At 62.1% G+C, this 57,671-nt stretch carries 43 protein-coding genes and 1 riboswitch; of the genes, 29 read left to right on the top strand and 14 right to left on the bottom strand.

The annotated features are described in order from the left end of the window. Positions 1–24 precede the first annotated feature (24 nt). The gene (locus M0D66_RS20445) at positions 25–1,242 is read right to left on the bottom strand and encodes a DNA-binding transcriptional regulator (protein WP_266211436.1); all 1,218 of its coding nucleotides are present in this window, start codon (positions 1,240–1,242) and stop codon (positions 25–27) included. A 274-nt stretch (positions 1,243–1,516) separates the two neighbouring features. On the opposite strand from M0D66_RS20445, the gene xylA reads away from it, so the two are divergent. The 4 genes from xylA (at position 1,517) to M0D66_RS20425 (ending at position 6,894) form a co-directional block, all read left to right on the top strand. After that, on the top strand, positions 1,517–2,839 hold the full coding sequence (gene xylA, locus M0D66_RS20440) for a xylose isomerase (protein WP_266211435.1): 1,323 nt from the start codon (positions 1,517–1,519) through the stop codon (positions 2,837–2,839). Between the two features lie 173 nt (positions 2,840–3,012). Next, the gene (gene xylF, locus M0D66_RS20435) at positions 3,013–4,041 is read left to right on the top strand and encodes a D-xylose ABC transporter substrate-binding protein (RefSeq protein ID WP_054040132.1); all 1,029 of its coding nucleotides are present in this window, start codon (positions 3,013–3,015) and stop codon (positions 4,039–4,041) included. 88 nt (positions 4,042–4,129) lie between these two features. Beyond that, positions 4,130–5,698 (top strand): D-xylose ABC transporter ATP-binding protein, encoded by a 1,569-nt coding sequence (xylG, locus tag M0D66_RS20430; RefSeq protein WP_266211434.1) that lies wholly within the window; start codon positions 4,130–4,132, stop codon positions 5,696–5,698. Further along, positions 5,695–6,894: a sugar ABC transporter permease gene (locus M0D66_RS20425; protein WP_093635100.1), complete on the top strand. Its 1,200-nt coding sequence runs from the start codon at positions 5,695–5,697 to the stop codon at positions 6,892–6,894. The genes xylG and M0D66_RS20425 overlap by 4 nt, the downstream gene beginning before the upstream one ends. 59 nt (positions 6,895–6,953) lie before the next feature. On the opposite strand, the gene M0D66_RS20420 is transcribed toward M0D66_RS20425, so the two are convergent. After that, entirely contained in the window at positions 6,954–8,375 is a 1,422-nt protein-coding gene (locus M0D66_RS20420) for an aldehyde dehydrogenase family protein (RefSeq protein ID WP_266211433.1), read from the bottom strand. Positions 8,376–8,475: 100 nt separating this feature from the next. On the opposite strand from M0D66_RS20420, the gene M0D66_RS20415 reads away from it, so the two are divergent. The 3 genes from M0D66_RS20415 (at position 8,476) to M0D66_RS20405 (ending at position 12,380) form a co-directional block, all read left to right on the top strand. Next, positions 8,476–9,363: a LysR family transcriptional regulator gene (locus M0D66_RS20415; protein ID WP_256457384.1), complete on the top strand. Its 888-nt coding sequence runs from the start codon at positions 8,476–8,478 to the stop codon at positions 9,361–9,363. A 259-nt stretch (positions 9,364–9,622) separates the two neighbouring features. Then, positions 9,623–11,893: a xanthine dehydrogenase family protein molybdopterin-binding subunit gene (locus M0D66_RS20410; protein ID WP_266211432.1), complete on the top strand. Its 2,271-nt coding sequence runs from the start codon at positions 9,623–9,625 to the stop codon at positions 11,891–11,893. Between the two features lie 25 nt (positions 11,894–11,918). Further along, on the top strand, positions 11,919–12,380 hold the full coding sequence (locus M0D66_RS20405; protein WP_115778595.1) for a (2Fe-2S)-binding protein: 462 nt from the start codon (positions 11,919–11,921) through the stop codon (positions 12,378–12,380). A gap of 259 nt (positions 12,381–12,639) precedes the next feature. On the opposite strand, the gene M0D66_RS20400 is transcribed toward M0D66_RS20405, so the two are convergent. The 8 genes from M0D66_RS20400 to M0D66_RS20365 form a co-directional block, all read right to left on the bottom strand. Continuing rightward, complete coding sequence (locus M0D66_RS20400; protein WP_266211431.1) at positions 12,640–14,181, bottom strand: efflux transporter outer membrane subunit; 1,542 nt, start codon at positions 14,179–14,181, stop codon at positions 12,640–12,642. Further along, entirely contained in the window at positions 14,178–15,197 is a 1,020-nt protein-coding gene (locus M0D66_RS20395; RefSeq protein ID WP_200653078.1) for an efflux RND transporter periplasmic adaptor subunit, read from the bottom strand. The genes M0D66_RS20400 and M0D66_RS20395 overlap by 4 nt, the downstream gene beginning before the upstream one ends. Beyond that, positions 15,194–15,403 carry a DUF1656 domain-containing protein gene (locus M0D66_RS20390; protein WP_175049886.1) on the bottom strand — a complete coding sequence of 70 codons (210 nt, stop codon included), beginning with the start codon at positions 15,401–15,403 and terminating at the stop codon, positions 15,194–15,196. Before M0D66_RS20390 ends, M0D66_RS20395 begins: the two co-directional genes overlap by 4 nt. A 45-nt stretch (positions 15,404–15,448) precedes the next feature. Continuing rightward, the gene (locus tag M0D66_RS20385; RefSeq protein WP_266211430.1) at positions 15,449–17,551 is read right to left on the bottom strand and encodes an FUSC family protein; all 2,103 of its coding nucleotides are present in this window, start codon (positions 17,549–17,551) and stop codon (positions 15,449–15,451) included. A gap of 6 nt (positions 17,552–17,557) precedes the next feature. Then, on the bottom strand, positions 17,558–18,019 hold the full coding sequence (locus tag M0D66_RS20380) for a MarR family winged helix-turn-helix transcriptional regulator (protein WP_093635108.1): 462 nt from the start codon (positions 18,017–18,019) through the stop codon (positions 17,558–17,560). Between the two features lie 114 nt (positions 18,020–18,133). After that, the gene (locus M0D66_RS20375; protein WP_266211429.1) at positions 18,134–19,792 is read right to left on the bottom strand and encodes an ATP-binding protein; all 1,659 of its coding nucleotides are present in this window, start codon (positions 19,790–19,792) and stop codon (positions 18,134–18,136) included. A gap of 4 nt (positions 19,793–19,796) precedes the next feature. Further along, positions 19,797–21,314 (bottom strand): ATPase domain-containing protein, encoded by a 1,518-nt coding sequence (locus M0D66_RS20370; protein ID WP_266211428.1) that lies wholly within the window; start codon positions 21,312–21,314, stop codon positions 19,797–19,799. A gap of 121 nt (positions 21,315–21,435) precedes the next feature. After that, positions 21,436–22,344 (bottom strand): LysR family transcriptional regulator, encoded by a 909-nt coding sequence (locus tag M0D66_RS20365; protein WP_200619491.1) that lies wholly within the window; start codon positions 22,342–22,344, stop codon positions 21,436–21,438. A 210-nt stretch (positions 22,345–22,554) separates the two neighbouring features. Between M0D66_RS20365 and M0D66_RS20360 the strand changes: the two genes are divergently transcribed. The 5 genes from M0D66_RS20360 (at position 22,555) to M0D66_RS20340 (ending at position 27,658) form a co-directional block, all read left to right on the top strand. Then, positions 22,555–23,610, top strand: a complete 1,056-nt coding sequence (locus M0D66_RS20360; RefSeq protein ID WP_200619490.1) for a porin — start codon at positions 22,555–22,557, stop codon at positions 23,608–23,610. A 76-nt stretch (positions 23,611–23,686) separates the two neighbouring features. Then, on the top strand, positions 23,687–24,763 hold the full coding sequence (locus M0D66_RS20355; RefSeq protein ID WP_256457390.1) for an alpha/beta hydrolase: 1,077 nt from the start codon (positions 23,687–23,689) through the stop codon (positions 24,761–24,763). Then, the gene (locus M0D66_RS20350; RefSeq protein ID WP_266211427.1) at positions 24,760–26,118 is read left to right on the top strand and encodes an MFS transporter; all 1,359 of its coding nucleotides are present in this window, start codon (positions 24,760–24,762) and stop codon (positions 26,116–26,118) included. Before M0D66_RS20355 ends, M0D66_RS20350 begins: the two co-directional genes overlap by 4 nt. Positions 26,119–26,161: 43 nt before the next feature. Further along, positions 26,162–27,172, top strand: a complete 1,011-nt coding sequence (locus M0D66_RS20345; RefSeq protein ID WP_266211426.1) for an alpha/beta hydrolase — start codon at positions 26,162–26,164, stop codon at positions 27,170–27,172. Positions 27,173–27,217: 45 nt separating this feature from the next. After that, positions 27,218–27,658, top strand: a complete 441-nt coding sequence (locus tag M0D66_RS20340) for a hypothetical protein (protein WP_093635116.1) — start codon at positions 27,218–27,220, stop codon at positions 27,656–27,658. 37 nt (positions 27,659–27,695) lie between these two features. Here M0D66_RS20340 and M0D66_RS20335 read toward each other — a convergent pair whose 3' ends face one another. Then, positions 27,696–28,295 carry a histidine phosphatase family protein gene (locus M0D66_RS20335; protein WP_200653085.1) on the bottom strand — a complete coding sequence of 200 codons (600 nt, stop codon included), beginning with the start codon at positions 28,293–28,295 and terminating at the stop codon, positions 27,696–27,698. Between the two features lie 54 nt (positions 28,296–28,349). Continuing rightward, positions 28,350–28,489: riboswitch (cobalamin riboswitch) on the top strand. A gap of 42 nt (positions 28,490–28,531) precedes the next feature. On the opposite strand from M0D66_RS20335, the gene M0D66_RS20330 reads away from it, so the two are divergent. The 4 genes from M0D66_RS20330 (at position 28,532) to M0D66_RS20315 (ending at position 31,948) form a co-directional block, all read left to right on the top strand. Continuing rightward, a complete protein-coding gene (locus M0D66_RS20330) occupies positions 28,532–28,753 on the top strand; it encodes a CbtB-domain containing protein (RefSeq protein WP_054040208.1) in 222 nt (73 codons plus the stop codon). An 11-nt stretch (positions 28,754–28,764) separates the two neighbouring features. Continuing rightward, positions 28,765–29,511 (top strand): CbtA family protein, encoded by a 747-nt coding sequence (locus M0D66_RS20325; RefSeq protein ID WP_054040165.1) that lies wholly within the window; start codon positions 28,765–28,767, stop codon positions 29,509–29,511. A 379-nt stretch (positions 29,512–29,890) separates the two neighbouring features. Then, positions 29,891–31,075 (top strand): ABC transporter substrate-binding protein, encoded by a 1,185-nt coding sequence (locus M0D66_RS20320; protein WP_200619484.1) that lies wholly within the window; start codon positions 29,891–29,893, stop codon positions 31,073–31,075. A gap of 57 nt (positions 31,076–31,132) precedes the next feature. Next, positions 31,133–31,948 carry a VOC family protein gene (locus M0D66_RS20315; protein WP_266211425.1) on the top strand — a complete coding sequence of 272 codons (816 nt, stop codon included), beginning with the start codon at positions 31,133–31,135 and terminating at the stop codon, positions 31,946–31,948. Positions 31,949–32,116: 168 nt separating this feature from the next. Here M0D66_RS20315 and M0D66_RS20310 read toward each other — a convergent pair whose 3' ends face one another. Together M0D66_RS20310 and M0D66_RS20305 are read right to left on the bottom strand one after the other, a co-directional pair. Further along, positions 32,117–34,033 (bottom strand): FUSC family protein, encoded by a 1,917-nt coding sequence (locus M0D66_RS20310; protein WP_266211424.1) that lies wholly within the window; start codon positions 34,031–34,033, stop codon positions 32,117–32,119. A gap of 283 nt (positions 34,034–34,316) precedes the next feature. After that, the gene (locus M0D66_RS20305) at positions 34,317–35,141 is read right to left on the bottom strand and encodes a 2OG-Fe(II) oxygenase (RefSeq protein ID WP_266211423.1); all 825 of its coding nucleotides are present in this window, start codon (positions 35,139–35,141) and stop codon (positions 34,317–34,319) included. 227 nt (positions 35,142–35,368) lie between these two features. Here M0D66_RS20305 and M0D66_RS20300 point away from each other — a divergent pair, with 227 nt between their 5' ends. The 13 genes from M0D66_RS20300 (at position 35,369) to M0D66_RS20240 (ending at position 55,079) form a co-directional block, all read left to right on the top strand. Next, a complete protein-coding gene (locus M0D66_RS20300; RefSeq protein ID WP_093635123.1) occupies positions 35,369–36,211 on the top strand; it encodes a MaoC family dehydratase N-terminal domain-containing protein in 843 nt (280 codons plus the stop codon). A 282-nt stretch (positions 36,212–36,493) separates the two neighbouring features. Next, positions 36,494–37,993: an aldehyde dehydrogenase family protein gene (locus tag M0D66_RS20295; protein ID WP_054040185.1), complete on the top strand. Its 1,500-nt coding sequence runs from the start codon at positions 36,494–36,496 to the stop codon at positions 37,991–37,993. Between the two features lie 156 nt (positions 37,994–38,149). Beyond that, entirely contained in the window at positions 38,150–39,322 is a 1,173-nt protein-coding gene (locus M0D66_RS20290) for an FAD-binding oxidoreductase (protein ID WP_093635124.1), read from the top strand. Positions 39,323–39,445: 123 nt separating this feature from the next. Further along, positions 39,446–40,654, top strand: a complete 1,209-nt coding sequence (locus M0D66_RS20285; protein WP_093635125.1) for a PLP-dependent aminotransferase family protein — start codon at positions 39,446–39,448, stop codon at positions 40,652–40,654. Between the two features lie 489 nt (positions 40,655–41,143). Beyond that, positions 41,144–42,934 carry a DUF2138 domain-containing protein gene (locus M0D66_RS20280; RefSeq protein ID WP_266211422.1) on the top strand — a complete coding sequence of 597 codons (1,791 nt, stop codon included), beginning with the start codon at positions 41,144–41,146 and terminating at the stop codon, positions 42,932–42,934. Between the two features lie 36 nt (positions 42,935–42,970). Further along, on the top strand, positions 42,971–43,666 hold the full coding sequence (locus M0D66_RS20275) for a DUF1175 domain-containing protein (protein WP_266211498.1): 696 nt from the start codon (positions 42,971–42,973) through the stop codon (positions 43,664–43,666). Beyond that, positions 43,663–48,456 (top strand): alpha-2-macroglobulin, encoded by a 4,794-nt coding sequence (locus tag M0D66_RS20270; protein WP_266211421.1) that lies wholly within the window; start codon positions 43,663–43,665, stop codon positions 48,454–48,456. The genes M0D66_RS20275 and M0D66_RS20270 overlap by 4 nt, the downstream gene beginning before the upstream one ends. 11 nt (positions 48,457–48,467) lie before the next feature. Continuing rightward, positions 48,468–50,288: a DUF2300 domain-containing protein gene (locus M0D66_RS20265; RefSeq protein ID WP_266211420.1), complete on the top strand. Its 1,821-nt coding sequence runs from the start codon at positions 48,468–48,470 to the stop codon at positions 50,286–50,288. Between the two features lie 152 nt (positions 50,289–50,440). After that, a complete protein-coding gene (locus M0D66_RS20260; protein ID WP_266211497.1) occupies positions 50,441–51,220 on the top strand; it encodes a YfaP family protein in 780 nt (259 codons plus the stop codon). Positions 51,221–51,242: 22 nt separating this feature from the next. Further along, positions 51,243–52,040 carry a YfaP family protein gene (locus M0D66_RS20255; protein WP_266211419.1) on the top strand — a complete coding sequence of 266 codons (798 nt, stop codon included), beginning with the start codon at positions 51,243–51,245 and terminating at the stop codon, positions 52,038–52,040. 147 nt (positions 52,041–52,187) lie between these two features. Continuing rightward, positions 52,188–53,294: a YjgN family protein gene (locus tag M0D66_RS20250; RefSeq protein ID WP_093635145.1), complete on the top strand. Its 1,107-nt coding sequence runs from the start codon at positions 52,188–52,190 to the stop codon at positions 53,292–53,294. A gap of 19 nt (positions 53,295–53,313) precedes the next feature. Further along, the gene (locus M0D66_RS20245; protein WP_266211418.1) at positions 53,314–54,330 is read left to right on the top strand and encodes a M48 family metallopeptidase; all 1,017 of its coding nucleotides are present in this window, start codon (positions 53,314–53,316) and stop codon (positions 54,328–54,330) included. 359 nt (positions 54,331–54,689) lie between these two features. Further along, positions 54,690–55,079, top strand: a complete 390-nt coding sequence (locus tag M0D66_RS20240) for a hypothetical protein (protein ID WP_266211417.1) — start codon at positions 54,690–54,692, stop codon at positions 55,077–55,079. Positions 55,080–55,141: 62 nt separating this feature from the next. Here the strand turns inward: M0D66_RS20240 and rpoD are convergent, their stop codons facing one another. Beyond that, positions 55,142–57,142 carry an RNA polymerase sigma factor RpoD gene (gene rpoD, locus M0D66_RS20235; RefSeq protein WP_200575239.1) on the bottom strand — a complete coding sequence of 667 codons (2,001 nt, stop codon included), beginning with the start codon at positions 57,140–57,142 and terminating at the stop codon, positions 55,142–55,144. Positions 57,143–57,671: the final 529 nt, after the last annotated feature.

Genomic DNA, 57,671 nt, shown 5'->3' with positions numbered 1-57,671 from the left:
AGAAAGAAAAGGTAAAGGGCATGCTCAGCCGGGTGCTGCGGTCGAATTCACACGGTCCTGGTATTCGCGCGGCGTGCAGCCGAGTTCGCGACGAAACACCGCGTACATGTATTGCAGCGACGTGAAGCCGCAGCGGATCGCCACCTCGGCACTCGACGCATCGCGCTTCGCCAGCAACGCTTTCGCGACATCGAGTTTATGACGCAGAATTTCCTGATGCACGGTGCACTGCCGTTCGCGCCGGAAGTACTCTTCGAGCGACGATCTCGACACGCCCACGTAATCGGCAACCTGTTCGGTGCGGATGCCCTGGCACGCGTACTGGCGGATGAAGTGCCGTGCGCGCATCACATACGGACTTGCGAGCGGCTGGTGTTTGGTCGATTCGAGCACATTGATGCCGACCGGTGGCACGAGAATGCGCCGCCCCGGAAAACGCGCGCCGTGCAGCATTTGATGCAGCAAGTGAGCGGCGGTGCGGCCCATTTCTTCGGTGCCTTGAATCACGGAGGAAAGCGGAATACGGGTCAGCGTGCGCGTGAGCGGATCGTTGTCGATGCCGATGATCGCCACTTCTTCAGGCACGGGAATACCCGCGATCAAACAGGCCTGCAGCAGATGCCGCGCGCGGGCGTCGGTGACGGCGATGATGCCCACCGGCTTCGGCAACTGGGCGAGCCACGCGGTGAGTTGCTCGGTTGCCTGATTCCACGACGGCGCGCTGGTCGACAGGCCACGATAGATCTCGGTGTCGATCTGCTCGGCGCTATGGCCGTCCGTGCTGCGTAGGTGAGCGAATGCCAACTCACGTTGCTGCGCCCAGCGGTTTTCCTGCGCTTGCGGCAGGCTATACAAAGCGAAGTGCTCGAGTCCCGCGCCGATCAGATGCGTGTAGGCGAGCGAAACAAGCTTGGCGTTATCGGTCGCGATATAGGGTAAGTCCGGAGGGTAGTGCGCCGGATCTTCGAACGATGAACCGACCGCCACCACCGGCAACGGACAATCTCGCAGCGCTTCACCCACAGCGGGATCGTCGAAATCCGCGATGATGCCGTCGCCGTCGAAACGCTCGATACCCGTCAAGCGGCAGCGGAAATCTTCTTCAAGGAAGAGATCCCACGCCACGCGCGTCGACAGCAGGTAATTGCCGATGCCGGTGATGATCTCGCGGTCATACACCTTGTTCGCGTTGAACAGCAGCGCGATCCGATGGGTCGTCTGTGGTGTTTGCGGACGGGTCATGGCAGTGGGTGGCGTGCAGATCGTCAAGATTCGCAGCGCCTTCGTCTCCTGTTGGGCGCGCTCTGAAGGCAGCACCGTTTTTAAGCGTCTGGTTATTCTAGGCCGCGAACATCGCGCCGGTGTGAAACAAACGCATGGGCGGTAAGAAACATCAAGCACGCTGCGCAATTTCGCAATTGCCGATGCACCTTGCAAGCGGCAGCATGGCGTCACCTTGTCGACCGGCGCGGCGATACCGCACGGGTTGCAGTGCAGCATAAAACAGGAGACGCTGATGTCCTACTTCGAACACATTCCCGAGATCCGCTACGAGGGCCCGCAATCGGATAACCCGCTTGCTTATCGTCATTACGACAAGAGTAAGCGGGTGCTCGGCAAGACACTCGAAGAACATCTTCGCATTGCTGTGTGCTACTGGCATACGTTTGTCTGGCCCGGTGTCGATATTTTCGGGCAAGGGACGTTTCGGCGTCCCTGGCAGCAAGCCGGTGATGCAATGGAACGGGCACAGCAAAAGGCCGACTCGGCGTTTGAGTTCTTCTCGAAGCTCGGCACGCCGTATTACACGTTTCACGATACCGACGTTGCACCGGAAGGCGACAGCCTGAAGGCCTATAGCGAGAACTTCACCCGCATCGCCGACTATCTGGCGCGCAAGCAGCAGGATACCGGCGTCAAACTGCTGTGGGGCACGGCCAATCTGTTCTCGCATCCGCGTTATGCAGCAGGTGCGGCGACCAGTCCTGATCCCGAGATTTTTGCGTTCGCTGCGACTCAGGTTCGTCACGCTCTTGATGCGACCCAAATGCTGGGAGGTGAAAATTATGTGTTGTGGGGCGGCCGTGAAGGCTACGACACGTTGCTCAATACCGACCTCGCACGCGAACGTGATCAGCTTGCTCGTTTCCTGCACATGGTGGTCGAGCACAAGCACAAGATCGGCTTCAAAGGTGCATTGCTGATCGAGCCGAAGCCGCAGGAGCCGACCAAGCATCAATTCGACTACGACGTGGCGACCGTACACGGCTTCCTGCTGCAATACGGGCTCGAAAAAGAAATTCGCGTGAACATCGAGGCCAATCACGCGACGCTTGCTGGTCATTCGTTCCACCACGAGATCGCGACGGCCTACGCGCTAGGTATTTTCGGCAGCGTCGATGCGAATCGCGGCGATCAACAGAATGGCTGGGACACGGACCAGTTTCCGAACAGCGTCGAAGAACTGACGCTGGCCTTCTACGAAATCCTTAAACACGGCGGCTTCACCACCGGTGGTATGAACTTCGACGCAAAGGTGCGGCGTCAGAGCGTCGATGCGGAAGATCTGTTCTTCGGCCACATTGGTGCAATCGATAACCTGGCGCTCGCTGTCGAACGTGCAGCGACGCTGATCGAAAACGACCGGCTCGAAGCGTTCAAACGTCAGCGCTACGCAGGCTGGGAGTCGGAGTTCGGCCACAAGATTCTGAAGGGCGATTATTCGCTCTCAACGCTGGCTGCGGATGCATTGACACGCGGCCTGAATCCGCAGCACGCGAGCGGCAGACAGGAGCAACTGGAAAACGTTGTAAATCAGGCGATTTACAGCCGACGCTAAAAGGCAGTCATGAAGTACCGCTCGAAGCAGGGCATGCAGTAAGACATAAAAACCGCGCGGCCCCGTTGACCGCGCGAATAAAAGAAGCTTTGGGTTGTCGCTTGTCCGGTTCTGCGGCTCGCAGCGCAGACCGTCCAATCCGGTATTCCGGCGATCAGAACAAGGAGTGAGACATGAAATTCGCAACACGTCGTACCGTACTGAGTTCGCTCGTATGTGGAGCGATGCTCGCCAGCCTGTCGCTTGTTGCGCCGCTCGCGCACGCAAGCAAGGACCACCCGGAAATTGGCTTCTGTATCGACGATCTGCGTGTAGAACGCTGGTCGCGCGATCGTGACTACTTCGTTGCAGCGGCAGAAAAGCTCGGCGCCAAAGTGTCGGTGCAATCCGCCGATGCGAGCGAAGAGCGGCAGATTTCGCAGATTGAAAACCTGATCTCGCGCGGCGTCGACGTGATCGTGATCGTGCCGTTCAATTCGAAGACGCTCGGCAACGTGGTTGCCGAAGCCAAGAAAGCCGGCATCAAGGTCGTCTCGTACGACCGCTTGATTCTCGATGCCGACGTGGACGCCTATATATCGTTCGACAACGAGAAGGTTGGCGAGCTGCAAGCACAAGGTGTCTTCAACGCGCAGCCGAAGGGTAACTACTTCATGCTCGGCGGCGCGCCGACCGACAACAATGCCAAGATGCTGCGTGAAGGCCAGCTCAAGGTGTTGAAGCCCGCAATCGACAAGGGCGACATCAAGATTGTCGGTCAGCAATGGGTGCCGGAATGGAGTGCGTCGACGGCGCTGCGTATCGTTGAAGATGCGCTCACGGCGAACAACAACAAGATCGACGCAATCGTCGCTTCGAACGACGGCACTGCAGGCGGCGCGATCCAGGCACTGGCTGCGCAGCACATGGCTGGCAAGGTGCCGGTGTCGGGACAAGACGCTGATCTGGCTGCTGTGAAGCGTGTAATCGCCGGCACGCAGACGATGACCGTGTACAAACCGCTGAAGTTGATTGCAGGCGAAGCGGCGAAACTCTCCGTCGCGCTTGCGAAGGGCGAGAAGCCGGCCTTTAATGCACAGTACGACAACGGCAAGAAGAAGGTCGACACGGTGCTTCTGCAACCCACGTTGCTCACCAAGAGCAATGTTGATGTGGTCGTCAAGGACGGCTTCTACACCCAGGCCCAGCTCGCGAGCCAATGAGCGTAACGTGTGCGTAGTTCAAGCCGGTGTGCCTGGTATACATCAGGCACATCGGCGCGACCGCGCGCCCTGCAGCGAGGCATAGCGAATGAGTGAACCATTACTGACGATGCGCGGTATCGTCAAAGCGTTTTCCGGCGTGAAGGCGCTCGACGGCATCGACCTGACGGTGGCGCCTGGCGAGTGCGTCGGCTTGTGCGGCGAGAACGGCGCGGGCAAATCGACGCTGATGAAAGTGCTGTCCGGCGTCTATCCCCACGGTACGTGGGACGGCGAAATCATCTGGGAAGGCGAGCCGCTGAAGGCCGCGAGCATACGAGACACGGAACGCGCGGGCATCATCATCATCCACCAGGAGTTAATGCTGGTGCCGGAGCTCTCGGTCGCGGAGAACATCTTTCTCGGCAATGAGATCACGCTGCCCGGCGGCAGAATGAATTACGCCGCGATGTATCAGCGCGCCGATGAGTTGCTGCACGAGCTCGGCATCAGCGGAATCAACTCGGCGCAACCGGTGATGAATTACGGTGGCGGCCACCAGCAGTTGATCGAGATCGCGAAGGCGCTGAACAAGCGCGCGAAACTGTTGATCCTCGATGAACCGTCGTCGTCGCTGACGGCTACGGAGATACACATCCTGCTGGATATCGTGCGCGATCTGAGGCGGCGCGGGGTTGCATGCGTTTACATCTCGCACAAGCTCGACGAAGTGGCGGCGGTGTGCGACACAATCAGCGTGATTCGCGACGGCCGCCATGTCGCGACCGAACCCATGCGCGCGCTGACCACTGACCGCATCATCTCCCTGATGGTGGGCCGCGAAATCAAGAACCTGTTTCCGCGTGAACCGCATCCTATCGGCGACGTAATCTTTGAAGCGCGCCACGTGACCTGTTTTGACGTCAACAATCCGCGCCGAAAGCGCGTGAACGATGTGTCGTTTGCGCTGCGGCGTGGCGAGATTCTCGGCGTTGCCGGTTTGGTCGGCGCGGGGCGTACGGAACTGATGCAGGCGATTTTCGGCGCGTATCCCGGTGCGAGCGAGGCGACCGTGGTGATGGACGGCAAGCCGTTGAAAATTCGCGCCCCTGTCGATGCGATTCGCGCCGGTATCGGCATGGTGCCGGAAGATCGGAAGCGCCACGGCATCGTGCCGGGTCTGAGTGTCGGCCACAACATTACGCTTGCGGTGTTGCAACGCTTCGCGAAGGGCGGCCGCATCGATTCCGCCGCCGAACTCGACACGATTCACACGGAGATGAAGCGGCTTTCGGTGCGCGCGGCGCATCCGATGCTCTCGATTGCGAGTCTGTCGGGTGGCAATCAGCAGAAGGCCGTGTTGACGCGCATGCTGCTGACGGACCCGAAGGTACTGATCCTCGACGAACCGACGCGAGGTGTCGACGTCGGCGCGAAGTTCGAAATCTACAAACTGATTTTTCAACTGGCACAGCGCGGCATGTCGATCGTGATGGTGTCGTCTGAGTTGCCTGAAGTGCTCGGTATCAGCGATCGCGTGCTGGTTATCGGCGAAGGCGAATTGCGCGGCGATTTCGTCAACGACGGCCTCACGCAAGAGGACATTCTCAGCGCCGCAATCCGTCCCGTGCAGCGATCCCTCAACCCGACCGCACCAACTGAAGCGAGTGCCGCATGACTCCCGACGTCACTTCCCAACCCGCCGACGGCGCTGCGTCGCGCGGCGCATTCGGTGGCCCGCAGCGCATTCAGCAACTGTTCGCACGTTACAAGATTCTCGCGTTGCTGATCGCCGTGGCCGTGATCTGGCTTTTCTTCTCCTTTCTGACGCACGGTGCGTTCGTGACGCCGCGCAATCTGTCGAACCTGCTGCGGCAGATGTCGATTACCGGCATGCTCGCGTGCGGCATGGTGTTCGTGATCATCGCGGGCGAGATCGATCTGTCGGTCGGGTCGTTGCTGGGTTTGCTCGGCGGTGTCGCGGCGATTCTCGATGTGAACCGCCATTGGCCGATTGGCGTCACCGTGCCTGTCGTGATGCTGCTTGGCGTGCTCGTCGGCATGTTCAATGGATGGTGGTCGACCTACCGGCGTGTGCCTTCGTTTATTGTCGGCCTGGGCGGCATGCTTGCATATCGCGGCATTCTGCTCGGCGTCACCGGCGGTTCGACGATTGCGCCGGTCTCTGATGGTTTCGTGTTTGTCGGTCAGGGGTATTTGCCGCGTCTTGCGGGCGATACGCTGGCCGTCGCGCTGTTTGTCGTACTGGCGTTTCTGACCGTGCGACAACGAAGCAACCGCGAGCGTTATAAGTTGCGCGTGGTGCCGATCTGGCAGGACGTTGCGAAGGTAGTCGGGGCAGGCGTGATTCTGGCCGCCTTTGTCGCCACGCTCGATCGTTATGGCGGCATTCCTGTGCCGGTTTTGCTGCTACTCGCGCTGCTTGGAATTTTCACGTGGATCGCAACGCAGACTGTTTTTGGGCGGCGTATTTACGCGGTGGGGTCGAACCTGGAAGCGACGCGGCTCTCCGGCGTGAATACCAACCGCGTGAAGCTGGCCATCTTTGCGCTGATGGGACTGATGTGTGCGTTCGCGGGGATCGTCAATACGGCGCGCCTCGCGGCGGGCTCGCCGTCGGCGGGATCGATGGGTGAACTCGACGCGATCGCTGCGTGCTTTATCGGTGGGACGTCGATGCGCGGCGGCTCCGGAACGGTCTACGGTGCGTTGATCGGCGCGCTGGTGATGGCGAGTCTGGATAACGGCATGTCGATGCTGGATGTCGACGCGTACTGGCAGATGATCGTGAAGGGCAGCATTCTCGTGCTGGCCGTGTGGATCGATGTCGTGTCGGGATCGAACCGGCGGTGAAACAGCAGGCGGTGCGTCATGCAAATGACGACGCGCCGCCTGCTGAGCGATCAAACGCTTTAGTTCACGCCGAGCAACGACTTCGGCTCCATGAAGGCTTCCAGGCCGAACGTGCCATATTCCCGCCCGATGCCTGATTGCTTGAAGCCGCCGAACGGTGCTGCCGGTTCGTGTGCCAACGTGTTGATCAGTACACGTCCTGCGTCGATGCGAGTGGCGACTGCGCGAGCCCGCGCTGCATCGGCTGAGAGTACGTACGCTTGCAGCCCGTAGCTTGTGTCATTGGCGATCGCAATCGCTTCCTCAGTATCGCGATACGCAATGATCGACAGCACCGGCCCAAAAATCTCTTCACGGGCAATCGTCATGTCGTTGCTGACGCCGCTAAATACGGTCGGACGCACGAACCAGCCGCGCTCCACGCCTTCCGGTCGGCCCTCGCCACCGGCAATCAATCGCGCGCCTTCGTCGATGCCGATGCCGATATAACGTTGCACGCGCTCCCACTGCTTGCGGCTGACCATCGGGCCGATCCGCGTAGCCGGATCGCGCGGATCACCGGCTTGCGTGCGAGCGACTTCAAAGCTCATCCGCTCTTCGAATTCCGCAAGGCGGCTCTGCGGCACAAGAATCCGCGTACCGGCAATACACGCCTGACCGCTGTTCATGAACCCTGCCTGGAGCGCCAACGGCACCGCCTCTGCGAAATCGGCGTCGTCGAGTATGACCACCGGCGATTTACCGCCCAACTCTAACGTGACGCGCTTCAATGTCTCCGCGCCGGTGCGCAGAATCGTCTTGCCGACAGCCGTCGATCCGGTGAAGGAAATCTTCGCCACGTCCGGATGTGCGCTGATTTCCGCCCCCACCGTGTCGCCCCGGCCCGTGACGATATTGAACACGCCCGCGGGCAAGCCAGCTTCGTGCAGCGCCTCGGTGATGATGCGTGTCTGGATCGCGCTCATTTCGCTCGGCTTGATGACGGCCGTGCAGCCCGCTGCAATCGCCGCAGCCAGCTTCCCGCAGATAAAGCCGCCATTGCTGTTCCACGGTGTAATCAGTCCGGCGACGCCGAGCGGCTGCATGACGACGTCGGCCGTGCCGGCGCGTCGCGTGAAATCATAGGTCTGCAAGACCTTGATGACTTCCGCGAGCACGTCCGCCGGGTATTTCGCCATCCAGCGCGCGCGTGACACCGGCGCACCGTATTCCTCGACGATTGCTTCATACAGCTCGTCTTCTCTCGCCTGAACCGCGGCGTGCATGCGTTCGAGCAGCGCGATCCGCTCTTCCTTGCTGGTGCGGGAAAACGCCGGGAAGGCGCGTTTGGCGGCCGCAATCGCGCGGCGAGCGTCTTCCGCGTCGGCCAGACGCACCGTGCCGATCACCGTTTCCTTAGCCGGGTTGTGAAGATCGAACCACTCTTCGCCGTGCGGGGTGACGAACGCGCCGTCGATATAAACCTTGTCGATTTGCTGCATGAAAGCTCCTACCCAGGAAGTTGTTGCCTCAAAGATAGGCTCAAAGGATTAAGCCGACTAGCCATATAATCAAGGATGATTCATTGAGCAGGATGGGATAATGAAGACGCCCGGTTTGAGCGAACTGGAAGGCGTGCTTGCGGTGGCGCGCCATCGTAGCTTCCGCGCAGCGGCCACGGAACTTGGCGTGTCGACATCGGCGCTGAGCCATGCGATTGCGGCGCTGGAGGCGCGCATCGGCGTGCGGCTCTTTAATCGGACCACGCGCAGCGTGTCGTTGTCCGAGGCGGGCGCGCAATTCGTCGACAGCGTGGCGCCGGCGTTATCGACCATTCGCGTGGCTATCGAGCAGGCCGGCAGCTTTCGTGACACACCGGCGGGCACGCTGCGGATCAATACGTCGACGGGCGCGGCGCGCCAGGTGATGCCCTTGCTGCTGGAATATCTGCGGCGTTATCCGGTGATGAAGCTGGATCTCGTCACCGAGGGGCGCATGATCGACATCGTGGTGGAGGGCTTTGATGCCGGCATTCGGTTGGCTGAGATTGTGCCGCAGGACATGATCGCGGTGCCGTTCAACCGGCCGCAGCGTTTTGCAGTCGTTGGGAGTCCCGCCTATTTCGCCGAAAATCCGAAGCCGCGCAAGCCAGACGACCTGCGTGCACACCGTTGTATCCGGATGCGCATGCCGAGCGGCCGTATTTATCACTGGGAGTTCGAGCGACGCGGCGAGGCAATCAGCGTAGATGTGCAGGGCATGCTGACGCTCGATGAGCCGCTGCTCATCATGGAGGCAGCCCGCGAGGGATTCGGACTGGCGTACATGACCGAATGGAACGTGGCGGCGGATCTGGAAGCGGGCACGCTGCAGCGTGTGTTGGAAGATTGGACGCCGGCGTTTGAGGGGTTGTGTCTTTACTATCCCGGGCGACGTCATGTGCCGGCGGGGTTGCGGGCGTTGATCGAGATGATTCGGGAGGGCGCGTGATAGTAAAAATCCGCCACCTCTCGCATTTTCCCGCCGTTCAAGCCAGTTGCGTTGCAGCGTGCCACCACGCGACGAATAACATTTAATGAACTGACACACGGCTTGCATGCGCCAGCACTGTGCAGCTCGGCTGAAACCCTTTAGCTTTCAGTCCCCCATCCACTCTTCCGTCTTACTACTGTTCCAACGAAACAAACTCCCGCGCCAGCCCGCGCTTTCACAGCGTCCCCGCCACCGTGCAAGCTGATCGAGCCATACGATGTTAAAGCGCAGAACCTTCCTGCTAGGCGGCGCCGGCGCGCTCGGTGTGCTGCTGGTCGGCTGGTCGGTGCTGCCGCCGGGCCAGCGCCTGACCCTCGCCACGCCGTTGCCGACAGAAGGCAACCAGGTCGCACTCAACGGCTGGGTCAAAATCGCCGCGGACAACACCGTGACGATCGTGGTGTGCAAAGCGGAAATGGGGCAGGGCATCCACACGGGCCTTGCGATGCTGCTGGCCGAGGAACTCGACGCCGCCTGGTCGCAGGTCCGCGTGGAGAACTCGCCGATCGACAAGATCTACAACAGCGTGCAGAACATCGTCGACGATCTGCCGTTTCGCCCGGACGACGACAGCACGGTCAAGCGCGCCACGGTCTGGATGACCCGCAAGCTGGTGCGCGACGCCGGCACGATGATGACGGGCGGTTCATCGAGCATGAACGATCTATGGGCGCCGATGCGTGAAGCCGGCGCCTCGGCGCGTGCGATGCTGATCGGTGCGGCGGCCGCGCAATGGAAGGTGGCACCCGGCGAATGCCGTACGGAAGGCGGCTACGTACTGCATGCAGCAGGTCACAAGGCGAGCTTCGGCGAACTGTCCGCGATGGCTGCACAGCAACCGCTGCCACGCAAGGTTGCGCTGAAAGATCCTGCTGAGTTCAAACTGATCGGCAAACCGGTGCGGCGTATCGAAGCCGCGTCGAAAATCAACGGCACAGCGCGCTTCGGCATTGACGCGCTACCCGATGGTCTCATCTACGCAAGCGTGGTGATGTGTCCCACTTTGGGCGGCACGGTGGCGCATTTCGACGCCTCGCCTGCCAGGACGATGCCCGGCTTCATCAAGGCGTTTTCGCTGAAGCCCTACGCGGGTGGCAGCGGCGGCGTCGCGGTCATCGCCGACAACCCGTTCCGCGCGATGAACGCGGTGAGTGCAATCAACGTGGTGTGGAATGACGGCGCTGCGGCCAATCTGTCGAGCGCAAACGTAGACACTCAACTCGCGCAGGCGCTGGACGACAGCGACGGCCACGCCTACTACCATCGCGGTGACGTCGACGCCGCATTGAGCGGTGCCGCGCGCACGATCAGCGCCGAGTACCACGCACCGTATCTCGCACATGGCGCGGTCGAACCAGTGAACTGCACGGTGCAGGTCGCGGACGGCGCGGCCACCGTTTGGGTTTCCACGCAAATGCCGACGCTCGCGCGGCAGCACGTTGCGAAAGTGCTGGACATCGACATCGACAAGGTCGACGTGCAAACGCAACTGCTCGGCGGCGCTTTCGGGCGCCGTCTCGAACTCGATTTCATCGCGCAAGCCGCGGCGATTGCGCGCGAAGGCGGTGGTCGTCCGGTACAAACAATCTGGTCGCGGGCGCAGGATTTCACCCACGATTTCTATCGTCCGGCGTGCGTGTCGCGACTCAAGGCCGGTCTCGACAAAGACGGCAAGCTGGTCGCGTGGCATGCCACCTCAGCGAGTCAGGCGATCGTGCCGGAATCGCTCGTGCGTTACTACGGCGTGCCGCGCATTCCCATCGACAAGACCACGTGCGAAGGCGCGTTCGATCAGCCCTACGAATGGCCCACTGCACGTGTGGCGCACAAGATCGTCGAATTACCGATCCCGATTGGATTCTGGCGCTCGGTTGGCCATTCGCATCAGGCGTTTTTCACCGAAGGTTTCACCGACGAACTCGCTGTAGCCGCCGGTCAGGATCCAATTGCATTTCGCGCGGCGCTGCTCGCGCAGCATCCGCGCCATCTTGCGGTGTTAAGGCGCGTTGCAGCCTTGTCCGACTGGGGACATCCCATGACGCGTGCGGCCGATGGCACAAAGCGGGCGCGCGGCGTCGCGCTGCATGAAGCGTTCGGCAGTGTCGTCGCGCAGGTGGCGGAGGTATCGGTTGGTGTGAACAAGCAGATTCGCGTGCATCGGGTGGTCTGCGTGATCGACTGTGGACTGCCGGTGAACCCAAACCTGATTCGTCAGCAGATGGAGGGCGGCATTGTATTCGGCCTCTCGACTGCGTTGCAGGATGAAATCACTTTCGTCGGCGGTCAGGTGGCGCAGAAGAACTTCGTCGATTTCCCGGTCGTGCGGATGAACGATTGTCCGGTGATCGAAGTCGACATCATGCCCAGCCAGATGCACCCACAGGGCGTCGGCGAACCAGGCGTGCCGCCGGTTGCGCCGGCGGTGGCCAACGCGGTATTCGCACTGACCGGTCAGCGCTTGCGCGCGCTGCCGCTGAGGGTTGCGTGAAACGCTTCAGATTGACGGAGAAAACATGGGATCGCTAAACATCAACGGCCGCGCGGTTGCCGTGCAAGCTGAACCGGACATGCCGCTTCTGTGGGTGCTGCGCTGCGACCTCGGCATGACCGGCACCAAGTTCGGGTGCGGTGTGGGCATTTGCGGCGCATGCACGATCCACCTGGACGGCAAGGCGGGCCTTGCCTGTCAGACACCGATGTCGAGCTTGCACTCGCAGAAGATCACGACGATAGAAGGCGTGCAGGGCGCCGAAGCGCAGGCGCTAAAAGCGGCGTGGATTGATCTCGACGTGGTGCAGTGCGGTTATTGTCAGAGCGCGCAGCTAATGGCGGCCTGCGCGCTGCTCAAGCAGAAACCCAATCCCACTGATGCGGATATCGATGCGGCGATGTCCAACATTGTGTGCCGTTGCGGCACGTATCCGAGGGTGAGGGCGGCGATTCATCAGGCGGCGGCAAAACGGCGGCCCGCTTGAGGCCGGCATCACCGCAGACAGCGACGCCTGGGTGAGCCGATTACGAGCCCAGTGGGCTCAGTTTGCCAGCATCTCCACGACCGCCACCACTACCGTGAAAACGCCGATACAACCGCCCAGCGTGGCTGCGCCTTGCATGAATTGCGACATACGTGACCCCGTAACGTGTGGTGTTGAGGCCTGTATTTAACCTGAATTGAAAGGTAAAAGAAAGCTTGTCAATAATAGCGATTTACCCGGATGAGGGGAGGCGGGCGGGTCAGGGCGCCTTGGTAGCCGCCGCCGGCATGGCGACCTTAGCCGGTGCCGCAGCAGTAGCAGGAGTCGTAGCATTAGAACCCGCAGCCCCAGGCACCGCCTGCGCGTCAGTCTCCCACCCACCACCCAGCGCGAGGAACAGATTGACCTGATCAATCGCCACCTGCCCCTCCGCAGCCGCCACCTGAGATTTCGTCGAAGTCAGCGTGCGGGTGGCATCCAGATCCGAAATAAACGACTCGCGCCCGGCGCGATACAGGCGATGTGTTTCATCCGCCGACGCAGTGGCCGACTTCAACGCGGCACGCAAGGCGTCGGCGCGGGCATAGTCGGACGCGTAGGTCGCGAGGCTGGTTTCGGTTTCGCGCAATGCGGTCAGCACCACGCCGTCGAACTTCGCCAACGCAACATTGCTTGACGCTTGAGCTTCACGCACACGACCCCGTGCGCCATTCGTGGGGAAGGTCCAGCTGATCAGCGGACCGAAGGCCCAGCGTGCCGTCGGCGAGGTGCCGAGGTCCTCCAGAACCCCGGTCAAACCCGCCGACGCACCGATGCTCACCGTCGGATACAACGCGCCCGTCGCGACCCCGATGCGTGCAGTCGATGCTGCCAGTTGACGCTCGGCCTCGCGCACGTCCGGGCGACGCTTGAGCAGCGCGGCACCGTCGCCGACCGGGATCGGCTGGCGGATCTGCGGCAACGTGCTGCAGGCCAGCACGGCTGGCGGCAAATCGGACGGCGCGCGTGCGAGCAGCGCTGCGAGCCGGTATTGCGCAATCTGGCGGCGCGCCGTATAGCGCGGAATATCCGCCGCCAACGTATCGACCTGGGTTTGCCCGCGCGTCACATCGGGCTGATTGCCGCGACCCGCGTCGCGCAATCGGCGCGATACGTCCACACGCTCCTTCTGCAAGGCCAACGATTGCTGCGCGATCCTGAGTTCCTCGGCGGCCGAGCATTGGTCGACGTACGAGCGCACCACATCCGCGACCACTGTAATTCGCGCGAGATCGGCGGCCGCCTGCACGGATTCCGTATCCGCCGCCGCCGCTTCGACACCACGCCGCAGCTTGCCGAACAGATCGATTTCGTAGGAGATGCTGATACCGATATCGCCTTCATTGACGACCGGCAGCTTCTCGGTAAGCAGGTACTGCTCGGCCGATTCCTGCGCGCGTTCGAGCAGCACCGAACTCTTGCCGGAGAAGCCGCCTTGAGCCTGCGCGACACCCAGCGCTTCACGCGAACGCGCGAGGTTCGCCGCCGCGACGCGCAAGTCGGTATTCGACTGCAGCGCCTCGTCGACCAGCTTGTTCAGCACCGGATCGTCGTAGAGCTTCCACCAGATCACCGGCACGTTCTGTTGCGTGGTCAGTTTGGCATCGGCGCCTTCGATCGGCGCGTTGGCGAGCGGCGCGTTGACCAGCGCCTGCTTCGGCAGTGCGTAATCGGGGCCGACATTCACGCAGCCGTTGAGCGCGACGCTCAACGGCAAGAGTGGCAGCAGCGGCAATAAGGGAAGGGCGCGCGACAGCTTCATTGCGACGCGCCCGACATGACGGCAGCAGATGCCGGTTGCGCAGTAGAAGCAGCGGAGGCAGCCGGGACAGCAGAAGTAGCCGAAGCCGAAGCCGCCGATGCATCCACCGTACCCGAAGCGCCCGCAGCCGGACGCTGCTTGCCGGTCGGCGACAGATCGCGCACCGACACCGTCGCGGTGCGTCCAGCGATCATGCGGAAGTCGGCAGGCACCTCGTCGAGCGCAACGCGCACCGGAATCCGTTGCGCGAGCCGCACCCAGCTAAATGCCGGATTCACGTTCGGCAGCAGATTCGACCCTTGCGTGCGGTCGCGGTCTTCAATCCCCGCGACGATGCTTTGCACGTGACCGCGCAGCACGTTTGGCTCGCCCATCACCTGGATATCGACCCGCTGGCCGATGTCGATGCCGCGCAGTTTGGTCTCTTCAAAGTAACCGTCGACGCGGAACGAATGCATATCCACCACCGCCAGCACGGCACGGCCTGCCGAGACGAATTCGCCGGTACGCGGTGCGCGGTCGTTCAGATAACCGTCGACAGGACTCACGATCGTAGTGCGTTGCAAATTCAGCTTGGCGGTATCGATCGCGACGTTCGCATCGGCGAGCGCCGCTTCCGCTGTTTCAACACGCGAGCGGCTTTCCTCTGCGACCTCCGCCGCAACCAGGTTGCCGAGCTGGCGATTACGCACGTCTTCGCGGCGCGCCTGATCGAGGGTAGCGCGGCGTTGCTGCGCGGTGGCCTGCGCCTGGCGCAGTGCGAGCGCGTAGCGGGCCTGATCGATCACGAACAGCACCTGGCCTTGTTTGACCTGCTGGTTGTCCACCACTTCGACCGATGAGATCAGCCCCGAGATATCCGGCGCAACCTGGATCACGTCGGCGCGTACATGACCGTCGCGAGTCCACGGCGCGAACATGTAATAGGCGACCAGTTTCCACAGCACGAAGGCTGCAACCACGACGACGATCAGGGTCAGCAGAATTTGACCGACGGAGAACCAGGTTTTTTTCACGTTATTAGTCTGTGCGAAACGACGACGACAAGGCCCAGCACCAGCACATAGATGCCGAGATCGAAGATGGAGCGATGCCAGACGAAGCGGTAAAAGCCGACGCGTTCGAACACCGTGCGAATGGCCAGGTTGATCAGATAGGCGACCAACATCAGCACCAGCACGGCCGGTACGAACACGCCGAAGATATCGATTTCACCGATCATCGCGGGAACGGGCAAAGGAGAGGATGGGGTTGCGGGACGGGCGCATCAGGCAGCGGCCTCCGGTTCGGGCGGCGTGGGTGTGATTAGCGTGGCCGGAAACAGCGAAAGACGCAAGCCGACCAGCGCGTGCAGCGCCTCGCGCAATCTGCGCGCCGAGGTTTGCGCGGTCGGGCCCGGCGCGCCGGCATTGGCTAGGCCTTGTGCAGTGACGCGCGCCACGGCTGAATCAATCGACGACATCAGGCTCTCGGGCACCGGTTGGCGCTTGCGCTGGTCGATGCACCATTGGAAGTAGTCGCGCACGTCTTCGAGGACCTGATCGATCGCAGCCGGCGCTTCGCCGCCGAGCTTCCCGGTCAGACGGCGCAGATCGAGCGCGTTGAAAGCAATGCGCAGATCGCGGAAGCTTTCGATCGACGGATGGCGATGGTCGTCCGTGGCGGCGAGGCGCGGGATCAGCTGCATCAGGCGGTCGAGCATGCGCGCGGCGAGATTACGCGGGTCTTCGATCGTCCGGGCGGACGCAGTCAGCGCCACGTCGGCCCAGCTCGAGCGCAACAGCCGGGAGGCCGCGAGTTCGGCGCCGAACGGCCGCGTCGCGCGGGTCCACAGATACGCATACAGCAAGCCGGCAAGGCCCGCGAGATTGCTGTTCAGGAAGATCAGGAAGTCGGCCGAATAGGCATCCTGAATGCTAATGAAGGTGGCGGTATTGACGGCCACGAGCACCGTCACCATGTTGAACTGCGGACGCGGGATCAGCGTGCCGACAAGGATGAACGGCCCGGCGAACAGGATGACCAGCATCGGGAAATCGTGCACGTGAGGCAGCACGGCGAACAGATAGATACCGGCGGCCACCACTGCGATCGCCGTGGCGACGAAGAACTTGAACACCATGGGCGCGGGTTCGTCGAACGCGGCGAAGAAGCAGCAGGCGACTGCTGCCAGCGTCGCCGCATTAGCGCCGTCCGCCCAGCCTGAACTGATCCACAGACTGCACGCGATGACGACCGCGGCGCCCGCTGAAACCGTCGAAAACAGCATGATGCCGCGATCGAAGAACCGCTCGGTGCCGCCCAGCCGCCAGTGACGAAAGCGTGGCCGCCACGAGCCTTCTTCGCGCGTGATGATGATGCGCAGTGAGCGGCAGTCCTGCCAGATATCGATCACCTGTTTCAGGCGCCATAGCGCGTTCGAAAGCAGTGCGTTGTCCCAGGTCGCCAGCGCGGCCGGCGGCGGCTGCATCGCGGCGATGCGCTCGCGCAACGCGTTGGCTTCCGGGTCGGGATGATAGCCCCCGCTGACCGCGGGAAGCGGCGCATTGAACCACTTGATGACGTCGTTGAGCAAGGCTTCGAGGCCTTCTGGCCATGTCTGGCGACCGCTGTTGTAGAGCGCGATCAGCGGATCGGCCAGCGCCGACATCATCGGCAGCAGCAACTGCATGCGCCCGCGCAACTCGTGAGTGCGTGTCAGGATGTCCGGCCGGGTATGGTCGTAGGCCAACTGGCTCAGTAGCAATTCCAGCCCGTTGATCGTGCTCGCAATGCGCTGGCGAGCCCCCGAGATCGCCGAGCCCGCAATGCGCCCAGACAGCGTTTCGGTCGCATAGAACGCAGCGTCGCGAAACCACGCGTCGGTTCGCTCGATGATGGTGGGGGCGAGCCGGCTGGGAAACAGCGAACTGCCGACAATGCTCGCGCACACGATGCCGAGCAGGATCTCCTCGGTACGGCTGATAGCCAGATCGAACACGCCGCCTGGATTGGTCACCGAAGGCAACGCAATGATCGGCATGGTGTAGGCCGCCAGCATGAAGACGTAGCTGCGCGCAGTGCGATCGGCCACCGCCAGATACAGCAGCGTGCCGGTCCACAACGCGACGATCACGCTGAACAGGTATGGCGATTCGACGAAGGGCGGCACCAGCAGTACCGCAGCCGATGCGCCCAGCATGGTGCCGAGCGCACGATAAAGTGCCTTGGAGCGGGTCGCGCCGACAAACGGATTCGACACAATGTAGACGGTGGCCATCGCCCAGTACGGTCGCGGCAATTCGAGCGCGAGGCCGATGTAAAGCGCGATCATCGCCGCGGCAAACGTCTTGACGGAGAAGAGCCAGTCGCGGATGGAGGGATAGACCATAACCCGTTACTCGGCGTCCCGGGGATTGGGGGACGCCGGAGCGTCGGCCGTGAAAGCAGCCAGCACCCGTAAGGTCGCTTCGAGATCGCTACGCGAGATACCTTTCAAAGCTTGCGCCCGCAGCGTATTCAGCTCTTCTTCCATTTTTGCGGTGACGGCGCGGCCTTCATCGGTGAGTGCCACGGTCTTGGCGCGCCGGTCTTCAGGATCTTCGTCGCGGCGCATCAGGCCGGCCGCGCACAGTTGATCGAGCAGCCGCACGAGCGAGGGCCCTTCAATGCCGATGTGATCGGCCAGCGTGACCTGCCGCACCGCTTCACCGAGCCGGCTGGCGGTGAGGAGGGGCGTGGCGCACGCTTCGGAAACATTAAAGGCCGCGAGCACGTCATGGCTCGTGCGCCGCCATTTTCTGGCAGCGACGACCAGGGTGCTGCTAACGGTGCGGCGCAAGATATCGAGATTCGACATGGCCGCTATTGTATTTCCTAAAAATTCGTTAGCAAACTATTGAATTGGATTTTTGTGGGAATGTACTCCGCGGAAGTCTGAAGTCGTAATGTGACAAACAATTGCGTCTTCTTCTCAGGCCGCGAGGCCGAGCCGGACGGTACGCGCCAGATCGTCGAGCTGGAATGGTTTGCGCAAGATCGTGCAGCGCTTGACGGCGAGACCCGAAATATCCACGTCCGCGTAACCGGTCGCGAGGATCACCGGCAAGTCCTCGCGCATCTTGCGCGCCGCGGCGATGACGTCGATGCCGTTCATGCCCGGCATCGCGAAGTCGACCACGAGCAAGTCGGGCTTGTCGTCCTGCAAACGGTTCAGCCCGGCCTGGCCGTCCGCGGCTTCGGTCACGGTGTAGCCGAGCATTCTTAAACACTCGACCAGCATCGCCCGCACCTCGCCGTCGTCTTCGACAACCAGTACGCGTTTCACGCCCACTGCGTTCTGTTCGACGTCGGAGACCACCGCGATCTGCGACGCCACGCGCTCGCGCAAGGGCAGCCAGATCTCCACTGTGGTGCCCGCGCCCTCTTCGCTGAAGAGGCGCGCAGTGCCGCCGGCTTGCCGCGCGATGCCGTAGACCTGGCTCAGGCCGAGGCCCGTGCCTTTGCCGATCGGCTTGGTCGTGAAGAATGGATCGAACACGCGCGAGACCACATCGGGTGGGACGCCTGAGCCGGTGTCGACGACTTCGAGCACGACATAGTGACCGTCGCCGAGCGTTTCATCGGGGGCTTCACGCTCTTTCACGTGAATGGCCAACTGACCACCGTTCGGCATTGCGTCGCGCGCATTGATCGCCAGATTGAGGATGGCCAGTTCGAGCTGATTGGCGTCGGCCTGGGTCCACATCTCTTCGCCGTCGAATTCATTGGTGTAGCGGATGCCCGACCCGAGCGACACGGTGATGATGTCGCGCATGCCTTGCAGCAAGGCGACCACGTCCACCGCTTTCAGATCGAGGTTGCTGTTGCGGGAGAAGGTCAGTAGCTGGCCCGTGAGTTTCGCGCCACGCTCGGTTGCGCGTTTGACCGTGGCGGCCATGGCGCGAATGCGATCGTCGCTGCCGATCCGCGCGATCAACTCCGAGTTGACCATGATGACGTTCAGCAGATTGTTGAAGTCGTGCGCGATGCCGCCGGTGAGTTGCCCGAGCGCTTCCATCTTCTGCGATTGCACCAGTACGGCCTGCACTTTGGCGCGCTCGTGAATCTCCATCATCAGCCGGTTGTTGGCGGACGCAAGCTCCTGCGTGCGTCCGGCAATGCGGCTCTCCAGCGAATCGTTGAGGTGCACCAGGGCTTCTTGCGCCTCGATCAGTTCGGCCAGATGGCGGCGCGATTCGTACTGCCGGGAGCGCGCCCTTAGCGATGAACCCACCGCGCGCCGCAGCGTTTCCGAGTTCAGCGGACGCTCGAGCACCACCACGTTGCCGAGCCGCTCGAGCACTTCGAGGCTGCGCGCCGAACGGCGCCCGACGCGATTGGCGGCGAGCAGAATGAAGGGAAAGTCGGACCACGCCGGTTGCTGTTCGAGCCAACCGAACAGGCGCGATGCATGGCCGTCCGCGAGGGCTTCTTCGGCGATCAATGCACTGCCCGCGCCGGCATCCAGCGCTTCGGTGAGTGCATCGGCATCGCGGCAAGCAACGGATACACGGGCGTCCTTCTGCAGGACTTCGGCAATCACATCGGCGTCGCGGCCGAACGGCGCCAGGATAAGGACGCGTTGCTCCATGGCGTTACCGCCGCGACGTGTCGATGAGCCGATCCTGCTCGCCGAGCAGGGCTGTACCGCCGCGGTAGGAGGGCAGGCCGGAGAGCACACCTTCGAAGTCGCGCAATGCTTCGCCGACCTCCACGCCGTTTCGGCCGAGCCGGAACTGGCGGATCGAGCGCTCGTGCGCGTTGGCGCGGCTCTTCACGGCGGTGACGGCCGTCAGCACTTCGCCATGGTGTTCGAAGTAGCGGAACAGCACGACGACGTCGCTCAAATAGCTGATGTCGAGATCGTTCTGCACCTCGCCGATGATGCCGTGCTGGCCGAGCACCAGCATCGTGATGACGCCTTGCTGGTTCAGATAGCCGAGCAATTCATGCATCTGCAGAAGGAGATAGCGCTCGCCGGGCATGGCCTGGAGGTAGGCGTTCAGACTGTCGATGGCGATGTATTTGGCGCCTTTGTTTTCCACCGAGTTGCGCACGTCGCTCGCGAATTCGCCGGGCGAGATTTCTGCCGGATCGATCTGGCGCAAGGTCAGCAAGCCGCTCTCGACGTGCGGCGCCAGGTACATGCCGAGCGTCGCGCAACGGATCATCAACGTGGTGAGGGTTTCGTCGAACACGTAGTAGACGCAGCGCTCGCCACGTTCGAGCGCCGCAATCAGGCACGACACGACGGTCGTGGTTTTGCCGACGCCAGACGGTCCGATCATCAGCGCGTTAGTGCCGGGGATCAGGCCGCCGCCGAGCAGCGCGTCGAGGCCGGACGTGCCGGTGCTGAGCACATTGGTGTCGAACGGCGTGTGATGCTCGGCTGCGACGAGGCGCGGATACACGTGGATGCCGCCGGTGTCGAGCGTGAAGTCGTGATAGCCCTCGCGGAACTTCATGCCGCGCATCTTGGCGATGCGCATGCGCCGCCGGTTGCCGCCGTAGTCGTGCACGAGGTTGTCGAGGCTGATCACGCCGTGCGCGATGCTGTGCAACTGGACGTCGCCGGGGTCCGACGAATTGTCGTCGAGCAACAGCACCGTACATTCGCGGGTGGCGAAATAGCGCTTGAGCGCGAGAATCTGCCGGCGATAGCGCAACGGGTTCTGCGACAGGAGACGCAACTCGGAGAGACTGTCGAGCACGATGCGCACGGGTTTGAGTTCGTCGACCTGTTCGATGACGTTGCGCACGGTCTCGCCGAGCTCGACTTCGGCCGGGTGCAGCACGGTCTGCTCGTATTGCGGGTCGAGGCCTTCGTCGGACAGCAGCTCGAGAATCGTGAACTGGCTGAGGTTCCAGCCGTGGCTGTCCGCGACCGAGATCAACTCGGCGCGCGTCTCGGACAGTGTGATGTACAGCCCCGCCTGGCCCTGCTCAATGCCCTTGAGTAAGAATTGCAACGCAAGGGTAGTTTTGCCGGTGCCGGGCGCGCCTTCGACAAGGTACATGCGGTGGGGGGTGAGGCCGCCTCCGAGGATGTTGTCGATTCCCTCGATCCCCGAGGAAAGGCGGGCCGTTGAGGCGGCGGCAGGTAGGTTGGGCATAGCGTAGCGATCGCGTCGGTAGTGGCTTTGTTTTTTCAGCCGGTACGGACGGAATGCAATTTGTATGCCTATGGGTGCGTTGCGCCGGCCTTCGCGGTTGTGTCGCAAGCACCCGGAACGCTCAGCCGTGAACGCGCTCCTTGACCAGTTCGATAAAGCGGGTCGCCGCGCTATTGCGCAGTCCCGCGGGGTAAGCAAGATGCAGCGGAGCACTCAACTTCGCGGGATTCGTCAATGTGCAATAAACGGTGCCCACCTGGTCATAGCGTTGCATCGACGCCGGCACCAGCGTCACCCCCAACCCTGCCGCGACCAGATTGATCCCCGACACCATGCGTGGCACCTCGCGCGCAATCCGCGGGACAAACCCGGCTTGCTTGCATGCTGCCAGGATATCCGCATACATGCCCGGCGCCCCCGGCCGGCGGACCAGAATGAAGTCCTCGTGCGCCAATGCCTTTAGCGACACCTGCGGCCGCTTTTTACCCGCCCCTTTCAGCAACGGATGCCCAACCGGCAATACCACCACCATCGGTTCGTCGAGCAATAACTCGAACGCCACGCCCTCGCGTACATCGACCGGCTTGCGGAGAAACGCGGCCTGAATTTGCCCCGCGGCCAAACGCTCGATAATTTCCGCCGCATTGAGTTCGGCAAGTTCCACGGCAACCTCGGGGCACACCGCGCGAAAGGCCCGGATCGTCTCGGTGGTGAAGGGATGGAACGCCGCCGAACTGGTGAGGCCGATCGAGATCGTGCCGAGCTCGCCGCGCGCAATCCGGTTCGCCCTGTCCACCGACTGTTGCAGCTCCTGCAGCAAGCGTTGCGCGTCTTCCGCAAAGGCTTGCCCCGCAGGCGTCAAAGTTACGCCGCGCGGCATGCGCACAAACAGTTCGAAGCCGATCTCTTCCTCCAGCGTTCGAATCTGCTGCGAGAGCGGCGGCTGTTGCATGGCCAGCCGTTCGGCCGCACGCGTGAATTGGCCTTCCTCAGCAACCGCCAGGAAGTAGCGCAAATGTCGAAGCTCCATCGTGTTCTGTCTCCTGGGTCGCGCTTTGCGTTCGATTCATTGCCATATCGTATAGATATGGATAGTGCATAAAACAGGTATTTTACATTTACCACGCCCAATCCTACGATCTCGTCCATCGCGTCGATCGAGGCCTGCGCTGCGTACGACAAGTACGGCAAGCAGGCTCGAGCGCCCCGCGACATAAAACAAAATCCACAGGAGACGATAGTGAAAAAGCAATGTGCGGTGGCCGCATTGGCCGTGGTGAGTTGCGCGAGTGCGCATGCTCAGGCATCGGTCACGCTGTACGGGGTGATCGATACGAATATCGAATTCCTCAACCATGCAGGGGCCATTGGTGGCTCGCTGGTCCGCGAGAACTCCGGTGGACTGAGCAACTCGCGCTTCGGTTTTCGTGGGACCGAAGACCTCGGCGGCGGCAATAAAGCGTTCTTCATTCTCGAAGCGGGCTTCAACGGCAACGACGGCACCAACGCAACGGCCGGCGTGCTATTCAACCGGACCGCGGCGGTCGGGGTGTCGAATGAAGCCTTCGGTGCGTTGTCGGCGGGTTTGCAGTACACGGCGATGTACGACACGCTCATCAAGTACGACCCGATGGTGTTCGGCCAGCAATACACGTGGATGCCGACCACCGGCTCCGCGGACGGCTTCTCGTTCAAGGCGCGCGTGAACAACTCGGTCAAGTATGTGGGCCGCTTCGGCGGCTTGACGGCGACGGCGGATTACAGCTTCGGCGGCACGGCGGATTCGTTTCAAAGCAGCGCGGCATACGGCGGCGCGCTCGATTACGACAGCGGCAGCTTTGCCGCAGCGGTGGCTTACGACTACCGCAACGGCGCCATCAATTCGACCGGCATGTGGACCAAGTCGCGCAACTGGAGCGCGTCGGCGCGCGAGCAGATCGGCGACGTAACCGTCATGGGCGGCTACGAGCACTATCTGTTCAACCCGACCAAGGGCAAGACGGTGTCGTCGGCGTTGTGGTTCGGCGGCGTGCGCTATCTGATCGCGCCGACGTTCCGTTTGACGGCCGCCGCGTATTACCAGAGCAACAAGGCGGACAACGTATCGAACTCGTTGATGGGCGTGCTCGGTGCGGACTATATTCTGTCGAAGCGAACCGATGTGTACGCAACCGTTGCCTATGCCGCTTCCACGCGCTATGCCAACGACCAGTACACGCCGGTCGGCTTGACGAGCGACACCGCTTTCGGTCCGAACCAGACGGGTGTGACGCTCGGTATCCGCCACCGGTTCTGAGTTTTTGAGCTTTTCAACGACAGATTTGACGATGCGCCGCGTTCAAGACAGTGCACGGTGATCAGGAGCAAGCTGCATGACATTCAATCTTTCACGACGTCTGGCGATGGGGTGCGCGGCAGCCGGTGCCGCCATGCTGGCGTTGCTCGCGCAACCGGCATTCGCGGTGCATGCCTACGAGTCGCATCTGAAACCGGTGGCGACGATCTCGGATACACGGTTTGTGATCGACGCGCCGCAAGGGCAAGCTGAATTTCCGCTGTACCTGTCGAAGGATTGGACCGTCGCGCAGCCGCAGGTGACGCGTGCGGTGATCGTGATTCACGGCAAACTGCGCAACGCGGACGTGTATTTCCGCACCGCGCAGAATGCACGCGACGCCGCTCATGCGGATCCCGATAGCACGCTCCTGATCGCGCCGCAGTTCCTCGCCACGCTCGACACGCGTATGCATAACGAACCGGCCAATCTGTTGCGCTGGACCGGCGACGCGTGGATGGGCGGCGAAGCGGCGCGGGCGCCGCAGCCCATCAGTTCGTATGCAGTGCTCGACGCGATCGTCACGCGTCTCGCGGATCGCAAGCTGTTTCCGAATCTGCGGCACGTCGTGTTCGCGGGGCATTCAGGTGGTGGCCAGGTCGTGCAGCGCTACGCGGTGGCGGCGCATAACATCGGCGTGCTGACGGATGAAGGCATCGACGTGCGCTACGTGGTGGCGAGCCCGTCGACGTATGCGTATTTCGATGCACAACGGCCGAATGCGCAAGGTGTAGCGGCGCCGTTCGATGCCGCACAATGCGCCGATTTCAATCAATGGAAATACGGCATGGACAATCGGCCGCCGTACCTGGATGACCGCTCGCCTGCGCAACTCGAAGCGACGTATGCGTCGCGCCGCATTGACTACCTGGTCGGCGGCGCGGACGATGATCCGCAGCAAAGCGCGCTCGATAGAAGCTGTGCCGCCGAAGCGCAAGGTCCGCAGCGTGTCGCGCGTGCAGAGGCGTATTACCGCTACATCCAGTCGCGTCATCCGGAAGGGTTGAAGCAGAGTTTTCATATCGTGCCGGGTGTGGGTCACAACGGCGCGCGCATGTTGACGTCGGTCTGCGCGTTGTCGGCGATGTTCGACACCAAAGGATGCGAGCAATGAGCGAGGCGAGTTTGAATCGGCGTGACGATGCGGCGTCCGCTTTGGAGGCATCGAACGGACTGAGCCCCTCGATGGTGCGGCGCGCGATCTTTGCCTCAGTGCTCGGCAACGGGCTCGAGTGGTTCGATTTTCTGATCTACGGCTACTTCGCAAAGATCATCGCGCAGGTGTTCTTTCCTGGCGGCAGCGGTTTCGTGTCGATCATGCTGACGCTCGCCACGTTCGCCGTGGGCTTTATCGTGAGGCCGATCGGCGGCATTCTGCTCGGCATCTACGCGGACCGGGCAGGGCGGCGCAAAGCGCTCTCGCTGCTGATCATTTCGATGGCGGCGAGCACGCTGTTGATGGGCCTCACGCCGGGCTATGCCAGCATCGGCATCGCGGCGCCGTTGCTCGTGGTGCTCGCGCGGCTGTTGCAAGGGCTCTCGGTGGGCGGGCAGTTCGCGACGGCCTCGGCGATGCTGGTCGAGTACGCGCCGCCGCACAAGAAGATGTTCTACGGCAGCTTCAATATGTCGGCGCAGGCGTTCGCGTTGCTGCTTTCGTCAGGCGTCGGTTATCTGCTGACCACGCAGCTCACGCATGAGCAACTGGTGGCGTGGGGCTGGCGCCTGCCGTTTCTGTTCGGCGCATTGGCGGGGCCGTTCGGTTTCTACATCCGGCATCGGGTGGCGGAATCGCCGGAGTTCGAGCGCTTGCTCGATCAAAAGGACAAGCCGCTGCGCGTGACGGTGCGCCAGTTCTTCCGCGATAACGGCGACGCGGCGATCTGTGCGATGGGCGTGATCATCATCGGCGCGGCGACCAATTATGTGTGGCACTCGTATCTGTCGGTGTATGTCGAGCGGCAATTGCATCTGCCGCTGTCCACCGCGCTGCTCGGCGCGTTCGTGTCGGGCGTGCTGAATCTGTTCCTGTTTCCGCTGTCCGGCAAGCTTGCCGATCGTTACGGCGCGTACCGGCTGTTCTATCCGATTGTGATCACGTGGATGGTGTGCGTGTATCCGCTGTATCACTTCGTCGTGACGAATCCCACGCCGGGGCATCTGTTCATCGCGCAGATGGTCGCAACGGTGTTCCTTGCCGCCATGTCCGGTTCGCACCCCGGCATGCTCGCGACGCTGTTTCCGGTGCGCAGCCGTTCGGCGGGCGTGGCGCTGTCGTACAACATTGCGGTGACGCTGTTCGGCGGCATGGCGCCGCTCACCATCACCGCTTTGACGCACCTGACCGGCAGCAGTCTGACGCCGGCGTTCTACCTGATTTTTGCCGGTTTCGTGTCGCTTGCGATGGTGTATTTCACGCGCTCGGGACGTGAGCCGGGCGGCGCAACGGCGAAGTTCGTCACGCGTTAACCGCCACTAGCCAGACTGATTAGATGACTCACGAGCTTATTGCATGACCCAGCCTTTGATTACCGATGACGAACGCGCGCCAAATGAACGTCCGGTTGCCGTCGTCGCGAGCCGGCATCTGAGTGTCGCGACGCTTGCGGGTAGCGGCACCGTGCCGGTGTTCGCGAACGGCGACTGGCTTGCGCCGACGCATGACGTCAAGCGTGCCGTGATTCTGATTCACGGACGCCTGCGAAATGCGGACACGTACTTCAATCTGGCGGAGCGCGCGTGCGCACTGGCTGGTGGCGATGCGGCCGATACGCTGCTGATCGTGCCGCAGTTCCTCGCGAGTGCCGACGTTGGCGCGCATGCGTTACCGCCATCCACGCTGCATTGGGAATGGACTAGCTGGATGGGCGGCGACAACGCCGAAGGTCCGGCGCCGCTCAGTTCGTTCGATGTGCTCGACGCCATTCTGCAGACGCTGGCGTCGCGTGAGCAGTTTGCGTCGCTGACCGAGGTGGTGATCGCCGGGCATTCGGGCGGTGGCCAGGTGGTGCAGCGCTATGCCGTGGTGACGCGCGGTGAGGCGCCGCTCGTCGCGCGCGGAATTGCGCTGCGCTATGTGGTCGCGAATCCTTCGTCGTACGTGTACTTCGATGCGATGCGGCCGACAGCATCAGGTGAATTCGTGGCGTTCGATGCGACGGCATGTCCGTCGTTCAATCGCTGGAAGTATGGGCTCGAAGATTTGCCGGCCTATGCTTCGAGCGACGGTGATTCGAGCTCCGCTGATGCGCTCGAATCACGCTATGCGCGTCGTGACGTCACCGTGCTGCTCGGCGGCGCGGATTGCGATCCGCAGCATTCGGCACTTGACCGTTCATGCGCTGCGCAGACGCAAGGCGAGCATCGGTTGGAGCGCGGATTGGCTTACGCGCGCTATATGGCGTCGCGGGATCCGGAAGGGGCTGCGAAGCATCGTACGTTTGTGATCGACGGCGTCGGGCACGACGCGAAGGGGATTTTTGCATCGGCGCAGGGGCTGGCGGCGTTGTTCGGCAAGGCATGAACCGTGCTACGGAGATAAGGCCAGCTTTCAAAGGACTGTGCCGACATGAACAAGACCCGAATTCTCGCGGCCGCGATCGCCGCTGTATCACTTGGCGCATTGCTGCCGTGCAGCGCGAATGCTGACGATGCGCCTAGCCCGTGTGCATCGCTCAAACGGATCGTCGCGGCGGCGCCGGACGGCCTGGCTTCGCTGACACCGGATGACGGCAAGGGCGTCGCGCAACCCTACGGCGATGACGCCCAGTGTTCGGCGAGCCGCGGGAGTTATCAATGCACGTGGACGCCGCATCACGACGCCGGTTCGAGCGCGGACGCGCTGCAGGGTGTCGCGGCGGACATCGCCTCGTGCCTGCCGGACGCGACGCATGATCAGAATTCACCGGGACGTCAGCATTTTTATCTTGGCACGCGCGCCAAACGGACCGATATCACGTTGACGCGGGCTGATTCGAGCAAGTTGAGGCTGGTTGTATCGGGCAAGTGAGCGGGCACGTGCGTTTCGGACTATCCGAGCGTAGCCGTTATTGTGATGCTGGCCACCATGTCCAGCCGCGTCGCGAGCGTCGCAACTCGACCATCGAGAGCGGCGCGATTTCGATGTGCGGAAACACGCCCGGCGGCGCGCCGAGTGCATGAACGATCGCGGCCCGGATCACAGGCGCGTGCGTGACGGCGACCACGGTCTGTGTGTTGCCTTGTATGACGTCCTCGCTCAACGCACCGTTTAGCGCATCGAGCCACTGTCCCACCCGCTTCACGAGTTGACTGAACGACTCGCCGCCGTGCGCGGCCGTGTCGGGATCGTGTGTCCATGCGGCGAGGTCGTGTGGTGCTTCGACCGCGAGATCGGCAAGGCGGCGGCCGTGCCACAGGCCGTAGTCCATATCTGCCAGCCGCTCGTCGACCGACGCCGCGGCACCGAGCCCCAAGGCCGACGCCGTGTCGCGCGCACAAACCGCAGGGCTGACGAAAACTGCCGCGTCATCCGGAATCGACAGACGCGCTCGTGCGGCGGCGGCTTCGGCGAGGCCGCGTGCGTCGAGCGGGTCGTCGGCAGGGAAGCGGCCCGCGCGCATCGCCGCGGTCGATGCGTGGCTGATCAGTAACAGCCGTATGTCCATTCAATTGATTTCCATAAAGACCGGACTAGAGCGGGACGCCGCGTACATGCTTTGCATTGCCGGGAGGCAAAGTTTAGCGCGTAGAATAGCGTCACTGCGAAGCACGGAAGCCGGTGAGAGCCCGGCGCGGTCGCGCCACTGTAATCGGCATTCATGAGCCGAAAGCCAGACCTGAGCTTCGCACCATCCCTCTTCAATCGACTATCGGGGCGCGTTACCCCCAGGAGATGTCCATTATGTCCAACGCTGTTTTCGATTCCACGACACAGCCCGTCGCCCAACCCACGCCGATTCCGCTGCGTGAACTGCTGCCTTGGGTCGTGTTCGGCGGCTTGCTGCTGTTGCTCGCGCTGTATTTCGTTGGTGCGGAGCAGGGCGCCACGTCGCTGGTGCCCGGCATGTATGTGCACGAATTCGTGCACGACGGCCGCCATCTGCTCGGCTTTCCCTGCCACTAACGGAGTCGAACATGGTCGGTAAATTGTTGGTACGCGGGATGCTTGCAGGCATCGCCGCGGGATTGCTCACGTTCGGCTTCGCGAGATTGGTGGGCGAACCGCAGGTCGATCAGGCGATTTCCTTCGAGGAAAAGGCCGACGCCGCCAAAGGCGAAGCGCCCGAACCCGAACTGGTGAGCCGCGGCACCCAGGCGGGTCTCGGACTGTTGACGGGCGTGGTGACGTACGGCGCCGCGTTCGGTGGGCTGTTCTCGCTGGTGTTCGCGTATGCGTATGGCCGCGTCGGTACGCTGAGTGCGCGCGCGTTGTCCGCATGGCTCGCGCTTGGCGCGTTTATCACGCTGGTGATTGTCCCGAACATCAAGTACCCGGCGAATCCACCCTCGGTGGGCGACCCCGAGACGATCGGGATGCGGACCGGCTTGTTCTTCCTGATGATTGCGATCTCGCTGGCTGCAATGGTGTTTTCGCTGAAGGTTCGACGCCGCGCGGCACTGAAGTTGGGCGCATGGAATGGTTCGATCGTGGCGGGCGTGGTGTTCGTTGCGATCATTGCGGCCGTGCAACTGTCGATGCCGACGATCAACGAAGTGCCGGCGGCTTTCCCGGCGGTGCTGTTGTGGAAATTCCGCGTCGCGGCCATCGGCATGCAGGTGATTATGTGGACGACCGTTGGACTGCTGTTCGGCGCGCTCGTTGAGCGCAGCAAATTGCTGGCTCCCGCGAGCCGCAGCGCCGCGAAGTCTGCTTACCTTTGATGTGAACGGCGTGACCGTGCGAGCCGCGGTCACGCCGACGTGCAGCGCGAGAGAAGCCAAATACATCAAGTACTTGGCGCGTTTGCCGGAATGTTATCCACAGGCTTGTGAACGTTTTCTGTGGATAAGCCACCCCTCTGCAATGCGCCGCTCCGCGCCAACCGTGTCGGCGATCATCGCTGCGTCTCCCCGCACCGCAAGCAACAAACCGATCTGCGTCAAGCACTTAGGTACGATGCCCCGTTGTTATCAACAACCCTATGAACATTTTCTGTGGACAAGTGCCATGGCTGCATAACGTTATGCAAATCGCTTGGTTGCCCGAAGCCGGGGCACATCCGACACTCACTCCAATCTCAAGCAAACCGAGCCTGGAGCCATGTCGAACCCATCAAGCCTGCGCCCATCGTGGGCCACTCGCCTCACGGCACTTCTGCTGCTGGCCGCATCGGCGATAACGACAACAACGGCCATCGCCGCGCCACCTTCGGGCGATCCGATCCTGATAGGCGTCAGCGGCCCGCTGACCGGCCAGAACGCTCAGTACGGCGCGCAATGGAAAGCTGGTTTCGATCTTGCATTAGATGAGATCAACAGCCACAACGGCATCAACGGCCGTCCGCTGAACTACGTCTTCGAAGACAGCCAGAGCGATCCACGCCAATCCATCACGATCGCGCAGAAATTCGTCAACGACCCGCGCATCCTGATCGAACTCGGCGACTTCTCGAGTCCCGCTTCGATGGCGGCGTCGCCGATTTATCAGCATGCGGGCCTCGTGCAACTCGGTTTCACCAACTCGCATCCTGACTTCACCAAAGGCGGCGACTACATCTGGAGCCCATCGGTCAGCCAGGCCGACGCGCAGCCGCTGCTTGCCGACCTCGCCGTGAAAACGCTCGGCCTCAAGCGCATCGCCGTGCTCTATCTGAACACCGACTGGGGACGCACCAGCAAGGACGTCTTCGTCAAAGCCGCCAATGAACGCGGCGCGCAAGTCGTTGCGGCCGAAGGCTATCAGTCGGCCGAGAAAGATTTCCGCGCGACGCTGGTGCGCGTGAGCGCTGCGAATCCGGATGGCATCGTGCTGATCTCGTACTACTCCGACGGCGCGCAGATCGCCCGCCAGGCGAGAACGAGCGGCATCAACCTGCCGATTGCTGCGGCCAGTTCCGTGTATTCGCCGAAATTCCTCGAACTCGGCGGTGAGGCCGTCAATGGCGTGGCGACGAACACCAGCTTCTTCCCCGGTGAATCCGGGCCTGAAGTGCAAAGCTTCGTTAAACGCTTCGAGGCGAAATACCACCGCGAGCCGGACGCGTTCAACGCGTATGCGTATGACGCCGTCATCATCGCCGCCTATGCGCTGCGCGCCGGCGGTCCTGACCGCAAGGCCGTGCGCGATGCGCTGCCGAAGCTGCACGACATTCCGAGCGTCGTGTTCGGCAAGGCCAATTTTGATCCGGCGACGCGTCGTGTGATCGGCGTGAAAAACATCAACGTGGTGGTGAAGAACGATAAGTGGACGTTGCTTGAGAGTAAGGCGACGGTTGCGCAGAAGTAGGCGTTCCGCTAGCGGTCTTGCGCTCCGAACATTCACAACATTCACGACTTTTGCGCCATGAGCCTTTTACTCGACCACATTGTGATTCGCGTCCACGATCTGACGCAGACCATTGAAAACTTCACTGCGCTCGGTTTCACCGTGCAGCAAGGCGGCACCCATGCCGATGGCGTGACGCATAACGCGCTGATCGGTTTCGCCGACGGCAGTTACATCGAGCTGATCGCTTTCTTGCAAGCGGCGCCGCAGCGTCGCTGGTGGGATGTGGGGCAGCGTCATGGCGATGGATTTGTTGATTACGCGTTGTTGCCGTCGAGCGTGGGTGCTGTGATTGACGCTGCGCACGGACGAGGTCTGCTATACGACGGTCCGCAGGCAGGTGGGCGTGTGCGTCCGGATGGCGCGCGGCTCGAGTGGCAGACCGGCCGGCCGCAAACCAGCGACTTGCCGTTCCTGTGCGGGGATATCACGCCGCGTCATCTGCGTGTCGCTGAGGGCGCGGTGCGTGAACATGCGAACGGCGTGCGAGGGGTGGCGAGTTTGACGGTCGCTGTGAATGATCTGACGACGAGTTTGCAGCGGTATCGGGCGTTGCTCGGCATCGGTGAAGGGGAGACGCGGACGGTGGCCTTGGCGGGGCTAGGAGCGGTGTCGGCGACGGTGTCGATTGGTGATACGTCCGTTGTGTTGCTGAGCCCCGTGCACGTCGATGCCGCGAGCGTTACCGCCGAGGGCGCGGCGTTGCGCCGGCAATTGGCCACGCGTGGGGAAGGGGTGTTGGGTGTCGCTTTGCGCGCTGATGGTAAAGCACAGCCGCAGGTGCTCGACCGTGATCGCACGCATGGCGCGTGGTTCGAGATCGCCGCAGGGTGAGGGGAATCGCCCTTCGGCGCGCAGCGCTTGGTAAGTTAAGTGGATCAAGCAGTTGGCGCTGTTGTGGGGTTGTTATCCACAGGCTTGCGAACATTTTCTGTGGACAAGTTCACAACAGCTGCTGGACCTGAATACCGTGGGCAAACAAAATCCGAATTCCATCGCCGCTTAGGCGCTCCTATTCCTAAGCGCCCAATTGAACACGCTCCGCGTTCTGGTGGCCGGCTGCGTCAACCGATCAAACAACTGGGCGACGGCGCCATCGAGTTGAGCGAGCGCTGGTGCCTTTGCCGGATCGACATCAACGGCAGCAGTCATCGGCACGGGCCCTTCCAACTCGTCACGTGTAGTCACTGCCACGCCACCGTTGTACCGCGCGATCAACGAGTCCAGCCGCGCAACGATCGATTCCACATGCGCAGCGCTGATATTCGCCGCATGGAGCGACACATCTTCCGACGACGTGACCCGCCGCGAAGGATCACTCAGCACTCGAGCCCAATGCAAGCAACACAGCAGCGAACCGGTGGCAAGTTCAACGCCGGGATTCCACACCACCACTCGCTGTGTCTGCAGTGGTTTCAACGCGATCCGTAGATCATGCCAGGTACGATCGAGCTTGCGCATGACCGACGCCGTCTCGGACGCTTGAGCGGTCGAGCCAGCTAGTCTCACTACTTCGCGCAGTGCGCCAAGCACTGCTCCAAGCCTCGTCTCGACGTGCCGGGTCGCCGCAAGCGGCATCATCAAAATCGCGACCGCAAACGACACGAGGCAACCGACCAGCACTTCTTCGATCCGCAACTCGACCAGCGGTCCCATTGCGAAGCCCAACTCGCCGTAAACGAGCCCGACGAGCACGGTAATGAAAAACACCCCCGGCGCATACGCGCTCAGGATGTAGTAAGCCCATCCGAATACGCACAGGATCATCGTGGCCACGAGCAACACGGACGAGTCGTGTAGCGGCGCGACCAGCAACACGCTGACTAACGCGCCCGCCAGCGTTCCGGCGAGGCGCTGTGCGCCGCGGTAGATCGTGTCAGCGCGTGATCGCGTGCCGAGAAACACCACGAAGGTCGTGATGACCGCCCAGAACCAGCGCTCGGGAGACAGCGAGTGGCCGATCAGCATCGCGAGAAAGGCAGCGGTCGTGGCGCGCGTGGCGGGCAGCCAGCAGAGTTTGGCGCGCAAATCGGCAAGCCATGACGCCGCGGACTGAGCACTCGTAGCGCCAACCGGTGAAGGCGAAGTGCCGCGCACATGGCCTTGATGCGCAATTTCTTTGAGCCGCACAATCGCGTGACGCAGCATGTCGGCGCGTGCATGAGCGCCGCCGTGCGCCGGCGCTGAAGCAAACGCATGCTGTCCCGCCGCCACTTCCACTTCGACGATTCGCTCGCGAATCGTCTCGGCATCGGGCGGATTCAGCAACGTCAGTTGTTCTTCAAGCGAGAGCGCGGCTTCGTTCAGTGCTGACAGATTCACCGCGTTTGGCGCGGCGAGTACACGCGAGGCGCGCAACGTCACCGTATGAATGGCAAGCCGGAAGCTGGCAGCCGCACGCATCGGCACGATCACGCGGCCGACGAGCGTGACCATCAACGGACCGAACGCGGACAGCAAGAGCGACTGCACAAGATGCAGGGCAGAAGGATGCAGATACAGCCCAAGGTAGAAGCACACCACGCCCAGCATCGCGCAACCCAGCGCACGCGGACCGCAGGCCTGGACCAGCATGCCAACGAACATCACGACCAGGAAGCCCGCATCCCCAGCGAGCGGATAACGGCTCAGTACGCTCGCTGCGGCAAAGCACGCGCAGGCGCAGAGATAAAGACTGAACAGTGTGCCGAACCCCGCAGGCCGCCGCGCATCGCGCACGAACAGCGGCGCCACCATCGCAAAGAGGATGCCGGGCGCGGCGAGGGTAATCGGCTGGTGATGAAAGACGGTCCACGCGATGCTGGCAATGCCGGTGAGCAGGCAGGCAAGCGCAACGCGCAGCGCGGTATGGAGACGCACGAGTCCCGGGTCCGCAACCAGCAGGCGGTCGGCAACGCGTGAAAACGCGGCAGCAATCATGATCGATGATATCCAGGCTAAATGGCCGCCACCGGCTTTTGGCCGATTGCGACAGGGCGGGCGTGCGAGCCCGCCACCTTCGTAGCGTCGAATAGGGCTGCCGTGCCGGGATCACCGGCTGGAAACCCCGTCCGACGACGGGCGATAACACTCGAACAGGCATGCCGGACGCGCTGCAAAGGGTGGCGCAGCGCATCCGGCGGGTTCGGGTTTTCCCGGATGATACCGGGTCAAAAATGCGGTTGTCGAATTTTTGCGGCGGCGCAGCAGTACTGGAGCGTAATCAGGTCGCGTCGTGGAAAATCACCCCGAGCGTGTGCCGGTGGCCCGAGCGCAGGCGGCTCACGCCGTGCCGCAGATTCACCCGATACACGCCGCGTGTGCCCTGCACCGGCCGGTGATGGACCGCAAATACCACCGCATCGCCCTTGCCGAGCGGCACGACTTCCGTACGTGTCTGCATCCGCGGACGCTGCTCCGTCATGACGAACTCACCGCCCGTGAAATCCTGGCCTGGCTCCGAGAGCAGTATCGCGACCTGAAACGGGAACACGTGCTCGCCGTATAGATCCTGATGCAGGCAGTTGAAGTCGTCCTTGGCGTATTGAAGAATCAGGGGCGTTGGACGCAGCTGGCCGGCGGCGTGACAGCGCTCGATAAATTCGCCGTGGGCGGCCGGATAGCGGACATCGATATTCATCGCCTCGTTCCAGCGATTCGCGACCGGCGCGAGGCGCGGATAGAGCTCGGCGCGCAACTCGGCGACCAACGGCGGCAGCGGATACGCAAAGTACTGGTACTCACCACGACCGAAACCATGCCGTGCCATCACGACGCGGCTTCGGTACAGATCGTCGCGCGGATAGTTTGCGCTCAGCGCATCGCATTCCTGCGCACTGAGCAGATTGCGCAGCATCGCACAGCCATATCCGTTCAGTTCTTCTTCGACATCGAACCAGTCGATCGCGTCGACGCGCTGCGTGAGCGGGCCGGTGACGGTGCCTGGCGTCAGTGCTGCCGTGTGTTTCCGCTTGGGCTCGAACCCCAGCTCCAGTTCCAACTCCGGCGAGTGCGACTGCGAGTGAAGAGCCTTCGCGACCGTATTCATGAGCATTCTCCGTAAGTCGATTCATCAAACGATGACCGAGTGTAAGCACACGCTCACGGCTATGCACTCCGACTCTTGCTCTCCAATTCCCGTATCGTTATGGCGGCGCTCGAACCTTGCCCCGCAGGTTCGGAGGTATCGAAAACGCAATCCTCGCGAAACCTGACGCGAAGTTCGTAGTAAAACCTTAGCTGGCCCACCAAACAGCGTATTCGGAGACTTTGCCCATGTCCGCCGCCCCAGAGAACCTCGATAGCTGGCTCGACAAAGAGGTCGTGATTGAGGACGACATCACCGCCTTTCCGCTGACCGCAATGGCCGCCACCCTGGACCGGGAAGAAAGCGGCGATACGGTGCCACCACTCTGGCACTGGCTGTACTTCCTGCCGGTCGCGCCGCTGTCGGATGCCGGGCCTGACGGTCATCCGAAGCGCGGTGACTTTCTGCCGCCGGTGCCGTTGCCGCGCCGCATGTGGGCCGGTGGCCGGCTGACGTTCCATGCGCCGCTCAAAATCGGCGAGCATGCGAGACGCACGTCGACCATCGCCAATATCGAAGACAAGACCGGCCGCTCGGGCCGTCTCGTGTTCGTGACGGTGCAGCACACGATTGAAGTTGGCGGTGAACTGAAGCTCGAAGAAGAGCACGACATTGTCTATCGCGATGCGCCGCAAGAGGGCGCCCGACCACCGCAAGCGGCACTCGCCCCCGAGGGCGAAACGTGGAGCCGTGCGATCGATGCGGACGCCGTGATGCTGTTCCGCTACTCGGCACTGACCTTCAATAGTCATCGCATTCACTACGACTACCCGTATGTGACCGAAGTGGAAGGCTATCCCGGGCTGATCGTGCATGGTCCGCTGATCGCGACGCTGCTGGTCGATCTGGTACGCCGTGAACAACCGGACGCGGTGGTGCAAAGCTTCGCGTACAAGGCGCTGCGGCCCACCTTCTCTGGTCAGGCTTTCACGGTATGCGGCAAACTTTCTGCCGACGGTAGGACCGTCGATCTGTGGGCCAAAGACCATGAAGGTTATCTGACGATGCGCGGTACGGCCGCGCTTGAATAGGCAACCGGGATCAAAGCCAAAGCGAACGGGGACTGCTGGGCGCGACAAGAATATTTCCAATAAGAAACGAACCGCATCTGCCGAAGCGCCGCTAATTTGCCGCTAACCACGCGGGAATCAGTCCGCACAGGCTTGCCCCGTGTACCCTCGAATCAACCCCAGCAAGCCAACTCGCATGTCCAGGCACCCCGCCCCTGGGCAAATACCCTTGCCGCCACAAAATCCCGCGTGTATAGTTTCCGAACTTACTCTTGTTTCGCATCGGAAATTAAAGGGATTCTCATGGACGCTTCCACCATCCTCGCCGACCTCGGCATCGCCCACGCGGCGCAAGCCGGCGACATCGCGGTTCATTCGCCGATCACCGGCGAACTCATTGGCCGTGTGGCCAGCAACACGGTGGCGGAAGTCGACGCGGCCCTCGCCAATGCGAAAGAGGCGTACACCGCCTGGCGCAACGTTCCGGCGCCGCGCCGCGGCGAACTGGTGCGCCTGCTCGGCAATCGTCTGCGTGAAAAGAAGCACGCACTTGGCAGCATCATCACGCTCGAAACCGGCAAGATCCTGCAGGAAGGCTTGGGCGAAGTGCAGGAAATGATCGACATCTGCGACTTCGCGGTCGGTCTGTCGCGCCAGTTGTACGGTCTGACAATCGCCTCGGAACGCCCGGGCCATCGTATGGCTGAAACCTGGCATCCCATGGGTACGTGCGTCGTGATCTCGGCGTTCAACTTCCCGGCCGCAGTGTGGTCGTGGAATGCGGCGCTGGCGCTGGTGTGCGGCAATGCGGTGATCTGGAAGCCGTCGGAAAAGACGCCGTTGACCGCGCTTGCCGTCAACCAGATCCTCAGCGAAGCATTGAAGGAATTCGGCGACGCGCCGGCCGGCCTGACCGCGCTGATCAACGGTGGCCGCGATGTCGGCGCGAAACTGGTGGCCGATCCGCGTGCATCGATCGTCAGCGCGACGGGCAGCACGGAAATGGGCCGCACGGTCGGCGTTGAAGTGGCGAAGCGCTTCGGTCGCTCGCTGCTCGAACTCGGCGGCAACAACGCGGGCATCGTCGCGCAAACGGCAGATCACGAACTCGCAATGCGCGGCATCCTGTTCTCGGCCGTGGGTACGGCGGGGCAGCGTTGCACGTCGCTGCGGCGCCTGTTCGTGCACGAGAGCGTGTACGACAAGACCATCGAACGTCTGAAGCAGTTGTACAGCAAGGTGCCGATCGGCAACCCGCTCGAAAAGGGCACGTTGATGGGGCCGCTGATCGACAAGCAATCGTACGCACGCATGCAGGAAGCGCTGCAGCAGGCTACGGCCGAAGGCGGCAAGGTGTTCGGCGGAGAGCGCGTCGAGGTGAAGGGCCATGAAGGCGGGTACTACGTGCGTCCGGCGATCGTCGAAATGCCGTCGCAAACGGCGGTGGTGCTGAAAGAAACCTTCGCCCCGATTCTCTACGTGCTGCGCTATTCGGATTTCGCGGATGCGGTCGAGGCGAACAATGCAGCGGTGCACGGTTTGTCGTCGTGCGTGTTCACGACCGATCTGCGCGAAGCTGAACGTTTCCTGTCCGACTCGGGCAGCGACTGCGGCATCGCTAATGTGAACATCGGACCGAGCGGCGCGGAAATCGGCGGCGCGTTCGGTGGCGAGAAGGAAACCGGCGGCGGTCGTGAGTCGGGTTCGGATGCGTGGAAGGCCTACATGCGCCGCGCGACCAACACGGTCAACTACTCGTCGGCGTTGCCGCTCGCGCAGGGCATCGACTTCAATATCGACTGATCCCGCCAGTAGCACTACAGCGATAAAGCAATCGATCAGTAGAGCGTTCAGCAGAAAGCAGCGGCGCATTCATGCGCCGCTGTTCACAACTTCTTTCAGCAATTCGTTTGCGCCGCCCGCCGTTTCAGAGCGGCCACGCTACTCGTGGAGTAAGACGTGAGTTCCAAAGTCGTGATCGTCGGCGGTGGGGTGCTCGGCAGCTCGGTTGCGTATTTTCTGCAGCTTAATGATCCGTCGGTCAGCGTGACGGTGATCGAACGTGATCCGACGTATGCGCGTTCGTCGTCGGCATTATCGGCTGCATCCATTCGCCAGCAATTTTCTACACCGCTTTCCATTCAGATGTCGCTATTCGGCATCGAATTTCTGCGCTCGATCGGCGAGCGGCTCGAAATCGACGGCACGAAGCCCTCGATCGATCTGCACGAAGGCGGCTATCTGTTTCTCGCTACGCCCGCCGGTGAGGCGACTCTGCGTGAGAATCACGCGCTGCAAAAGCGGCTTGGCGCCGATATCAGTTTGCTCGACAAAGACGCATTGCAAGCGCGCTTTCCCTGGCTCAATACCGAAGACCTCGTTGCCGGCGCCTACGGCGAAAGTGGTGAAGGCTGGTTCGACGGTTACGGCCTCGTGCAGGCACTGCGCAAGAAAGCGCAGGCGCTCGGCGCGCGCTACATTGCCGCCGACGTCACCGCGCTGCATCGCGACGGCAAACACGTGACGCAAGTGCAAACCGCGGATGGCGAGGTCTACGCCTGCGATTTCGTAGTGAATGCAGCGGGCGCCTGGTCGCGCAAGGTTGCACAGATGGCCGGCATCGATCTTCCGGTGTTCGCACGGCGCCGCAGTATTTTCAATGTCACGTCGCCTGCGCGACTCGAACACTGTCCTTTGCTGATCGATCCTAGTGGCGTGTATTTCCGGCCTGAGGGCAACTCGTTCATTTGCGGTACATCGCCGTCAGCGGATAACGATCCCGACGATTTGCCGCTCGACGAAGTCGATCACGCACTATTCGACGACGTGATCTGGCCGACGCTCGCGCATCGCGTACCGCAATTCGAGGCGCTGCGCGTGCAGAACTGCTGGTCCGGCTACTACGAATACAACGTGCTCGATCAGAACGCAATCATCGGCTACCACCCGGACGTCGATAACTGCATTTTTGCCAATGGCTTTAGCGGGCATGGTTTGCAACAAGGCCCGGCAACCGGCCGCGGCATCAGCGAATTGATTCTGCATGGCCGCTATACGACGCTCGATCTCGGTTCGCTGAGTTTCACGCGTGTGCTCGAAAACCGGCCGATCGTCGAGAAGAACGTGGTTTAGCCCGCGCGTTCGAGGTGATGCGGAAAACGCAATACGTAGTGCGTAGATATCGTTTGCCGCCCACCCGGACCATGGCCACAATCGACGCGGATCTTCCATCGATAAGATAAACGGCCCGTCACCATGTTCACGTTCAATCCTGCATTCGAAGCGCCGACCGGTTCGCCGATCCGCGAGCTGTTCAAGTATCTGGCGCAACCCGGCATGATTTCGTTTGCCGGCGGCTACCCGGCGAGCGATCTGTTCGATCGCGAGGGTCTGGATGCGGCCGCCGGGCGTGCGTCGCAGCAGCCCACGCTCTGCCTGCAATATGGGCCGACTGATGGCCTCGCCGTCCTCAAGGACCAACTCGCGCTTTTGATGACGCGGCGCGGTACGCCTTGCACGCCGCAGGAATTGCTCGTCACGACGGGTTCGCAGCAAGGCTTTGATCTGCTGCTGCGCGTGATGGTCGCGCCGGGTGACGTGGTGCTGGTCGAACAGCCCGCTTATCCGGCGACCTTGCAGGCACTGAAGCTGCAAGAGGCGGACGTGGTGACGGTGCCGGTCGATCAGGATGGACTCGATGTCGCCGCGCTGGCCGCGTTGCTCGAAGCGGGCACCGAAGTGGGCACATTAGCGCGGCCACCGAAGCTGCTCTACACCGTGCCGACTTTTGCCAATCCAACCGGCGCAACCCTGTCGCTCGAACGCCGCATGGCGTTGTTGAAGCTGGCGGCGCGTCACCATTTTCTGATCGTCGAAGACGATCCCTATGGCGACCTGCGTTTCAGCGGCGCGGCGTTGCCGTCGCTGCTCGCGTTGAGCGATCAGGTGCCCGGTTCACGCGACTGGGTCGTGCATTTTTCGAGTCTGTCGAAGATCGTCGCGCCGGGTTTGCGGGTCGGCTGGATGATCGCGCACGCGGAAATTTTGCGCCGCTGCGTGGTTGCCAAACAGACCGTCGACCTGTGCAGCTCGCCGTGGACCCAGGCGATCGCCGCCGAATATCTCGCGAGTGGAGCGCTGGAGCGTCATTTGCCGAAGATCATCGACGCCTATGCCGTGAAGTGCCGCGCGCTGTGCGACGCGTTGGATGAGCATCTGGGTGACGCCATCGCGTTTCATCGTCCTGCCGGCGGCATGTTCGTATGGGCGCGATTGAAGGGTGGGCAGAATGCGTCCGACACGCTGCGTTCCTGTATCGAGCGCAATGTCATGTTCGTGCCGGGCGTCGCGTTCTATAAAGACAATATCGATTTGACGGCACTGCGTCTGTCATTTGCAGCGCCCGGCGTCGCTGAAATCGAAACCGGCGTGCAGAGAATGAAGCAGGCGCTCGCACTGGTTTGATGACGGCTAACGCGGCTAACATAGTATTGGCGGTAAAGCAGTAAGGGCAATACCTGAAATAACCCGGTGAGCACGTAGTGCGTAGCCGGGTTTTTTTATGCAGATGCTAAATCGCTGGGATTTAGCATAACCATCCCGATCCGGTAAAGCAGCATAAGGCCGCGCCTGGTCGGACTATGCTCGCAGGCCCATCTGTGCGCCGTTGAAGCCGGCAACGGGCGCAAGCGTTCCCGTCTGTGTATGCCGCCGCCTTCCGCTGCCGTTTAACTCAAGTCGTTGCTTCAGACGAGCGCGTTTTCAAAATATTTAATTTCGCTCGTTCAATATTTCCGTCAAACTCCTGAAACATGGCTGAATGTTAAATGGCGAGTACCGCTGGTTTTGGACTAAAAATATCGGTTATCATCGCTGCCTTCGGCGAATGATTTCGGTGAGTTAATTCATCGGCCATCCACGTTAATACCGTCGCATCGAACCAGAAAAAATCAGATGAAGATGTCGCGAAAAAAGATTGCAATCCTGGTAGTCGGTCTTCTGGTCGTGGCCGGCATCGTCATTCAGGCGGTGTGGCGTCCATTCGGGCACCGCAAAGCCGCTGGGACCAGCGAAATCGTCCTTGATATTCATCACCCAGATGCGGTGATCGACAGCGAAGCGCTCTCACGTTTGCCGCGCGACATTTTACGTGTGCCGCTGTTGCACGACGTGCTGACTCAAGACTTTGTGGACTATTACGAATCAAACGACACGCGCTTGTCCACAGAAGGCGCGCTGCGCCGTCTCGCGTTCGAACATCAACTCGACTGGCGCGATGAACTGATCCGCCGCGTATTCGACGAACCCGCGCATGTGCTGCTGTGGCGCTCGCCGAACGGCCGCCTCGGTTACTGGGTGATGTCGATGCACCGCAACGGCCTGGCGAAGCTGCTGCAAGGCTTCGGCAACGTCGCCGCGAGCGACTCGCAGTTGAGCCAGGTCGCCAAACTCTCCGGCGACGTGCCGGTGTACGCGTTGAAGCTGGCGGTTGGCCGCACGATTCTGTTTGCCACGAAGGACGACCGCCTTGTCGTGATGTCCGCCCCGGGCGTGCTGCTCGACGCGAAAGGCAGCTTGCTGGGCGAGCGGGCCGACGCCGTGTCCGAGATGCTTTCTTCCGGCCGCGACGATGCGACGCGCGCCTATCAGCTGGACGCGCCGGGCGATGCGCCGAAGGGCCACCGGTTGGTGGTGTCGGCCAATTATTTGTCGTTTGGTTATCAGGCATTTTTCTCCGGCATCGACGCACTGCGATTCGATTTTTCGCCGAACGGCAGCGCTGCGGCGAACTGGCAGACTTCCGCTTTGATCGAGCCGGGCAAGTTGCCGCAGGCGTGGAATAGCGCCGACTTGTGGCGTGCCTTACCGGCCAATCCGGCAGCGTGCACGAGCTTGCCAGCGGACTGGAAAGAAGCCTCGGGCTTGTTGGGCAAGGTGGCCGATGTGGGCGCGGATGGCGCTTCTGCGATCGGCGATCAGCTCACTGGCCCCGCGGCCGTTTGCTGGTATGCGAAATCCACATTGGTTGCGCCGGTGTTCGTTGCTCGCGTGAAGACACAGGACGCGACGAGCATCGCTGCGCTGCAGACCGCGCTCGGCAAGACCTTTGGCGACGTGATCGGCGCGTACGAGGCGAAGGCCGCCAAATCCGGTGATGCCGATTCGGGCTATCGTCGCTTGCCGGTCACGAAGCGTGACCAGGGCGTCGGCGTTACCGTGTGGCAACGGCCGGTCAGCGCGCTCTCCGGTACGGCGCTGTCCAGCAAGGCGTCGTTCGCATCGCAACTGTCTGCAGAGCGCTATTTCCCCGTGACGCTCGCACTGGCGCACGGTTATCTGATTTTCTCTCCTGATTCACGTCTGGTCGACGACACGCTCGCCGTGCTCGACAAGCGTTATCCGGCGCTGGCCGATACGCTCGCGCCGCAGCGTCTGCCGCGCACGATTCTCACGCTGACACCTTCGTCCGCGGCTGCGTTGATCGAACGCGAAGCGGGCGCGGCCTTGCCGGCGGATCAGGAAGCGGTGTTCCGCAACGCGTCGCGCACTCACCTCGTGCCGAAGCTGCATGCGCTGGCGCACTACCCGCCGGTTTCGTTGACGCTGCCGCAGAACTTGCCAGGGTCGACAGGTTGGGTGCCGGTGGAGTGGTGGTTCGATCGCGCGAAGGCGGGTGCGGATCCCGCTGCCGCCGCGGGAGTAGCAGACTCGCCTGCAGATCAGCCCGGCACTGAGGGCGACTAAGTGCGCCGCCTTCACGTCCCCGACGTGGCATTCACGATGAATGCCCGCGCGGCGCGCCGTATCTGGCTCGCGCGCGCTGCGTCAGCGCTCGTTATGGCCGGCCTCGCGCCGTACGCGAATGCGCTCACCAGCACAACCGCATCGCCCGACCCCGACGCGCTTTCGCCGCAGCAATCCGCTGCATTTCGCGCGTGGTTCGTGCGCATCGTCGACCAGCAAATGCGCCGTGGCCCGACGCCGCGCTGGACGCAGCGCGATTGCGCGGGCCTCGTGCGCTTTGCCGTCGGCGAGACGCTCAAGCCGCATGACACCAAATGGTTGCGCGCGAACGGCATGACCAGTCTCGCGGACACCAGCAGCATGCCGCCCGAGCTGCAACTGTCCACGTCGCAACGCGGAATCGCGAATCGCTGGACGCGGCTCGACGGTTCCACCGGCGCGTACGCATCGGCGATCGCACTGATTCAACGCAATAGCCGTTTTGTTTCGAAGGACGTGAACCAGGCGCTGCCTGGCGACCTGTTGTTCTTCGACCAGGGCGACGACCAGCATCTGATGATCTGGCTGGATCGCTACATCGCTTATCACACAGGCACCGTTACGCCGACCGATCCCGGTCTGCGCACCGTGGCCGTCTCCGACCTGATGCAATGGAAAGATTCCCGCTGGCAGCCGCTCGACGGCAATCCGAATTTCGTTGGCGTGTTTCGTTTGGACTTTCTGACACCATGACCCGAATGAACTCCGTCAACGCGTCGCGCGCCTGGCTCGGCAACCTGAAACGTCGTGCAGGCATCACCGTGGTCGCGCTCTTCGCGGCCTTGACGCTCGCCATCGCACCAACGGCCTATGCCGACGACGCCGCCTCGAGCAGCGCCGCCGATGCCAACATCGCCGCGAACCCGACGCTGCAAACAGCGCCATCGAGTAATTTCGCGTCGCAGAAGGTCGACGGCCAGCCATTCTTCCTGCTCTCGGATGCGAGCTTCGGCAGCGATCAGTTGGCGCAGGTGCGTCTCGAAGCGCCCGGTCGCGAGTTCAAGGATGCGCTGCAAGCATACGGCGGTGCGGACATCGTTGTGTATCGCGTGCCGAAGCCGTTGGATTTTTTGAAGGCGCAGAAGAATCTGCATCGCCTGAACGTCGCGCCGAATTATCAGGGCGAGGGCCTCGCGAATACGCTGGCTTATCTGTGGGACCGCTGGTTCACCGAAGCGCGCCGCGCTTGGCAACGTGTGCTGTCGTTCGCGACGCGCAGCAAGGCGACCGAAGCCGAGCCGCAATTCAAGCTCGGCGAGCAGACCGGCAAGCAGACGCAATTCCAGCAGAACTCGCAGTTCGCGCCGCTGAAGGGCTATGACATGGTCGCGCGCTTCCGCTATCCGATCTGGGACGCGAAGGTGATCCAGCCGCCGAAGGGTGTCAATCTCGAAGGCAGCAGCAGTAACTTCATCGAAGCGAGTTCGGGCAACGTGATGATTCCGGTCGGCAAGCTGCCGCCGGGGCTGTATATCGTTGAGGCGGTGATCGGCAACTATCGCGCGCATACCTTGCTGTTCGTATCGGACACGGTCGCGGTCGTGAAAGCGGCATCGAGTGGCATGCTGGTATGGACCACACGGCGCGATAACGGCAAGCCGGTAGCGAATACCGACGTGAACTGGACCGACGGCGTAGGCGTGCTGCAAAGTGGCACCACCGGTAACGACGGCGCACTGGTGCTGCAACACGTTAGCCCCGAGCGCAGCTACGTGCTCGGCACCGATCCGCAAGGTGGCGTGTTCGTTTCGGAGAATTTCTACTACGACAGCGAGATCTACAACACCAAGATCTACGCGGTGACCGATCGTCCGATGTACCGGCCGGGCGACGCAGTGCATGTGAAGTTCATCGGCCGCACGTTCCAGAACGCGACGCAATCCACCGCGCCTGCAGATGCCGATATCAAGCTCGACGTGCTCGATCCGAACGGCGCGCCGGTGGCGACCAGCAAGGTGCATTTTGTTTCCGATACGGGCGCGGACGCGTCCTTCACGTTGCCCGCTGATGCCACCGCTGGCGGCTATACGCTGCGTTTCGATTACAACGGCGATGTATACGGCAGCGCATTTCGCGTCGCCGAATATGTGAAGCCGCATTTCGACGTCAACCTGTCGATGGATAAAGCCGACTATGCGACGGGCGAGCAATTGAAGGGCAAGATCCAGTTGCGCTATCCGGACGGCAAGCCGGTGCGCGACAGCAAGGTTTCGGTCACGCTGCGTGCGCAGAAAGTGACGATCGTCGATGGTGAACTGCGCTACGCAGGGTTGTTTCCGGTCAAGCTGGAACAGCAGGAACTCACAACCGATAGCGACGGCAATGCGAGCCTCACGCTGCCCGCTGCAAAAGAACCGAGCCGTTATGCGTTGACCCTGTTCGCGCAGGACGGCGCGGCCTACAAGGTGCGTGTGACACGTGAGGTGTTGATCGCGCGCGGCGCGACGCCGTATCGCTTGTCGACGGCCAAATCGTTTTCGCAGCCGAAGGAAGCGGTCAATTTCGATCTGCAAGCGCTTGGTACGATCGATCCGTCTTCGCATGCGCCGGCCAAGTGGGACTGGACGCGCCTTGAATCGCAGACTCATGGCGAAGGCGCAATCAAAGGCGCTAACGCGGGAGGCAAGCTGTCGTTCCCGGTGCAATTCGACGAACCGGGTTCGTACATGCTGTCGGTCAAGGACGACACCGGCAACCTGCTCGCGGCTACAAGTCATTGGGTGGCCGGCGATGGTCTGAAGGCGATTCCGGGCAGCGTCGAAATCGTGTTCGATCGCGACCGGTACAAGATCGGCGATACCGCCGAAGCGCTGATCACGTTCCCGTTGCCGGTCGACGATGCCCTCCTGACGCTGGAGCGCGACAACGTCGAACATCGCGCGTTGCTGACAGCCGGCGGCGATTGGCTGCAACTGCAACGCGTGGCGCCGTCGCAATGGAAAGCGCGTATCAAGGTCGGTGAAGCATTCGCGCCGAACATGACGTTCTCGGTGCTGTACGTGCATGCGGGCGAATACGTGTTCCAGAATGCAGGCATCGTGGTCGCGCAACCGCAGATCGAATTGAACGTGAAGAGCGACAAGCCGGTGTACGGTCCGGGCGATACGGTCACGCTCAACTTCGACAGCACGCTGAACGGCAAGCCGGAAGCAGCGAATCTGACGGTCAGCGTGGTCGATGAAATGGTCTACGTGCTGCAGCCGGAAATCGCACCGAATATCGTCGACTTTTTCTATCATCCGCGCCGCAACAATGTGCGGACGTCGTCGAGTCTGTCGTTCATTACGTACGATCTTGCGCGCTCGCCGTTGAAGGGTGCGCCGGGCGGCCCGCAACGCGCCAACTACAACGAGCGTGGCGTGAAGGTGCTCGAACGGCCGCGTCGTGACGATCAGGACACAGCTGCGTGGGAAGGCACGCTGAAGACCGACGCGAACGGTCACGCCACCATGACCTTCAAGATGCCGGACTCGCTGGCCCGCTGGCGCGTCACCGTGCGCGCGGCGGCGCCCGACGGCATGGTCGGTCAACGTACCGCGTATGTGCGTTCGGACAAGGCGTTGTATCTCAAGTGGAGCGGGCCTTCGCATTTCCGCGTCAACGATCAGCCGGCCATCGACATGATCGCCTTCAATCAGACCGACGCGGATATGGACGCCGAGTGGGTGGTCGACGGCGGCGGTCTCTCGCTGAATCAGAAAGTCACGCTCAAGCGCGGCGCGAACTACCTGCGTCTGCCGACCGGCGCGTTGAAGGCCGGTGTGATCAACGCGAGCCTGCGTCGGGCGGGTAAGGACGTGGATCGCTTGCAGACCACCATCCAGCTCGATGCGAGCGGCTGGCTCGATCTGCATCAGAACACGGCGGCGCTCGACGGCTCGAACAAGCCGCTCAATCTGCCGCAAGATGCGCAGGACGTTAGCGTGCGTTTCATCGGCAGCGCCACGAGTCAATTCGCGCGCGTTGCCGACGATCTGATCAATTATCCCTACGGATGCGCCGAACAGACGTCGAGCCGCCTGATTCCTTTGGCGCTCGCACACGATGCGATCGGCCGCGGCGATAGCACTAGCTCGACGCAAGGGCTCGAAGCGCTATTGCGTAATCAGCGCCAACGTCTGGCGATGCTGGCCGGTGTCGGCGGCACGTTCGGCTGGTGGGGCGATACGACTGGCGGCAGTTCGCTGATCACCGCCTACGCGTATTACGCGGATTGGCTCGCGAGCCGCAGCCTCGGCATTACGCTGCCCGCCGACAACTGGCAGCATGCAATGGACGTCTATCGCGACGCCGGTGCGAAAGAGCCGCTGCTGCATCGCGCGTTGGCGCTGTGGTTCATGCAGCAGATGGGCCTGCCGGTCGCGACGCCGGTGTCGGGTGTTGCGGCGGACTTGCAGAGCGATTCAGCGGCCTCGGCCAATGCTTCGGCCCCTACACGCAACGGCACATATGGCGCGTCGGACAGCATCGTGTTCGCGCAAGCCGATTCGCCGCGCGGCAAGCAGATGGCGACGCTGCTGGTCGCCAACATGGCGCGTAGCACGAGTGCTCAACTGCCGGACGGCTTCGATGCAGCGGCGAGTGCTGCACGCACGGCATTGGCCAACGATCCCGCACCGCTCGTGCAGAGTCTGCTTTATATGACGGGTGGCGATGGTGGTGCGGCGATCGATGCATCTGCGTTGCTCGCGAAGAGCAGCGCCGACTACCCGACGCTCGATCGCGCGTTGACGTTGCTGTGGGTGCGTAAAGCGCTTGGTGGCGACACGGCGCCGGTTTCGCTGCCGTCGCTGCAAGGTGCGGGTTGGACGCGCGCCGCGACGCCGACTGGTACGCCGCTGTGGAAGTGGACCGGCGCCGCTTTGCCGGTCACGCTCGACGCAGGCGGCGCGCGCACCGACGTGAACGCGCTGGTTTCGTTCCGCAGTCATACGAGCGAGGACAGTCGACTGAACATCACCGTCGAACGTCGTTTCTACAAGCTGGAGCCGCTCGAAGTGAAGGTCGATCCGAAGAAGGCAGGGGCCGCCGAGAGTCAACTGGGCCGCTCGGCCTTTACCGCGCGCCTGGTCAAGCAGGGCGATGCGATCGATAGCAATGCGCTGTACGTCGACGAAGTCACGCTCACGCCGCGCTCCGGCAACGCGTACCACTACGGTCTGCTCGACGTGCCGCTGCCGCCGGGCGGCGATGTGGAGGCGACCAGCTGGGGTGTGTCGATCGACGGGTTGCCGGGCGAGAAGGAGGGGGTAAGCGGTCCGCAGCCGTTCGCGCGTGCCGCTTCGTACGAGATGGGTGAGCTGGCGTATCACCAGCCGGTGCCTTTGCTCGATCGTCCGGTGACGCTGCGGCAACTGGTGCGCTTTGCGTTGCCGGGTACGTTCGCGTTGCCTCCCGCACGCTACTTCCGCATGTATCAGCCGGACGCCAAGGCGTTCGAAGGCGGCAGGAGCGATCGCATGACGACTCTGCGTATTCAATAAGCGAGATCGCTATGTTCTCCGCTCTTCGGCACTCGCGCGATCGTCTGGCAGCTACGCTGCGGATCGCGCTCGCCGTGGGAGTGGGGTGTGTTTTTAGCGGTGCGGCTGCGGCGATGGCGGCGTCGACTGTGTCACTGCCTGCGGGGGCAAAGTCGTCGTCAACCGCATCGCCAACTTCGCCGTCCGTTGCGTCCTCGGCGCAAATGCTGCGCTTCGCATGGTTGCGCGATGGTCAATCGCAGCTTTGGCAGTTCAACGCCGGCGGCGCTGCAGACGGCCTCGTGCCCCAGTCGGCGCGTCCGTTGCCGGCGACGCTGGAGACGCCGCTCGGCAGCGTGTGGAAGCTGTTCGTCTATGGCTATCTGGTCGATCGCAATATCGCCACGCCGGATTACACCTGCAGCGGCGGCGATCCTGAAGAAGTGTATTGCTGCATGACGGGCGGGCACATCGACCGCGAACATGCGCTGGTGCAATCATGCGGACGCTTTTTCGAGCCCGCACGCCTGCAACTCGATCCCGCCGATTGGCGCAAGTATTGGACGGCCGCGCATGCGCCCGCATGGCTGCGCGACCTTCACGCGATGGCGCCGACGCACCGCGTGCCCGTGACCGACTTGCTCGCCGCATTGCAGGCGATGCGGGCCAAGCCGCGCGAAGCGGCGGCGAACACGCTGGTGTCGGTGCTGACGAGCGGACGCGGCGAAGGCACCGTGTCGCTGTACGGTAGCCTGTTGCGGGCCAAAACCTGGACGATGCCGGATCCCACGCGGCCTGGTGCCTCGATCGGCGGCGCAGCAGGCTGGCTTGCCGATGGCACGCCGGTATGGCTCGGCGGCGCCGGCGGCAGCGCGCGTGTGCTGGCGGCCGCCGCGCCGCGCATCGCGCCGTTGCTTACACAAGTCACCGTCCCGGACGACAACGCGTGCGTGCTGGTCGACTTCTTCAGCCGTTATCCGATTCGCCAGGTGCTTGGCGACAAAGGTTCGGCTGCGGTGCCGGACGGGCCGCTGCGTGGCGAGTTCCGGATTGGCTTCGTCAATGGCAACTGGGCGCGTGTGGAAAGTCGAGGCGAACTGCGGCTCGATCGCGACGCTGCAGGCGCACCGCAAGTAGTCGGCCGCTTCGGCATGAATGACTACGTCGCGCGAGTGGTCGAGCGGGAAGGCGACACGAGCCAACCGGAAGCGGCCAAAGCGTTGGCGGTGGCGGCGCGATCCTACGTCGTGCAGCACGGCAATCACGATCACGGCTGCTTCCGTATCGATGACAGCAGCAGCACGCAGCGCGTCCTGCCACGTGTGCCGACTGCCGCCGCGCGTCGCGCCGCGGATCTGACCGACGCGCTGGTGCTCACCGGCGTGCCGGTTCAGTATCACCACGACAAGGCCGCACCCGGTCAGATGAGCTGGCTCGCTGCGAAGGCGTCCGCGCAAACCGGCCTCACGTTCGACACCATTCTCTCGCGCACCTGGCCGCAAGCGACCTTGACGTCGTTCGAGAGTCCGTTGTCCGGCGATTGCATCCAGGTGGCCGGCGCCCAGCAATGGCTGCAGCGCAACGCGCCGTTGTGGGCGCGGCGTATGGACGGCGCGCCCGGCTACGAAACGCCCGATCTGCCGGCCGTGTGCGCGGTGCGCGAAGGTCGGCCGTATGCCGATGCGCAGCGCAATCGCGTGTACGTGTATCGCCTGCAGACCGAAGAAGACCGTATCGCGCTGGCGCATGAATATATTCACCTTGCGTTCCAGCATCATCCGCGTGGCCTCGATGAAGACTTCGTCGAACGTACCGCGCGCACGCTGATTCGTACCGACAATCCGATCCAATGAACACCGCCTCGCGTTCGCTTTCTGCCGTGTTCCGTGCGCTTCCTGTGATGCGCCGCGTTCGCATTCCTGCGGCCGTTGCTTTGGCACCTCTTGCGCGCGGTGTTCGCGTTCACATGGCAATTGCTGTGGCCGCGGCTGTGCTGGCGGCAGGCATGACGACAAACGTGCAAGCCGCCGGCACGGACGGTAATGGCGGTGCGCTCGCCGACCTCACCGGCGTATTCGGCGGCTGGCGTCACAGCGGGCTGACGAACGAAGGCGAGCACTTCGTCGCGGCGTATCCCCGGCCGCCGGTCGACCGTGGCGCGCAACGCTATCGCACGCTGATCGAAGGGCGCCTCAAACATATCGACAAACACGCGCGCAAGCCGCCCACACTGGTCGTCAACGGCAATCCAACGCCGCTCTATACCGACGACGAAGGCGCATTCGCGCGCCCGTGGGCATTTGGCGCGGGCTCGAACAGCATCGAGTTGATTTCCGCCGACGGCAAGCAGCGCCAGCGCATGCAGTTCTACGAAGCCGACCGCAGCAAGCCGCAGGCGAAGCTGCGCGCGATCGTCACGTGGGACGATCCGAAAGCGCAGGTGGATCTGCACGTGATTACGCCGGACGGTCTGCACGCGTTCTTCGCCAACCCCACGCTCGAAGACGGCAGCGGATTCGATGTCGATTCGGTGGACGGTGCGGGGCCGGGAATATTTTCGTCGGCGGCGCCCGAGCACGGGACGTGGCTGTTCTTTCTGAACTACTGGGGCAACTTCGATTCGACCGGCTACAACTTCGACGCCGCCGCGCACGAGCGCGACGTGATTACCGCGACGTTGACGCTGGTGTTCAATGAAAACACGCCGAACGAGCGGCGTGAAACGATGGTCGTGCCGCTGCGTAAGATCGGCGACCTGCAGCTCGTGAAAAGCGAGCGACTCTGACAGCGGGATGGGAGCAGTGACGATGAAGGTCAAGACGACGGGGTGGGTGAAGGCTGGCTGGATGATGCTCGTCGTCGCCTGCTTGCAGGGCGCCACGGTGGCGCACGCGAGCGATATCGACTTCGGCGCGCCGTTGAACGGCTGGCGCAACACCAGCGGTGACAGCGAGCGTTATACGCAGGACGTGCATTACCCGGCGGTGTCGGTATCGACGCCGGAAGGGCAGTCGAAATTTGCGCTGATCGAAGGGCAGATCCGCAACACGCCGAAGAAGAAAGGTACTACGGTGGGCACGCTGGTGGTCGACGGCACGCCGTTGCCGCAGCGCGTTGAGGAAGACGGCAAGTTTTCGCGGCCTTACGCGTTTCCGTCCGGCAGCAATAGCGTGGAACTGTGGGCGCCGGATGGCTCGCGCAAACGCGTGCAGTTTTACGACGCCTACAGTGGCAAGACGCAGCCCACGTTGCGCGTGTTGCTCGCATGGGACACCGACGGCACCGATCTGGACTTGCACGTGGTGTCGCCGGACGGCGCACACACCTGGTATGGCGATCGCGTTGCGCCGAACGGCGGCGCGCTCGACGTGGATGTGACGACCGGCTACGGGCCGGAGATTTACTCGTCGGCGGCGCCCTTGAAGGGTACGTATCTGGTCTATGTGAATTACTACGGTAGCGGGAACAGCGGCAGCGATATGACCGTCGCGCAGGTGACGATCATCACGAACGAGAACACGCCGAACGAAAAGAGCGAAACCATTCGGGTGCCGATGCGTAAGGCAGGCGAGCTGACGCTCGTGAAAACATTCGTGATGCCGTAAAACAGTTGCTCTCTTGCGGGCCAGATTTCAAATTTTCACGCTGTCGTAGTCAGTTTTGCGAAGGAAAGACCACCCGCCCGCCATGCATACTTGCTTATGCGTACGCGGGCCTCAAAAACGTATATTTGCCAGCCGGGGGAAGAAAAAATGAACTCACTCGACCAGAAGCAACCGCTGTTGAGCTATGACGGCAAGCTTGGAGAGCTGTACGGGATATTCATCAAAAATCTGTTGCTGCAGATCATCACGCTTGGCATTTATCGTTTTTGGGCCACCACGAATAACCGTCGATATATCTGGTCGCGCATGCGTTTTCAAGGTGAGCGATTTGAGTACACCGGGACGGGCGGCGAACTGTTCAAAGGTTTTCTACTGGCGATTGCGATTATCTTTGGCGCGATTGTCGGTGCAGGCATTCTTAGCGCGATTCTGCGCGCCATCACTGGGAGCGCTGCACTGGCTCTCGTGCCGATCATTGTTCTTTACATCGTGATCGCGGTGATCGCAGCAGGGGCGTATTTCAGCGCGCAGCGTTACCGCTTGAGCCGCACCCAATGGTGTGGGATCCGCGGCGGCATGACCGGCTCGTCGTGGGTCTATGGTGCGTACGCATTGCTGTATGGCCTGCTGTGCATCGTCACGCTTGGACAGATGGTGCCGTGGGTGTCCATGCGCCTGGCGGAGCGACGCATCAACGCGAGCAGTTTCGGCAGCCTGCCGTTTCATTTTGAAGGGCGCGCACGTGCGCTGTATGGCGCGTTCGTCGGCACGTTTTTGGGCATCGTCGCGCTGTTCGTCGTGCTCGGGGCAGTTTTCCTCAAAAGCATCATGGCGTTCCTGCCCATCGGGCATGCGCCGCTGAAGGCTCATGATCCCGCCGCGTTCGCCGCATTCGGCTCGATATTCCTGTTCTACGTGCTATTTATCGTCGGCGCGTTGCTGATTCAGTGCTTCTATCTGGCGCTGGTGACGCGCCATGTTATGGGCAATACGACGCTTGGCGCGCAACTGCGCTTCGGCAGCAGCATTACCGCCGGGCGTCTGCTCGGCATGATGCTGGGCAATCTGGCGATCATCGTTTTTACGCTGGGTCTGGGTTTCCCGATCGTGCTGCATCGTGTGATGCGCTTCGCAGCCGATACGCTGCAGGTGTCCGGTCAACTCGACCCGCAGACGCTCGGTCAAAGCGATCAGCAGCCGCCGCGCACGGGCGAAGGCATGCTGAACCTGCTCGATCATGGCGGCGCGTTCTGACGCGGTTGTGGAGTCTTCAGTGCCGAGCGGTACACGCTATTACGACGGCCATACCGCCGCGCCTCATGTGGCAACGCTGCGCTGGAGCGAGGCGGTTCTGTCGATCGACGGTGTTGAGGGTGAACTGGCGGTTTGGCCGCGTGCGCGGCTGATCGTCGGCGAGCCCGACCCGGAAGGCAGAGTCGCGTTGTCGTGCAAAGGCGAACCGGGCCGCGTGTTGGCCGATGCCTTTGCACTACCTGTGCAGATGACGGCGCCGCGCGGGCAGCGTTGGCATTATCTGGGCTGGGTCACGATCGGCGTGGCGGCACTGGCGCTTGCGTTCGTACTCGTCGTGCGACTGCCTGCAGCTGGCGCGGCGCTTGTGCCGCGCAGCGCGGAAAACCGGCTTGGCGAGATGGTGGAGTCGGTCGTGGTCGGTAAGCATCGGGTGTGCCGCGGCGACGACGGACAACGCGCGCTCGAACAACTCGAAGCGCGCCTCGCTCACGCGGCGGGGATCGCGCAGCCGGTACGCGTGGTGGTCATCGACAGCAAGACGGTCAATGCACTCACGCTACCTGGCGCACGCATGATCATCATGCGCGGGCTGTTCCAGCGCGTCGACAATCCCGATCAACTGGCCGGCGTGATGGCGCACGAGACGGGACATATCGCGCGGCGCGATCCGTTGACCGCTTTGTTTCGCAGCGCCGGTATCACCCTGATCAGCACAACCCTGGGCATCCATCTTGGTTTCGCAGACGTATCGTCACTGGCGGGGCGATTGGTGGGACTATCGTATAGCCGTGACATGGAGCGTCTCGCCGATGCGAACGGCGTTGCCTATCTGCAAGCGAGCGGATTGCGCAGTGATGGGCTCGCGGGATTTTTTGCGTTGACTGAGAAGCGTAATGGCAGCGGTACGATTGAGTTTCTGTCGGATCATCCGCGTACGCTCGACCGGGAAAAGCTGAATCAGGGATCACCTGTCGGCGAAAGTGCATTGACGGCGCAGCAATGGGCGGCGGTTCGGGCAATGTGCGGGAAGCCGTGAGCGATGCGACCTGTCGTGTCGGAAGCGTAGATGTGAAAAGCAATGCGCTCAACGACTTGGGTGACTCTTGCTCAGGATATCCACAGGCTTCTGAACAGTTTCTGTGGACAACAAATCGACCTATGGAATTCGTTCTGTAGAACCGCGTGTTGCGCGCGCAGCCGTCGGATACGTTTCGGGCCGGAGCAATGCGTCCGATGGAACTTACCGTTTCTTTCCAGCGCTCAAGTTTTGGCGTACTGCCGTCGATAGATCCTGTAAGCGGTTGTGCGTCGAACCGTCGTGTGCGAGCGTTCTGTTTGCATTGCCACGGCGAACTGGGGCGGCGCATGCGTTGGGCGAAATAAACGGAGGTTGCCATGCAAATCGACAGTGCGCTGTCGTCGACATTGCCGGAATCGGATCGCGCGATGATGAAGAGCCGGTCCGTAACGGACAACGCGGACGACACGGCCACGCAGACTGTTGCGTCGAATACATCCGAACAGGACGACGCCGTCCACATCTCCGCCGAAGGCGCAGCGACGGCGGCGCAAGAGGGCAATGCGATTCAGGACGGTGAAGTAAGCGATTCAGCGGGGGGGAGCGCGTCGACGACCGATACCTCGGCGGTCAAGGCGTTTGCGTACGGTACGTTGGGTCTCGAACGCCCGGATCAGCCTCATGAAGAGCGTAATGCGTTCTACACGGCTGGGCGTTGGCTGGCAGCGGGACTCACCATTGGTGGGATCATCTCGTTGCTTGCTTGAAAGGGGAGAGGGAGATGCGCTTGCCGTGCATGGCGCACGACAAGCGCAACGACCGGCTTGGCTTAGCGGTCGAGGAACGACTTCAGACGATCTGCACGGCTCGGATGCATCAGCTTACGCATGGCCTTGCTTTCGATTTGACGAATCCGCTCGCGCGTGACGTCGAACTGCTTGCCGACTTCTTCGAGCGTGTGGTCCGACTTCGTGTTGATGCCGTAACGCATACGCAGCACCTTCGCTTCGCGCGGCGACAGTGAGTCGAGCGCGTCGTCGATGGCGGCGCGCAAGTCGGCCTGCATCGCTGCGTCGGCCGGCGAGGAAGCTGCCGAATCTTCGATCATGTCGCCCAGCGTGGCGTCGCCGTCGTCGCCGACCGGCGTTTCCATCGACACCGGCTGCTTGGCGATCTTCAGAATGCCGCGCACCTTCTCTTCCGACAGTTCCATGCGTTCTGCCAGCACCGACGGATGGGCTTCCTGACCGGTCTGCTGCAGGATCTCGCGCGAAATGCGGTTGAGCTTGTTGATCGTTTCGATCATGTGCACCGGCACGCGAATCGTGCGCGCCTGGTCGGCGAGCGAGCGCGTCACAGCCTGACGAACCCACCACGTTGCATACGTCGAAAACTTCCAGCCGCGGCGGTATTCGAACTTGTCCACCGCCTTCATCAAACCGATGTTGCCTTCCTGAATCAGGTCGAGGAACAGCATGCCGCGGTTGACGTATTTCTTCGCGATCGAGATCACGAGACGCAGATTCGCCTCGATCATCTCGCTCTTGGCCTTGCGCATCTTCGACTCGGCCGCGACCATCTGACGATTGATCTCTTTCAGATGCTTGAGCGGCAGTGAAACGGTTGCTTCGATGTCGATCAGCTTCTGCTGTTCCGACTGGATTGCCGGCAGGTGACGCTCCAGCGCCGCGCCGTACGTCGACGTGCCGCGCGCGGCACGCTCGGTCCAGCCCAGATCGGCTTCATGACCCGAAAACGATTCGATGAACTGCTCGCGCGGCATGCCGCTCTTCGTCACGACGATTTGCAGAATGCGGCGTTCGATTGCACGGACTTGCGCGACCTGGTGTTGCACGTCGCCGCACAAGCGGTCGATGGTGCGTGCCGTGAAGCGGATCTTGGCGAGGTGCTGCTGAATCTCTTCGCGAGCGCGCAGGTAAGCCTTCGAGCTGACGTCGCCGCGCGTGTGCGAGGCGTTCTGCTGGTCGGACAGAATGCCGACTTGCGCGAAGATTTCCAGGCAATCGCTGGTGAGTTGCTTCAGGCGTGCTTCGTCTGCTGCCGAGGAGTCGGCCGGGCCGGCATCGTCGTCGTCTTCGCTATCGCTGTCGTCATCGGTGGCGTCTGCGTCGACGTCGGCTGCTGCGTCCGCGCTCGCGCTTTCTTCTTCCGCCGCAACCGTGTCTTCATTCAGGCCGTCGACCAGTTCGTCGATGCGCAGTTCGCCGTCCGCAACCTGTTGGGCGCTCGCCAGAATGGCGGAGATCGCGAGCGGGCAAGCGGCAATCGCCTGCACCATTTCGTGAAGACCGTCTTCGATGCGCTTCGCAATCGCGATTTCGCCCGCGCGGGTCAGCAACTCGGTTGCGCCCATTTCGCGCATGTACATGCGCACGGGGTCGGTCGTACGGCCGAACTCGGAATCGACGGTCGACAGCGCGACTTCGGTTTCCTCGTCTGCCTGATCGTCCGACACCACGGCGGGGGCGTTCGAGTTGAGCAGAAGCGTTTCCGCATCCGGGGCCTGCTCGTAGACCTGCACGCCCATGTCGTTGAAGGCGCTGACGATGCTGTCAATCGCCGCCGTCTGCGCGAAGTTGTCGGGCAGGTGGTCGTTGATCTGCGCGTGGGTCAGGTAGCCTTGCTCCTTGCCCAGCTGGATCAGCGCGCGCATCTGGCGCTGGCGTTCTTCAGCTTGTTGCGGCGGCAGTTCGGCCGCTACGGGGATCGCTTTGCCTGCGCCTTTGCCCTTGGCCGTACGGCCAGCGGGCGCCTTGGCGGTGTATCCGGCAGTTTCGTGTTGCGAATCTTCGCGATCAAAAGGGTTCACGTATTCTCCTCTAGAGGCTTCGCTATGAGACGCAAGACGCTACCGTCAGGCGTTTCGAGCATGGCTCAACATCACCTGAGTGACTCAACGCGGTTGTTTGGCTGTGCTCTGGGGAGCAAAAAAGATGAGCCCGCGCGAAGCGGGCCGATAGAAATGTGCGAAATTCGCGCGGCTCGCATTATATACGAGCTTGCGCCTTCGCGCGCATTATGAGCGCACCAATTTGTCATGCGCTCTTGTCGCAGGGTCCCTTCATCGCCTGTCATCCGTAAGTTCAGGTGGGGGCAGAAGGCAGCACTTCAACTGCTCGTCGTGCGCGTATGCAGGCTCTTCACTATAGGCTATGTCGGCCACTCCCGCACGACCGGATGACTTTCCGTCGATCTTGCTACATATAGTGGGGCGCATGTTTCGGCGTCAAATCGCACTTGGTCAAAAGAAAATTCACAAAAGGGGGTTGACGACCTGTCGGTCGTTCTCCATAATCTCGTTTCTCTGCTGCTGATGCAGCGACGCAGAACGAAGCGGT

The organism is Paraburkholderia sp. SECH2, from assembly GCF_030464795.1.
GTDB lineage: Bacteria > Pseudomonadota > Gammaproteobacteria > Burkholderiales > Burkholderiaceae > Paraburkholderia > Paraburkholderia aspalathi.
Note: the sequence above shows the minus strand (reverse complement) of the source record. Positions and strands in the feature narration are given on the sequence as shown.

What these genes read in the sequence shown, in the direction of transcription:
- M0D66_RS20380 (WP_093635108.1), bottom strand. Translation starts at nt 18,019, where the DNA reads ATGTCGAATCTCGATATCTTGCGCCGCACCGTTAGCAGCACCCTGGTC.
- M0D66_RS20425 (WP_093635100.1), top strand. Translation starts at nt 5,695, where the DNA reads ATGACTCCCGACGTCACTTCCCAACCCGCCGACGGCGCTGCGTCGCGC.
- M0D66_RS20340 (WP_093635116.1), top strand. Translation starts at nt 27,218, where the DNA reads ATGAACAAGACCCGAATTCTCGCGGCCGCGATCGCCGCTGTATCACTT.
- M0D66_RS20310 (WP_266211424.1), bottom strand. Translation starts at nt 34,033, where the DNA reads ATGATTGCTGCCGCGTTTTCACGCGTTGCCGACCGCCTGCTGGTTGCG.
- M0D66_RS20330 (WP_054040208.1), top strand. Translation starts at nt 28,532, where the DNA reads ATGTCCAACGCTGTTTTCGATTCCACGACACAGCCCGTCGCCCAACCC.
- M0D66_RS20270 (WP_266211421.1), top strand. Translation starts at nt 43,663, where the DNA reads ATGACCCGAATGAACTCCGTCAACGCGTCGCGCGCCTGGCTCGGCAAC.
- M0D66_RS20285 (WP_093635125.1), top strand. Translation starts at nt 39,446, where the DNA reads ATGTTCACGTTCAATCCTGCATTCGAAGCGCCGACCGGTTCGCCGATC.
- M0D66_RS20335 (WP_200653085.1), bottom strand. Translation starts at nt 28,295, where the DNA reads ATGGACATACGGCTGTTACTGATCAGCCACGCATCGACCGCGGCGATG.
- xylA (WP_266211435.1), top strand. Translation starts at nt 1,517, where the DNA reads ATGTCCTACTTCGAACACATTCCCGAGATCCGCTACGAGGGCCCGCAA.
- M0D66_RS20350 (WP_266211427.1), top strand. Translation starts at nt 24,760, where the DNA reads ATGAGCGAGGCGAGTTTGAATCGGCGTGACGATGCGGCGTCCGCTTTG.
- M0D66_RS20300 (WP_093635123.1), top strand. Translation starts at nt 35,369, where the DNA reads ATGTCCGCCGCCCCAGAGAACCTCGATAGCTGGCTCGACAAAGAGGTC.
- M0D66_RS20275 (WP_266211498.1), top strand. Translation starts at nt 42,971, where the DNA reads ATGAATGCCCGCGCGGCGCGCCGTATCTGGCTCGCGCGCGCTGCGTCA.
- M0D66_RS20355 (WP_256457390.1), top strand. Translation starts at nt 23,687, where the DNA reads ATGACATTCAATCTTTCACGACGTCTGGCGATGGGGTGCGCGGCAGCC.
- M0D66_RS20365 (WP_200619491.1), bottom strand. Translation starts at nt 22,344, where the DNA reads ATGGAGCTTCGACATTTGCGCTACTTCCTGGCGGTTGCTGAGGAAGGC.
- M0D66_RS20415 (WP_256457384.1), top strand. Translation starts at nt 8,476, where the DNA reads ATGAAGACGCCCGGTTTGAGCGAACTGGAAGGCGTGCTTGCGGTGGCG.
- xylG (WP_266211434.1), top strand. Translation starts at nt 4,130, where the DNA reads ATGAGTGAACCATTACTGACGATGCGCGGTATCGTCAAAGCGTTTTCC.
- M0D66_RS20280 (WP_266211422.1), top strand. Translation starts at nt 41,144, where the DNA reads ATGAAGATGTCGCGAAAAAAGATTGCAATCCTGGTAGTCGGTCTTCTG.
- M0D66_RS20420 (WP_266211433.1), bottom strand. Translation starts at nt 8,375, where the DNA reads ATGCAGCAAATCGACAAGGTTTATATCGACGGCGCGTTCGTCACCCCG.
- M0D66_RS20390 (WP_175049886.1), bottom strand. Translation starts at nt 15,403, where the DNA reads ATGATCGGTGAAATCGATATCTTCGGCGTGTTCGTACCGGCCGTGCTG.
- M0D66_RS20410 (WP_266211432.1), top strand. Translation starts at nt 9,623, where the DNA reads ATGTTAAAGCGCAGAACCTTCCTGCTAGGCGGCGCCGGCGCGCTCGGT.
- M0D66_RS20255 (WP_266211419.1), top strand. Translation starts at nt 51,243, where the DNA reads ATGAAGGTCAAGACGACGGGGTGGGTGAAGGCTGGCTGGATGATGCTC.
- M0D66_RS20375 (WP_266211429.1), bottom strand. Translation starts at nt 19,792, where the DNA reads ATGGAGCAACGCGTCCTTATCCTGGCGCCGTTCGGCCGCGACGCCGAT.
- M0D66_RS20325 (WP_054040165.1), top strand. Translation starts at nt 28,765, where the DNA reads ATGGTCGGTAAATTGTTGGTACGCGGGATGCTTGCAGGCATCGCCGCG.
- M0D66_RS20295 (WP_054040185.1), top strand. Translation starts at nt 36,494, where the DNA reads ATGGACGCTTCCACCATCCTCGCCGACCTCGGCATCGCCCACGCGGCG.
- M0D66_RS20240 (WP_266211417.1), top strand. Translation starts at nt 54,690, where the DNA reads ATGCAAATCGACAGTGCGCTGTCGTCGACATTGCCGGAATCGGATCGC.
- M0D66_RS20315 (WP_266211425.1), top strand. Translation starts at nt 31,133, where the DNA reads ATGAGCCTTTTACTCGACCACATTGTGATTCGCGTCCACGATCTGACG.
- M0D66_RS20260 (WP_266211497.1), top strand. Translation starts at nt 50,441, where the DNA reads ATGACGACAAACGTGCAAGCCGCCGGCACGGACGGTAATGGCGGTGCG.
- M0D66_RS20445 (WP_266211436.1), bottom strand. Translation starts at nt 1,242, where the DNA reads ATGACCCGTCCGCAAACACCACAGACGACCCATCGGATCGCGCTGCTG.
- M0D66_RS20400 (WP_266211431.1), bottom strand. Translation starts at nt 14,181, where the DNA reads ATGAAGCTGTCGCGCGCCCTTCCCTTATTGCCGCTGCTGCCACTCTTG.
- xylF (WP_054040132.1), top strand. Translation starts at nt 3,013, where the DNA reads ATGAAATTCGCAACACGTCGTACCGTACTGAGTTCGCTCGTATGTGGA.
- M0D66_RS20265 (WP_266211420.1), top strand. Translation starts at nt 48,468, where the DNA reads ATGTTCTCCGCTCTTCGGCACTCGCGCGATCGTCTGGCAGCTACGCTG.
- M0D66_RS20250 (WP_093635145.1), top strand. Translation starts at nt 52,188, where the DNA reads ATGAACTCACTCGACCAGAAGCAACCGCTGTTGAGCTATGACGGCAAG.
- M0D66_RS20305 (WP_266211423.1), bottom strand. Translation starts at nt 35,141, where the DNA reads ATGAATACGGTCGCGAAGGCTCTTCACTCGCAGTCGCACTCGCCGGAG.
- M0D66_RS20385 (WP_266211430.1), bottom strand. Translation starts at nt 17,551, where the DNA reads ATGGTCTATCCCTCCATCCGCGACTGGCTCTTCTCCGTCAAGACGTTT.
- M0D66_RS20405 (WP_115778595.1), top strand. Translation starts at nt 11,919, where the DNA reads ATGGGATCGCTAAACATCAACGGCCGCGCGGTTGCCGTGCAAGCTGAA.
- M0D66_RS20345 (WP_266211426.1), top strand. Translation starts at nt 26,162, where the DNA reads ATGACCCAGCCTTTGATTACCGATGACGAACGCGCGCCAAATGAACGT.
- M0D66_RS20370 (WP_266211428.1), bottom strand. Translation starts at nt 21,314, where the DNA reads ATGCCCAACCTACCTGCCGCCGCCTCAACGGCCCGCCTTTCCTCGGGG.
- M0D66_RS20320 (WP_200619484.1), top strand. Translation starts at nt 29,891, where the DNA reads ATGTCGAACCCATCAAGCCTGCGCCCATCGTGGGCCACTCGCCTCACG.